This window comes from Ruegeria sp. YTSA075, assembly GCF_059610245.1.
This window is the reverse complement of record NZ_JBXWNG010000002.1, coordinates 459,847-517,517: the sequence shown is the minus strand read 5'-3', so window position 1 is coordinate 517,517 and position 57,671 is coordinate 459,847. Positions and strand designations below refer to the sequence as shown.

The window sequence follows — 57,671 nt, the reverse complement described above, 5'->3', positions numbered from 1 at the left end:
CGCAGTTGACCTAAGGGTGTTTTTCCGCACGCTGCTGGCGGCGGTTTGCGTGACGATCTTTAACCTGATCATCTGCTATCCGATTGCCTATTATTTGGGTCAAACCAAAGGCAATCACATCCGCATCTTTGCGATCATGCTGATCATTCCCTACTGGATCAACGAGATCCTGCGCGCGTTCGCTCTGCGCATCATCTTCGGAGAAACCGGCGTGCTGAATACCCTTTTCATGGGGCTGGGCATTTGGGATGTTCCCTTTGACTTCATCCGCAACGACATCGCGCTCTATGCAGGGCTTGGCTACGCCTACATCCTGTTGATGATCTTCCCGATGTATAACGTGATAGAAAGCCTGGATAAAAACCAGATCGAAGCTGCACGTGATCTGGGTGCACCGTGGTGGAGGATTCACTGGCGAGTGGTCATTCCTTATGCCAAGCCGGGGATCAGTTCGGGCTGTACGATGGTCTTTATGCTGAGCGCGGGCGCGCTGGCCGCACCACAAATCTTGGGCGGGCCGTCTAGCCTGTGGTTTACGCAACTGATCTATCAGCAATTCAACGACAACAATGACTGGCCGCAAGGGGCTGCCTACGCCATCGTGCTGCTGGTGACCTGTATCCTGTTCGTGCTGGCCGTGATGCGCCTGTTCAAGGTGAATATGGGGGATATCGGGAAATGAATAACTCCTTCCTCCGCATAAGCATCTGGGTCTATCTGGTCATCTTCTTCCTGTACCTGTTGGGGCCGCTGGTGATCATGTCGGTCACTGCCTTTAACTCTCCCAGTTTCCCAAGGATGAGTCCGTGGGAATGCCTGACCTTCCAGTGGTTCGGAGAGCTGTTTCAGGATCAACGCATCCTGAATGGCATCAAGAACTCGCTCATCATCGGGGCCGGGACTGTTGTACTGTCGGTGGCAATGGGTCTGGCGGGTGCGTTGATGCTAACGCAGATCTGGCCCAAGCTGCGGGCGACCTATTACACGGTCATCATCGCGCCGATCCTGATCCCGGGTGTTGTCTTGGGTATCTCGACACTGGTTTTCTGGGATCGGATCAACCGGATGCTGGGGCTGGGCGCGGATAGTTTCCTGTCCAATGGCATCTTCCTGACAGTGATCGGGCAATCCACCTTTATCGCTAGTTATTGCATGCTGGTGCTGGTGGCGCGTTTGCAGCGCTATGACACTGCGCTGACCGAGGCCGCACTGGACCTCGGCGCCAGTCATGCGCAGGCGTTTCGCAAGATCCTGCTGCCTTTCATGCGCCCGGCGATTGCTTCGGCGGCGGTGCTGGCGTTCCTCGCTTCGTTCGAGAATTACAACACCACCACATTCACCTTTGGTGAATACCCGACGCTGACCATCGAACTGGCTCAGAAGGTGCGGTATGGTATCACGCCCGCGATCTCGGCTCTGGCCTTTATCATCGTGGCGTTGACCGTGTTCTTCGCCTTGCTGAACGAAGCGAAGCTGAAACGTCAGGAACTGGTCGCAGCAGCGCGCAAAGAGGCCACGGTGGAAGAGCTGGCAGGCAAGATCAAACTGCCCGGCTTCTTCTCGGGGAATATGGCTGCGGTTCTGGTTGTGGTGTTTGCGGTGGCGACGATCACTGTGGTTGGCACCGCCACCGCCTATGATCCGGGTCAGTGTATCGCCGACGTGCGTGCGCAAAAGCAGTTGGAGGCTGAACAGCGTATCCAAAAGCTGCGTCAGGAACGCGAGGAGCGTCGCAAGCAGCGCGAGGCCGAAGAGGCCGAGCAAGGCGGCACGCAAACCGCACCGAAACCGTCAAACAACAGTGGTTTTGGGAATGTCTTTGCCCCTAACACGCTGGGTGGTGATGAAAGCTCTGATTCCGAAAGTGAGCCGTCGAATAACGGTGGGTTTGGTGGGGTCTTTGACCCCAACAGCCTGCAGAACGACTAGGCGCGGGGCCTAAGCAAACCTGCTGCCGCCCGAATGGATTTAGCTCTGTTCGGGCGGTATGCGTTTCAGGATCGCCACATCGCAACCCGCGATGTCGTGCCCGTTCCATCCTACCGCATTGGGGTTGTAGTTGATCAGGAATGTATGCTCTGAGGTGTCGCGGCGGCGCAGCCCTTCCGGCATGGGCGTTAGGATCAGGCCGGTCTGCTCAGCGGCCATTGCTAAGATGCGGTCCCAAAGCTCTGGGTCAGGGAACCCGGCCAAATACCACAGACCACCTTCACCCTTTATGGCGGGTGTTCCATCCTCGAAACTCAGCACTTCCGGGGCGCTGCCTGTCAGCCGGTCGATCCAATGCTGCGCGGTGCCGCCTCCGGTCACGGGGCGGTTGATGTTGGGCGGAAGAGTTTCGACCAGTGCGACGTCGCAATTCAGACCGGCCAGTCCGGGTCGTCCGGTTGTTGGGATCTGAAAATCATGGGTAATCGCGCCGCTGCGCGGGCCAAGAATGGCCAACTCACAGGCATTGGTCAGGCGCTGTTCCAGATCACCTTCTACTGTCGCCAGACCCGGTGCCAGGATCAGTTTGTAGCCCTTTGGAATGGCTTTTGCCGACACAATATCGACCGACAGCCCTGCACGCCGCAGCGCACGATAAGCCGAGAACACAAGCCGGAAGTAATCAAACCCAGCCCCCTGAGGTTGTGTTGTCCAGGCCCAGTCCGAGGCATAGTCGAACAGGATGGCAACCTGCGCTTGTTGCTGTTCCACCGCGCCCAACATTGTCAATTCATTGGCTGTTTGGCGCGCTTCGGCCATCGCAGGCGCATCTGCGTTGTTAGAAGTCAACAGGCCCGCATGCATCTGTTCCTGCGCAAAGGGGGCCTGCCGCCAGCGGAAATAGCTGACAACCTCGGCCCCATGCGCCACGGCCTCAAGCGACCAGAGGCGGACCATGCCGGGCAGGGGGGCAGGGTTGAAGGGGGCCCAGTTCACCGGGCCGGGCTGTTGTTCCATCACCCACCAGCGCCCGTGTCCGACTGTGCGGTACAGGTCATGGTGAAAGGCTTGCATATCGGGATCACCCTGTTGCAGATATCTGGTCTTGTGGTCCAGATCATCTTCCAGCCGGTCCGACAGGAACCCGATCGGATAGCTGTCCCAGGTGGCGATATCCAGATCGGCCCCCACATCGAAATGATCAAACTCCAACACGCGGCCCATATAGTTGTGCAACAAGGGCGCATCGGTCAGCGGCCGAAGCACATCCACCTGAGCCTTGTTGAACGCCACAACCTGATCCGAGCTAAAACGACGGAAGGCCAGCACATGCGCCGGGTTTGGTTCGGTCACGGTTAGGTTGGGCAGTTCGATCTGGTCGAAGCGGTTGTACTCCATCGACCAGAACACATTGCCCCACGCCTCATTCAGCGCTTCAATCGTGCCATACTGATCCGCCAGCCAGCGCTGAAACGCGGCAAGGGCGGGGGTGCTGTAGCTAAGCGTTGTGTCATGGCAGCCATATTCATTGTCGATCTGCCAAGCCGCGATATGTGGATTGCGACCGTAGCGTTCGCCCATGATCCGGGTGATACGGGTGCATTCGTTGATATAGCCCGCATGGCTGAAACAGTAATGTCTGCGCGAGCCGAACTTGCGCAGTTGGTCTTGCGGATCGACAGCCAGCATGTCGGGATGTTTGTCCAGCATCCAGCGGGGTGGGGTGGCCGTCGGAGTGCCCAAAACCACCTTCAGCCCCGCCGCCCCCAGCGTTTCGATTGCGCGATCCAGCCAGTTGAACTGCAGATTGCCGGGTTGTGGCTCCATCCGGCTCCAGGCGAACTCGCCGATCCGGACCCAGCGCAGGCCGGCCTCAATCATATGCGCGGCATCTTCGGCCCAAACAGCCTCGGGCCAGTGTTCGGGGTAGTAGCAAACGCCAAGTTCGGGTTTCATAGAAGGACTCTGTGTTCTGCCTGACCTTGCCCGACATTCGGGGCAAAAAAGGTCATTCCGTTTGTGGGTTGGTCACCAAGCGCCTCAGTACTCAGCCCCTCGCGGGCGGTTGTACAGAAAAGCGTGCTCAAATCGTCGCCGCCAAAGGCGGGACACGAAGTATGCGCGGCGTCAAATGTTACCGCGTGCTGAAACTGCCCCGAAGGATCATAGCACGCAACCCGCGCCGCGCCCCATTGTGCGATCCAGATATGGCCCGCTGCGTCGACAACTGCACCATCCGGGTGCAGGGCCTCATCACGGAAATCCAGAAAAACCGAAGCCTCACCCTCAGGCCAGCCTGTTTCAAGGTCTAGCCCCCAACGCATGACTTGCTGTGTCGTTGTATCAGCATAGTACGCACAAGAGCGGTCGGGCGCGAAGCAGATTGCGTTTGAGATCGTGACGTTTGGAACCAGAGGGCGCAGCTCACCCCGCCAGAACCGATAGATCGATCCGGCATGTGGTTCGGCCTGTTTGCCCATGGTTCCGATCCAGAACCCGCCCCACGGATCAGCGCGCCCATCATTGGAACGGGTCGCCGGGTTGTCAGCTTCCAGCGGGATCAGAAGTATCTTTTGGCTCGTTTCCAATGAGAATCGCCAAAGACCGGTTTCAGACGCGATCAACAGGGTATCTTTGTCTACCCAACCCGCTGCCGACACATGTTCCGCGAAATCCCAGCTGTTCTGTTCATCCCCCTCGCGGGTCATCAGACGTTTGTTGTTGATATCAAACCAGAAAAGCTGCTGCCGTTCCGGGTGCCATAAAGGCCCTTCCCCCAAATCACAGGGGCGGTTGTCAAATATCTGACTCATCCGATGGCCGAGTCATAGGCGTTGACGATCTGCTGTGCGCGGTCGGCAATTTCAGAGAGACCCATGCCCGGCTTATAGAGCGCCGAGCCAATGCCGAACCCATCCGCACCGGCGGCAATCCAGTCACCAAAATTCTCAGGTCCCGCACCGCCGACGGCGTAGACCAGCGTTCCCTTTGGCAAAACAGGGCGCAATGCGGCCAGGCCCGTTGTCCCGGCCATCACGCCAGGGAATAGTTTCAGCCCGGTGGCACCTGCCTTCAGCGCCGCAAAAGCTTCGGTGGGGGTGAAGACGCCCGGCCAGCTTTGCATGTTCAATACTACGCTGCGCGCAATCACTTCGGCATCGTAGTTTGGTGAAACTATCAGTTTGCCGCCGACGCGTGCGACATCTTCGACCTGTTCGACAGTCAGAACCGTTCCGGCCCCGATCACTGCTTTGTCCCCAAAGGACATGGCCAATTGGCTGATACTGTCCAGCGGGTCAGGCGAATTCAGCGGCACCTCGATGCGGTCGATACCGGCGTCGATGATAACGCGACCAACCGCTTCGGCCTCCGACGGTTGCAATCCGCGCAGAATGGCGATGATAGGGCGGCTCATGCGGTTTGCCTCGTCAGGCTGCGGGCCAATGCCAATCCGGCCAAGGTGACCTCGGTGGCATTGGCGGTTTCGACAAATGCGCCCTGTGTTTTCAGCGCTTGAGCATAGATATTGGCGATCTGATCGGCGCCAATGATGGCCAGCTGCTGGCCCAACCAATAGGCGCGCGTGGCAGCCAACTCAGCCCCGATCAACAGGCCAGACAGCCGTGCACGTGCAATGGCTCCGTCCTGCCCCTGCAACAGATCTGCAGCACGCAGGCCAAACAGACGCCCGGCAAGGTTTTCGGGCTTTGACAGCGTGTCCGCCAGCACCTCGGCAAAGGCCGCATCATCCCACCCCTCACCGACCGAGTGCCTCAGCACGGAGTGCCCGCCCAGCAGTTCAAACATCTCTCCGGTCATGAAGGTGCGAAAGCTGACCACTTCGCCCGCGCTAAGCTGCACCCATTTGGTGTGCGTGCCGGGCAGGCACAAAACCCCATCCCAATTGGGTCGCGCAGCCACAAAACCGGCAATTTGTGTCTCTTCGCCGCGCATGACATCTGGTGGTGCCGTCTGTTTCAGGCCGGGTACAACAAAGGCGCGAATGCGGGGATCTGTGTCCGGCACGCGCACCGGGACACTGGGCACCGGTTCTGAGGGTACGGCAACATAAGGGGCCTCAACCCAGCCCTGGCGTGCGCCGACCATACCGCAGGCGATGACATCGATCGGACCATCGCTCAACCATGGTTCGACCAGTGACAGAAGTGCAGCCTGAAACTCACCTTTGGCCACGCGCGACATGCCCTTGTCACACTGCGCTAGATCCACGGCCCTGTCGCCCTGCATGGCCCAAGCCCGTAGATGGGAGGTTCCCCAGTCGACAGCAATCCACTCCGCCTTCATATCCTCACCCCGATACCACCACGCCACCGTCGACAGCCATACACTGACCGGTCATGGCGCGGCTTGCGTTTGAGGCCAAAAACAGCGTTGGCGCAATCATGTCCTCCGGTGTCAGATGTTCTTTAAGGCACTGGCGGTCCAAATGGGCGGCCAGGTCCTCGGGCGTGGCCCACATATCCAGTTGTTTTTGAGTCAGGACCCAGCCGGGGGCCAGAGCGTTCACGCGGATGTTTTGTGGCCCCAATTCGCGCGCCAACGAGCGTGTCATGCCGGTGATGCCGGCATTCGAGGTTGTGTAGATCGGATAGCCCGCATTGCCCATGATATAGCTGATCGAACTGAAATTGACGATAGCGCCGCCCTTATCCTGCATCTGGCGTGCCGCCTCCTGACACGCAAAGTAGTAGGCCTTCAGATTCACCTCGATCATCCAGTCCCAGAATTCGGTGGTGGACTCTTCCAGCGAGTGGCGTTTGTCATTGGCCGCGTTGTTGATCAGAATGTCCAAGGGACCATGTGTCTCGGCTGCCTTCTGCATCGTGGTGTGCAGCAGTTCGGTATCGGTCATGTCGCCCTGCATGAACAGCGGTGCGCGCCCGTGTTTGTCGCGCATCTCTTCGACAAATCCGCTGGCATCCGAGCGGCCAATAAAGGCCACATTCGCGCCTTGGGCCAGAAATCCATCGGTCAGGGCGGCGCCAACACCCGAGCCGCCGCCGGTGATATAGACCGAGGCCCCGTTCAAATCGTGGAATGTCGCGGGTTGGGTCATCAGTGGCTCTCTCTGGTCACAAGGCGGGTATCTTTGCCGACAAGGAAATCAAGATCGGCACCCTGATCGGCTTGCAGCACGTGATCGATATAGAGTTTTGCATATCCGCGCGTGTAATGCGGATTATCCGGTTGCCATACCGCGCGGCGGGCGTCCAGTTCCTCTTCGTCGACTAGCAGTTCCATCTCGCCCTGGCTGGCCGAGATACGGATGCGGTCACCGGTTTTGACCAGCGCCAAGGTGCCGCCCGCCTGCGCTTCGGGGCTGACATGCAGGATGACGGTGCCATAGGCGGTGCCCGACATGCGCGCGTCGGAAATGCGGATCATGTCGCGCACGCCTTCTTTCACCAACTTCGCCGGGATCGGCATGTTGCCAACCTCGGGCATACCGGGATAGCCCTTGGGGCCACAGCCTTTCAGGACCAGAATGGTCTCGGGTGTCACCGGTAGATCGTCGCGGTCGATATTGGCTTTCAGGTCTTCGATGTTCTCGAACACATAAGCCTCAGCCTCGGTCTCCAGCAGCGTGTCTGTCGCCGCCGAGGGTTTCACGATGGCCCCGTTTGGCGCAAGGTTGCCGCGTAGGACACGCAAGCCTGCGGCAGGTTTTACCGGATCGTTGAAGGGGCGGATAACGTCTGTGTTGAAGCATTCAGCCCCATCGTAATGGGCCGAGATATCCTTGTTCAAAACTGTCTTGGCCGGTCGCAAAAAGGATTTGAGTTCGTTCAGAACAACCGGCACGCCGCCTGCGTAACAGAAGTCTTCCATCAGGTATTTGCCCGAAGGCATGCAGTTTACCAGCAAAGGAATCTCTGAACCGATTTCGAAGTCCTTCAACGTCAGGTCCACACCGACACGACCCGCCAGCGCCAAAAGGTGGACCACAGCGTTGGTCGAACCGCCGACCGCCGCGTTCGCCAGAATGGCGTTCTCGAATGCTTCCTTGGTCAGAATGTCCGATGGTTTGAGGTCTTCGTCCACCATCTCGACAATTCGCTTGCCGGTCAGATGCGCCAGCGCCATGCGGCGCGCATCGACGGCGGGCAGGGCAGCATTGGTGGGCAGAGACATGCCCATCGCCTCGACCAGTGAGGCCATGGTTGAGGCCGTGCCCATGGTCATGCAGACCCCGGCGCTGCGCGACATGCCGGATTCGGCGTTCATGAAATCTTGCAGGGTCATCTCTCCGGCCCGGACTGCTTCGGAGAACTTCCAAACATCGGTACCCGAGCCGATATCCTGACCGCGATACTTACCGTTCAGCATCGGGCCTGAACTGACGACAATTGAGGGCAGATCGACTGACGCCGCGCCCATCAACTGCCCCGGTGTGGTCTTGTCACACCCGCCCAGCAGCACGACACCGTCGATGCCATAGGCACGGATCGATTCCTCGACATCCATGGCCAGCAGGTTGCGAAACAGCATGGCGGTGGGTTTCATCTGGGTTTCACCCAGCGACATGACCGGGAATTCGACCGGAAAGCCTCCGGCCTCCCACACACCGCGTTTGACGCCCTCGGCCAGATCGCGCAGGCCCGAGTTGCAGGGGGTCAGCTCCGACCATGTATTGCAGATGCCAATAACTGGACGCCCGTCAAACGCGTGGTCGGGAAAGCCTTGGTTTTTCATCCACGATCGGTGGATGAAGCCATCCCTATCGAGTTTTCCGTACCAATGCTGTGAACGGCGTTTCTTCGTCATATGCGGGGCCTTTCAAGCGGCGCGGGCCGGGCGGCACCAATCGGGCAGCCAGTCGGCATGGGCGGTCAGCAGATCGGTGACAAGGCTGCGGATTTGCCGCAAGTCCAGTTCGGCGGCGGTGTGCGGGTCCATCATGGCGGCGTGATAGATGTGTTCTGGGTTTTGCTCAACCAGTGCGCGCACCGTCAGTTCCTGGACGTTGATCTGGGTCCGCATCAGGGCGATCAATTGAGGCGGGATATCGGTAACCACCGATGGCTGCACGCCGTTGCTGTCTACCAAACAGGGGGTTTCCACCGCAGCACCCAAGGGCAATTGTGGGATTTGGCCGGTATTGGGCAAGTTGCCGTAGGCCACATAGGGCGTGTCAGTGACGATGGCATTCATCAGATCGGCGGCGAATTCATGGCTGCGGCAGACTTCGATATCCCGACCATCGGTCAGTGTCTTGGCTTGTTCTTTCCAGCTTGCAATCTGCTCGACGCAGCGGGTGGGGTATTCGTCCAGAGGAATCGAGAATTGCTCGATCAGATCTTCGCGTCCGTCCTTGATGAACCACGGAACGTATTCGGCAAGATGCTCGGAGCTTTCGGTGCAGAAGTAACCAAGGTGATCCATGACTTCGTACCGCACCTTGTTTGGGCAGCGCGGCATCAAAAGCGGGGCTTTGGGCAAGCGCCCGCTGGCATATCCTTGTCGCAGAGCAGGGTAAAGGTCGCGGCCCTGATGTTCCAGTTTTAGGAAGAACGCGACGTGATTGACGCCTGCGACCTTGTAGCGGAATTCATCCTTGGGCAGGTCCAGGTCATGGGCCAGTTCCTCGACCGTGTTCTGGACCGAGTGGCAAAGGCCCACATGTTTCAATATCGGGAATTGCTTGGCCAGCGCCCATGTATTGATCGCCATCGGGTTCACATATTGCAGCAGTGTCGCGTTGGGACAGAGTTGCATCATGTCGCGAGCGACATCCCACAGGACCGGAACCGTACGCAATCCGCGCATGATGCCACCAACACCCAGTGTGTCAGCGATAGTCTGGCGCAGGCCGTATTGTTTGGGGATCTCGAAATCGGCGACCGTGCAGGGCGTGTACCCGCCAATCTGGAAGGCGGTGATCACAAAATCGGCCCCGTCCAGCGCGGCACGGCGATCGGTATGTGTTGAAACGGTCGCGCCCGTGCTGACCGAGCGGATCATAGCACGGGCCACGGATTCGCTTTCAGCCAGACGTTCGGGATTGATATCCATCAGCGCGAAATGGCTATCGGCCAGCGCAGGGGTCAGTAGTGTATCACCCACGATGTTCTGCATGAAGATCGTGGAGCCCGCACCAATGAAGGCGATCTTTGTCATTGAGGCAAACCTTTGGTTTGACGTTATTTTACGGCACCGAGGGTCAAACCCGCGATGAAGTGTTTTTGCATCAGGAAGAACATGGCCACCGGCGGCAGGGCCGCTACGATGGAACCGGCACTCATCAATTGATAGGCGGCGCGGAATTGCGCGTTGAAACTTGTAATCCCTGCGGTGACAGGCTGACTTTCAGCGCCTTGGGTTAATACCACGGCCCAAAAGTAATCGTTCCAGATGAAGGTGAAGATCAACACGCTGAGCGCTGCAATCGCCGGCTTCATCAGCGGCAGCACCACGTACCAGAAGATGCGCCATTCGCTGATGCCTTCAACCCTCGCCGCCTCGATGAGTTCGAAGGGCAGCGCGCGGATGAAGTTGCGCATGAAGAGGGTACAAAACCCGGTCTGGAAGGCGATGTGGAACAGCACAAGGCCGGTTTTGGTGTTGTAGAGACCCAGCTCCAGCGTCAGGTCACGTACAGGTACCATCAGAATCTGGAAAGGCACGAAGTTGCCTGCAACAAACATGAAGAAGATCCAGAGGTTCGATCTGAACTTGTAGATCCCCAGCGCAAAGCCGGTCATGCTGCTGAGCGCGACACACCCGATCACCGTTGGCACCGTGATCAGGAACGAGTTCATCAGATAGCGTGGCATGTCCGAGTTGAAGAAGACCTGCCCATAGTTGAACGCGCCTTCGAAACTGGATGGCATTCCCCAGTAGTTGGCATTCGTAAAGTCAGCAGCGGGTTTGACCGAGAACAAGGCTACCGCCAGCAGCGGCCCTAGCCACAATAGCAGCGCCAATGGTAGCATGGCCTGATAGGTGATCTGCGCCGCGCGGGGTTGTTTTTCGATGGGTTTGGGAAACATCTCAGTGCCCCTTTTCTTCGCGGTACATCGACCACAGGAAGTAGGCGATGAAGCAGAGCATGATCAGGAACAGGATCACCGCGATGGCGGCGCCGTAACCCATGCGGAAACCGTATTCCGACAGGGCGACCTCGAACATATAGTAGGCCAGCACGCGCGACGATCCGAACGGCCCGCCTTGGGTCATGATCGAGATCAGGTCGAACGACCGCAGCGCGCCGATGATGGTGACGACAAAGGCGATAAAGGTGGCCGGGCGCAGTTGCGGCAGGATTATGTGCCACAGCATCCGCCCACCTTTGGCGCCGTCCAGCCGTCCAGCCTCAATCTGTTCAGGGTCCACAGCGTTCAGGCCGGTGAGATAGAGGATCATGCAGTATGCGGTTTGCGGCCAGAGACCTGCGAAGATGATGCCGTATGTTACAAACCTCTCATCGCCCAGCACGTTGAGAGGGCCCATGCCAAAGAAGCCTAGAAACTCGTTCAACAAGCCGAATGTCGGGTCGTAGAACCATGTGAAAACAAGGCCGACGACAACCTGTGAGATAACGAAAGGAAAGAAAAACAACGACTTGTACAGTCGGATGCCCCAGACTGTCTGGTTCAGGAACAGCGCGATAAACAGGCCCGCAGGGATCGCAGCCAGATAGAGGAGCAACCAGATCAGGTTGTTCTTCAGCGAGATATAAAACGCATCCCGATCAACCCATTCCCAATACAGGTCCTCGTAATTGCGAAAGCCGACATATTCGGCCGCGCCCAAACCGTCCCACTCATAAAGCGACAGGTTGAAGGACTGGAAAACCGGGATGATCACATAGACCATGAAGAACAGCAGACCCGGGGCCAGAAACAACCACGGTGCAATGCGCTGTTGGTTGCGGTGGAACCAGCTTTCCTGTTCTGGGGTGTCTGCGGCGATGGTCATGGCGACATTCCGGGTTTGGTGGGGTAAAGGCGGGCTGAAGCCCGCCTTGCGATTGCGTATTGGGTAGGCCGGGTCTTAGCCCGGCCCGATCGGTTTAGTTGTCGTAGATGCGCTGGCGCGCCCGTTCCAACTTGGCAAGGATACGGTCAGCGTTGTCGGGTTTGACCATGAATTCCTGGAAGCCTTCCATCGACGCTTTGGCCATTTCCGCAGGCGCGTCACGATCCCAGAACTGAGCAACGCCACCGGGGCTGTTCGACGACAGCATGGTAAAGCCCTGCTGCAGGAACTTGTCGTCATCCACCGTTGATTGCGCGTTCACCGGCAACTGACCCAGGTTTGCGCCATTGTTGATCTCGGTCTGTTCATCCGCCGAAACAACGAAGCGCAGGAACTCGCGCGCGGCTTCCTTGTTCGAGGCATTGGCCGGAATGTGGAACGTGTCGGTCGGCGCGTCCTCAGCCAGTTCGACATCGGGGTTGATGGCAACGAACTGATAGAAGTCCAGTTGATCATCCGTCAAACCTGCCTCGCGCAGCGGTGCTACGGCAAAATTGCCCATCAGGTACGCGGTGGCGTCTCCGTTGACCATGAAGGGCAGGGCTTCTTGCCAGCTATAGGTCTGGTGATTGTCGATGAAGGCACCCATGTCGATCAACTGCTTCCAGTTGGCGAAGGTCTGCTTGACCCGGTCGTCTTCCCAACTGATCTCACCATTGGCGAGTTGGTTGTGGAAGTCATAGCCATTGGTGCGCATGTTCAGGTAGTCGAACCAGCCACCAGCGGTCCAAAGGAACTTCGTGCCGATGGTATAGCAGGCACGGCCGGAATCGACGATCTTCTGACAGTTTGCCAGTTCTTCTTCCCAGGTGGTGGGTTCGCTCAGCCCCAGCTCATCAAAGATGTCTTTGCGGTAGTAAACACCCCACTGGTAGTAAGTATAGGGCACGCCCCATTGTTTGCCGTCGATGGTCATCGCGCCTTTGGTCGAGGCAAGGTTATCCGCAATCTCAGGCTCGGCCCAAAGGTCCGAGACGTCTTCGAACAGACCAGCTTCGACATAAGGCTTCATGCGGTTGGCCGCGTACCATGTTGCCACATCAGGCGTGTCCGCCGTCAGGAAGTTTCGGATCTGAGTCTTGTAGGCTTCGCGGTCGATCACGGTGGTTTCAATCTCGAGCCCCGGGTGCTCGGCCGCAAACCGCTCGATCATCGCTTCCATCGTCGCACGCGGCGCCGGGTTCGATGTATCGAGGAAAATCCGCAGCTCGCCGGTGAGCTCGGCCGCAACGGGCGCAGCAAGTGCCACACTGGCCGCCAGAGCAGCCGCAGTGCGCTTGAACATGGAATGCATGGTTTCCTCCCTTAAGCTTCCATTATTCGGTTCCAAATATTGAAACCTAGTTTTATATATTGAAAACTACACATCGACTCGGCTAGTCTTGTCAAGACCCTCGTGAGGATGGGGAGGGTCAAACGGAGGAGATCAAGCACCCGTGGCAGGTGACGGAACAATAGGCAAAGCATGTGATGTGCTGGATCAGGTGGCGTCGTTCGAACGCCCGGTTCGGTTTGCGGAACTGCTTGACCGCAGCGATTTTCCCAAGGCGACGCTGTATAGGTTTTTGCAAAGCCTGACCAATCAGGGCATGCTGTCCTATGACCCGGATCGGCAGACCTATACGCCCGGTTTACGATTGGTTCGTTTGGCCCATGTGGCCTGGACGCAAAGCTCTCTGGCCCCGATCGCGCGGCCATTTCTGGATGCGCTGAGCCGGGAAACAGGTGAGACAGTGCATCTGGCTCAGCTCGATTCCAGCCAAGTTTTGTATGTCGACAAACGCAACGCCGCGCAGCCGGTCGAGATGTATTCGCAGGCCGGCAAAGTCGGACCGGCCTATTGCACAGGCGTCGGCAAAGCGATGATGGCGTTTCTGGGAGAAGAAGCGCTGAACAAGGCCGTGTCGCAGCAAAGCTATCATCGTTTCACTGACAAGACGTTGACTTCGGAGCAGGCTCTGCGCACTGATCTCGACCGTATTCGCGCGCGCGGTTTTGCCGTCGATGACGAAGAACATGAGCCCGGAATCATCTGTATTGCCTGCCCGATCCTCACCACCGGTGGGCGTATGCTGGGCGCGATTTCTGTGACTGGCTCAACCGACCGAATGAATTTCGAACAATTGGAAGCCTGGGTTCCCCGGGTTCGGCGCGTCGCCGAACAGATCGGGGCCGAGGCGCAGGCGTGGCGGTTCCCCGAGACCCGCCCGAACACTCTGGACGACAGGATGCAAGGGACATGACAGGTGTAACTCTGAACCAGGCGATCAAACGGTATGGCCAGACCCAGGTCATCCACGGGATTGATCTGCAGATCGAAGATGGAGAGTTCTGTGTGTTTGTCGGGCCATCAGGCTGTGGCAAGTCCACGTTGTTGCGGATGATTGCGGGGCTAGAAGAAACGTCTGAAGGTCAAATCCATATCGGCGCACGCGAGGTGACCCATATGGATCCGGCCAAGCGCGGCGTGGCAATGGTGTTTCAGACCTACGCGCTGTACCCGCATATGACGGTGGCTGAGAATATGGGGTTTGGCCTGCGCATGAACGGCGTGGCCAAGGGTGAGATCGACAGGAAAGTACAAGAAGCCTCGAATATTCTGAAGCTGGACCAGTATCTGAAACGCAAACCCAAGGCCCTGTCCGGGGGGCAGCGTCAGCGCGTGGCCATTGGGCGTGCGATCGTGCGCGGCCCCGAGGTGTTTCTGTTTGACGAGCCTTTGTCGAACCTAGACGCCGAGTTGCGGGTTGAGATGCGCGTGGAAATCGCTCGTCTACATCAGGAAATCGGCGCTACGATGATCTATGTAACCCACGATCAGGTCGAGGCGATGACCATGGCCGACAAGATCGTGGTCTTGCGAGACGGACGGATCGAACAGGTGGGCGCCCCCATGGACTTGTACCGCGACCCGGACAATCGTTTTGTCGCCGGGTTCATCGGCTCGCCCGCGATGAATTTTCTGGAATGTGACTACGCCGACGGCCATGTTACGCACCCGGCACTTAGCGGACCGTTGCCGGTTTCGGCCGCAGTGCCCGCTGGGCTGTCCAATGTGACTCTGGGCATGCGTCCTGAACATATCCACATCGACCGTTCCGCCGAAACTTGCACTGTCGACCTCACCGAAGCATTGGGAGGTGTGTCCTACTCCTATCTGTTGACACCCAATGGCGACAAACTGATCGTTGAAGAACGCGATGACCAGCGAAGCACCACGGGTGAGCGCATCGGCATCTCGGTCGACCCTGCACGCATGATGGTGTTTGATCCTGAGTCCGGGCTGAGGTTTAGGTAAGTAATTGTGACCTTTCTGCATCGCTGAGGAACAGTTGGGCGGTTTTCTCTTGTGTAGTGACAGCTGAATACCACTTTAAAGTGTGTATTGCTGTTACATAGGAGATTGTATGCACGTTCGTCTTGCTGCTTTGCTTATCATCGTAGCGACACTTATTTTGTCGTTTGGTGGACCTTCCAGATCAGCGCTCAGCGCTTCGGATTTGGCCTCAGTTTGCCAAAGTAACTCGGCAAAACTATCGAACGTCATCAAGGCGTGCACCGAACTTATTGAATCGGAAGACGTTACAGCCGAACAACTGGTCACCTATCTTAGGGAACGCGGTTGGGCGTACTACTGCAACGGACAATATGAACTGGCTATTGCAGACGACAACCATGTGCTTCGCTTGCGCGCTGACGACGCGAAGGTTTTGGTTGCGAGAGCTTACGCACACTCGGCTATGACGAACTTGGACGCGGCGCGAAGTGACTATGCGCAAGCGATGCGCATTGCTCCTGACAGCACGCATGTCCTATTTAATAAGGCCAAGTTCGACCAAAAAAATGGCAATCAGAGTGATGCAATTGAGGGGTACGAACGGATCCTCAAAATTGATCCCGACCACGACAAAGCCGGACAGCGGTTAGCTGGGATCCTCTTCAAGCGCGAAGCGTTTCAGGAGGCGCTTGAGTTTTTGGAAGGGAATCGTGATCGCTGGGCGGATAAGTCATGGCTGCATTCGCAGTTGGGCGCACTCCACATTGTTCACACAAAGGACTTAGAAGCAGCTCTTCGCGCGGCAGACGCCATTCAAACCTTGGATGCCGATACTGAAGATCAGTGGCTGCCTTATGCGCTTATTCATCTGAACATCGGAAGTGATCGCGAAGGTCTCGCGTTCGTCGAAAAATTCGTCCAGTACTTGGTATCCCAGGAAATCGCTGAGATCAGTTTGATTGACCGATTTGAATGGATGTTGTTTGGTTCGGCAGATTTCGAATTGATGCTAAGTTCTGTTGTTCGAGCAAATACTCTTGAACGATTGGGCCGTCGCGACCTCGCACGGCACACTTTTCATGTATACTTTGAAACTGCGGACATTGACGGTGTTATCGAAATGAAGAGACTTTTGAACAATGCTGACGGTGAAGTTAAAGATGTCCCAAGGCAGACCTTAGACGCGTTGATTGACCAATATCTGGAACACAAAGATCTAAGGCTCAAGTGGCTGCCCGCGCCCGAGCTTTGACCACTTATCTATTCTTGGCTGCTCCAACCCGTGGCAAAACGCGCCTTCTTAGATGATTGATTCCCTTTCCAAGGTCATTTAAGGGAGGCCCTGTCAAAACAGAGTCACCCAGGGGCGTTAGCTTACGCCGACCCCTCCCGCGCCGCACTGATGTGGCCTAACTCTTGGATCGCACGCCCCGAAAGGCTTAAAAAAGGTAAAAGAATATGGCAGATAAATCGAACTTCGACATATTGTATACCATTGTAGACGAAGCGCCTGAGCTGGCCAGCGCCTCGTTTCTGCCCATCATTCGCAAGTTCGCATCGGCGGCGGGTGTCAGCGTTGGCACCAAGGATATTTCGTTGGCGGGCCGTATTCTGGCGACCTTCCCGGAAAACCTGACAGACACTCAACGCATCACCGACGATCTGGCCGCTCTGGGTGAGCTGGTAAAAACACCCGATGCGAACGTGATCAAGCTGCCGAACATCTCGGCGTCTGTCCCTCAGTTGGTGGCGGCAATCGAAGAGCTGCAGTCGCAGGGCTATGACATTCCGAACTACCCCGAAGAGCCTTCGACCGACGAAGAAAAAGCGATCCGCGCGCGCTATGACGCGATCAAGGGCTCGGCCGTGAACCCGGTTCTGCGCGAAGGCAACAGCGACCGCCGCGCGGCGCGGGCGGTGAAGAACTATGCTCAGAAGAACCCGCATTCGATGGGGGAATGGGCGTCGGACAGCAAAACCAAAGTATCTTCGATGCCGGGCAATGATTTCTACGCAAATGAGAAATCGGCGACCATCACGGCGGCTCAGGCCGGTGATGCGAAGATCGAATTTGTCGGCAAGGACGGCAGTGTCACCGTTCTGAAAGACGGCTGGCCGCTGGCCGAAGGCACCGTAGCCGACGCAACATTCATGTCGGTCAAAGCCTTGTCCGCCTTCCTCGCCGAGGCCATCGAAGACACTAAGAAAGACGGCACCATGTTCTCGCTGCACATGAAGGCCACGATGATGAAGGTCAGCGACCCGATCATCTTTGGCTATGCGGTCAAGGCGTGGCTGGCCCCGGTGTTTGAGAAATTCGGTGCCGAGCTGAATGAACTGGGCGTGAATCCAAACTCGGGTCTGGGTGATCTGTTGGAGCGTGTTCAGGGCAATGCTGACATCATGGCGGCCATCGACGCGATCAAGGGCGACCGCCCGTCCATGTATATGGTGGACAGCGACAAAGGCATCACCAACCTGCACGTTCCGTCGGACGTGATCATCGATGCCTCGATGCCTGCGGTGATCCGTGCGGGCGGCAAGGGCTGGGACGAGATCGGTGCCAAAGGCGACACCAACTGCGTGATCCCCGACCGCTGCTATGCGCCGGTTTATGATGAATCCATTAAGTTCTTCAAAGCCAACGGCGCGCTGAACCCGGCGACTGCCGGAGCTGTGGCCAATGTTGGTCTGATGGCTCAGAAGGCCGAGGAATATGGCTCACACCCGACCACATTCCAGGCCCCTGCCGATGGCACGATCCGCATCGTTCTGGCCAATGGCGAGGTGCTGCATTCGCATGACGTCGAAACGGGCGATATATGGCGGTCCTGCACAGTCAAGAAAGCCCCCATCGAGAACTGGATCCAACTGGCGATGGACCGTCAGCGCCTGACGGGGTCCGAGGCGATCTTTTGGCTGGATACCAACCGCGCCCATGACGCTGAGTTGATCAAATACGTCAAACCCGTGCTCGAGGCGGCGGGCGTGGCCGACAAGTTCCAGATCATGGCCCCGCGAGAGGCGACCCGTCAGTCGTTGGAAACCATTACTGCGGGCAACGACTCGATTGCCATCACAGGCAACGTGTTGCGTGATTACCTGACTGACCTGTTCCCGATTTTGGAACTGGGCACCTCGGCCAAGATGTTGTCGATCGTCAAGCTGATGAATGGCGGCGGTCTGTTCGAAACAGGTGCTGGCGGCTCGGCCCCGAAACACGTGCAGCAGTTGGTTGAGGAAAACCACCTGCGTTGGGATTCCATGGGTGAATTCTGCGCCTTGGGTGAATCGCTAAACTTCCTGGCCGATAGCAAGGGCAACACCAAGGCGGGCGTGTTGGGCGCGGCCGCCGAAGCTGCAACGCAGGGCATTCTGGACAACAACAAATCGCCCAGCCGCAAAGTCGGACAGCCTGATAACCGCGACAGTCACTACTGGTTCGCCCGCTATTGGGCGGACGCGCTAGCTGCGCAAAGCAACGATGCCGATCTGGCCGCAGAGTTTGCACCGGTTGCCAAAGAACTGGCGGCCAAAGAAGAGCAGATCCTGGCTGAACTGGCAGCGGCCCAAGGTGCTGCAGCTGATCTGGGTGGATACTATCACACCGACCCGGCAAAGGCGGCAGCAGTGATGCGCCCCAGCGTCACGCTGAACGCCATCATTGACTAAACGAACAGGCCCGCGCCACATCGGTGCGGGCCTTTCCAAACCTGCCCTAGAGCAGGCGATTTTTGTATGTCATAGTCTCGACCAACCAGACCCCAATAATGGCGGGGCGTGATTTGGACGCGTGGACGTGATGACGAACGAAACTCAGCAAAAGACCCATACCAGTGGCGCCAAAGTCCTGTTCTTTGGCCGCGAGGATTGTGACGGCACGCAAAAGGCGCTGCAGTTTCTGAACTATGCAGGCTTTGACGTCAGTTATGTTGAATCCAAAGGTCTCGGGCATGGCCTGCCCGACTGGGTACGGGACTGGCGGGGTGAGTATATCTTTTGCTTTCGCAGCTACTTTATTCTGGATCAGGCGATGATCGACGCGGCCTCGGTTGCTGCGATCAACTTCCATCCGGCTCCGCCGGAATACCCAGGCAGTGGGTGTATCAATTTCGCGCTATATGAAGGGGCGGATCAATACGGTGTGACGGCCCATTTGATCAACACCAAAGTCGATAACGGCGCGATCATAAAAGCGCTGCGGTTTCCGATATTGCCAAAGGATGGATTGCGGTCTGTTCTGGCGCGCACGCATCTGTATCTTTATCACCTGTTGCAGGAGGTGATCGGTGGGATCGCAACCGGTGGCGAATCCTTCCTGACAGATCAAATCAAAGCCTCGGGCGACGAAGCCTGGCGCGGTGAGGCACGCAGGATGAAAGAGCTTTCCGCCATGCAGCAATTGCCGTTGGATATCGGCGCTGAGGAGTTCAAGCGCCGCCTGCACTCGATGCATCTGCCGGAATACCCGCTGCATATCGTTTTGCATGGGCGCAAATTTGCACTGCTGGGTGAAGCGGATGAGGCTTAGGGGCAGGCTACATTGGCTGGATCGACATGCATGCGATCCACAAATTCAGCATCCGGGGTAAAGGCGGCAACGCTGTTGTCCTGAAGGAACTGTGCCACCAAATTTGCCACAGCGAAACTGCCGATCTCTTGCAGATGGTGGTCCGGTGTGCCGTACAGTTCTGCTGTCGGACGGTTCAGATCTTCGGATATCGCGACAAGGCCCGGTTTCAGGTTCAGATAGGCAAATCCATTCTGTTCGGCGGCCCCCGCAATCAGGCGACGCACCGCGTCAGAATACCCAACCGGGTCATCCCGGAAGGTGATCGTATCCTTGCCCAGGAATTCCGAGATATCGGGCAGAGAAAACACAATCAACTCTGCGCCTTGATCCGCGACTGACTGCGAAAGGTCCGCAAGGGATTGAAGCAAAAGCGCCTCTTCCATATCGGTCGGGACCGACGGGTACAGGTTCTGATCAAACAACGCGCTTTTGAAACTCAGCACCAGTTTGCCGACGTAGAGCTTTGCAAAGGCGCGTTTCAATCGCTGTGTGGCTGTGGGTTCACGCGAGCTTGGCTTGGGCGCCTGCTGCCATTTCCGAAACCGCACATTATCGACCAGATCGTTGCGATTGAATATGAACAATAGCACCGTTTCGTGCGGTACTTGGCTTTTGAACTCATCATAGGTCAGCGCGTGTTGCAGCGTGCCGTGGCCGCCGGTACCCAGATTGACAAAATGCGTATCTTCCGACCATCCGGACAAAAAGGCAGGGATGGTTTCCGTCTCGTCAGATAAGCTGCCGCGAATGAAAGAATCCCCAAGCACGATCACACGCTCTTGCTCATCACCTGGGTCGAACACACCGCGAAAGCCCTGTTCGTTGATCTTGACGAATGTGGCGATATCGTTGCGGAACTCAAAATAAGACTGATTGGGCGTTTCGCGTGAGTACACCACAGGATGCGGGATCAGACGCTTTGGCCCACCTGTGCAGAAATAATTCTCGTCATTAACCAGAGGAACATTTGCCAGATCGCGGCTGATATGCGGTTGAAAGCCCAAGGGGTCAAACAGGCGCAATGCCACCTCAAGCACAGCCAGACTGATCAGCGTACTGAGGCATATGAGGAAGAAGTTTTTGAGCACGAACGGGTTTCCCCAACTGATAAATTTAGTCCAACCGATAAACAGCGTATTCAAGTAGATTTGGTGCAACTGCGCGGTAATACCTGACTTTTATCGCGGCTTGGTTATTTCTGCAAAATCTTTCTGGAAATCAGAAAGTTGATCGTCATCCCCGCCAGTGTTGCAATCGCCAGCGCGATGATCGGATATGCATTCGCGAACTCTGAGACGTAGAGCACGACGAAGAACGTGGTGAAGTTGGTGATCAGGCCCAACTGCATGCCGCCCAGATAGCTTAGAAATTCGATGAAACTGGGTGGGGCTTGGGTTTTAAATGTAAACGTTCGGTTCAGATACCAGGTGAAGGTCACCGATGTCAGGATGGACAGGCAGCGTGACAGAAACGTGCCCGCGCCCAGCGTATCCAAGGCCGTAAACACCCCGGCATCCACGAAAAATGCCAGGGACCCTACAACTGCGAAGGCCAACATATGCCGGTATGTCTCACTTGAAATCACGTGCTGGCTCCGCCTGGAAATTCGTGTGTGCATCCTGCACCGATACGATGTGAAAGGGAAAGGCCGGAATCCTTGCTCCTTCGCGCTGGTTGGTGCCAAACCACAGTGAATTTGCCGCGAAGTGACAGGAGTTTTTCAATTCGATCAATTCTTTGCCGGAAAGCGCCGATGCGACAGGTTTGGGGTGTTATACCCGACAAGCTGCGCTAGGGTCTGTTCCGGAGGGTTGAACAATCCCTTGTGTTTCGTATTTCGGTTTCGACATGATTAGGTCCAGCATGCATGTTTTTCGCAGTTTTCACCTCGCGTTTCTGAGTTTTCTCGCGGCGACTATGCCTTTCACAATAGGCGCGGTGGCAGATGAGTCTGAAAAAGGGCAGGTCGCGTTTCCCGGAGCCGTGGGATACGGAAAACACGCCAATGGCTGGCGTGGCGGCAGCGTATACTACGTGACCACTCTGGCCGATTCCGGCCGTGGCAGCCTGCGCGAATGCGTGCAGCATCCGGGTGTCGGGCGGATCTGTGTTTTTGCCGTGTCTGGTACCATCGTTGTAGACAAACAACTCCGCGTTTCCCCCAATACCTATATTGCCGGGCAAACCGCACCGGGGCAGGGGATACAGCTGCGCGTGGGGAATGTGCAGTCATCACCGCTGATGGTGTACGATTCACATAACGTGTTGCTGCGATTTATGAAATTTAGACCAGGTCCCAGTAAGAAACCCTCGCCGAGTGTTGATGGGCTGGGTATTGAAAGCAGCACGGATGTCTATGTCGACCATGTCTCGGTTGCGTTTGGCGTTGATGAAAACCTTGGGATCGGCAGTGAACGCTATGCCAGCCATGACATCACCATCGCCAACACGATCCTGGCCTATGGTCTGGACAAATCGAGCCATACAGAGCGGCGGCATTCCAAAGGCGCTTTGATTTGTTCCAAGGATGGGGCGGTCTCAGACTGTGGGCGGATCACCCTTACGGGGAACCTGTTTGCCCATAACCGCGACCGCAACCCTGATGTATCTTCAACCGCTCTGGGCCCTGTCGATATCGTGAACAACGTGTTTTATGACGCCTCGTCGCAATTTGGTGAATTTCGGAACCTCTATGGCGATACATGGATCAACTATGTTGGCAACGTAATTCTGCCCGGGCCGAGTACAAGAAACCGCCCGCGCCCTGCTGCGATTGAAGTGTTTCCGGTCGAGCCTAATAACAAGCTTGAGGTTTTTGCTGACGATAACCTCTATCTGGACAATCGGTTGGACCTGCTTTGCGACAGGTCGAAACAGGGGCGTGTGGTGGATGTTGCGGCCCGAGCCAATGTTGTCTCTCGTCCCGCCTTTCCTTTGTCGCTCACGCCGGAACCTGTCTCGGGCGTATTGGAGCATGTGCTGAACAACGTTGGTGCGCGCTCAGGGCCGGATCAAGAGTTGGACAGTCTGGACCGATTGATCATCGAAAATGTCCGGGGCTGTGGCGGGCACAGGATCGACCACCCAGATGAGGCCGGAGGTTGGCCTGATCTACCCGAGATATCCGCTCTGAATGACCGCGATCTGGACGGGTTGCCGGACGCATGGGAAGTGGCCCGTGAAGGTCTGGACCCAGATGACCGCAGCGACGGCTGGAAAGACCGCGATGGCGATGGCTGGTCAAATCTTGAGGAATATCTGAGTGTTCTGGCAGGCGATCCGCTGCCATGAAGCACTTCCAGTTCATTTTGAATCACCATTACCCTGCCGCGCTGCGCGCGCTCGGGACATTGGTGATAACGTGACCACTCAATGAAAATGGAAGTGCTCTAGGCCATCCATTCCTGCTGCCAGAAATGGTACATCAGCACCACCCACAAATGTGGACCCCAGTTGCGGCGGCCTGACAGATGCTCGGACCAGCGTTTGTTCAGCTGCGCCCGGTCGACTGCATCCAAAGTACCGTTGTTTGACGCAAAGACATCATTGGCAACGGATTTCAGCGGCCCCCGCAACCAATCATTAAGCGGGATGCCAAAGCCTTGTTTTGGCCGGTCATACAACGCTTTCGGCACACGTTTGTCCAACAGGCGGCGAAGGGCGACTTTACCTGATTTACCATCATAGCGCAGGGTATCTGGCGCGCGCCAAGCGGCCTCGACCACGCGGTGGTCCAACAGTGGTGCGCGGATCTCAAGCCCGACTGACATCGAGGCACGGTCGGCTTTGACCAGAATGCTTTCGGGCAGATAGAGCTCGGAATCGAGCAGCATCATCGTATCAACGGGGCCGAGTCCATGCGGCAACGAATGTGATCGGAACAGGCCCTGATCGGATGCAGATGGAGGGGTCCACAAGGTAAACAGCGCATCATACCGGCTGCGGAAATCCGGGTGGCGGGCAATCGCGGCTACTTTCGACAACCGATCGGGCGTGATCTGATCCCGCATCGAGGCCGGAGCCAACGGTTTCAGAAGTGTTGCGGCTGCCTGCGTCACAGCCGCAGGTGAGGCCGCCAGAACAGATGCCGCTGGACCGGGCAGTTTCGCGCTGATCCGCTCCATTGCCATCATGCGGGAATAGCGCTCGTAGCCGCCGAACGATTCGTCTCCACCATCACCTGACATCACCACCTTCAGCTTTTCGCTGGCCAGTTGTGATACCAGTAGCGTCGGAAAGGCCGAGGGGTCGGCAAAAGGCTCGTCATAGACTTGTGGGAGGGTCTGCAATAGATCAAACGCCATTTCGGGCGTTGCGGTGACCTCGTGATGGTCGGTGCCCAGATGTTTGGCGATGGCCGCGGCGTGATCAGCCTCGTTCGTTGCGTCATGATCGAAACGGACAGTGAAGCTGGTGACTTTGCGATCAGATTGCTGCTGCATCATCGCTGTGATCAGGCTGGAGTCGATACCGCCGGACAGGAACGTACCAACAGTCACATCGGCGACCATACGCTCGCCCACTGCCGACATCAGCGCTTCTTCGATCCCGTCCAACGCCTGCGTCTCATCCGCGTATCGATCAGCCTGAGAGGCTTCGACCCGATCCCGCAAGTCCCAGAACCTGTGCAGCCCTGTTACCAGATCCTCGGCCGAGGATGGGGGCGTATCCAGCTGAACCTCGACCATCGTGCCCGCCGGCAGTTTCATCACGTTGCGATAAATGGTCAGCGGGGCCGGGATAAAGGCATAGCGCGCATATTGCTCCTGCGCGCGGCGGTCGACCTCGGGCACGCCAAAAGCCGCATGGGCGCGTAGCGCTTTGAGTTCCGAGCCGAACAGCAGATTGCCACCCTTGACGCCCAGATAAAGTGGCTTTTTACCCAGCCGATCCCGTGCAAAGATAACCCGGTTCTGTTGTCGGTCAAACACGGCAAAGGCGAACATGCCATGGGCCAGTTCCAGAGTTTTGCGCACGCCCCATTGGTCCATTGAGGCCAGCAAAACTTCGGTGTCCGAGGTGCCCCGGAACGTTACGCCCAGATCGATCAACTTCTGGCGCAGGTTGAGGAAGCCATAGATTTCCCCATTGTAAACAATGCAGTAGCGACCGCTGGGCGAGCTCATGGGTTGCGCGCCGGTCTCAGAAAGGTCGACAATGGCCAGACGGCGATGCCCCAAGGCCACGCCTGTTTCGGGGTCTACGAACATGCCATCCGCATCGGGGCCGCGATGCGCGATGCTGTCACACATCTGTTTCAATGCGGCGGTGCCTGCGTCACGACCGATTGGGTTGAATGCAAGATATCCGGCGATGCCGCACATGGCCCTGTCTTCCTATCCGGTATGCGGGGCGGTCGACGTCCCGGCCTTTGGTGCATTGCCGAACAAAACCGCGTCGTATGACGCTGCAATCGCGGCAAGTGAGTACTGCGAGGCGATGCGCTGCCGGGCTGCCGCGCTGCGTTGCGCGTAGGTTTCGGCGCTCCAGTTCGCGGCATCTGTCAGGGCCTGACCTAGTGCCTTGGCATTACGGGCAGGTACGACATAGCCAATATCACCTGCGATCTTTGCCGCGTCTCCGACGTCAGTAGTTACAACAGGGCGGCCAAAGCTCATTGCTTCGGCTATGACATTTGGGAAACCTTCGGTGCGCGAGGACAGAACGAGAAGATCAATGCTGTTATAAAACGTGGTCATGTCGTGCAGATCACCGCAAAGCGTCACGCTGTCTTCGGGAACGCCGGCCTGGGCCATCAGTGCGCGAAGGGCTTCGTTCTCGGCTGTCACACCATCCCCGGCCAACCGGGCGGTCAGATCTGGGATCGTTTGGCGCGCGATGTCAAAAGCGCGGAAAAACGTCTCAAAATCCTTTTGCGGATGAAACCGTGCGGCCAGACCAATCACGCGCGCAGGGCCAGGTCTGGGGGTTGGTGCGTCGGGCAAAAGAAAACCGTTCGGCACGACCGAAGCATTGTTTTGTGCAAATCCGTATTTGCCGTGTTGCTCCAACGCTCGGGTCGAGTTGTAGATGATCCCATCGCAATACCGCGACAGTTTTTGTGAAAGGCGCACGGCGATCCGGGTGCTGCGGGTAAAGGCGGCGGGGTCATCCAAAGCCTGCCGAACGGTCCAGATCACTGGCGCATGTCGCAGTGACAAAACCTGCGCGATCAGGCCAACAACCATGGCGTGATACATCCAGCACAGTACCACATCGGGTTTATGGGTCCGGATCAACCGCGCGATCTGCCAGATGGCACGGGGAAAAGACAAAGGCGACCGGGCCCGCAGCGAGATGTATTCGACCTTCTCATTTCCCGCCATTGCGCGGCAACGGTCGGACACTTCAGTCAGCGCCACCACAACCGCGCGTTCGCCGGAATGCGCCAGCAGCCGCGCCAGCATCGCTTGCGCGCCGCCCTGGGTTGAGAAATCTGTGACCACGTGCAGGATCATTTATCCCGCCTTTTGCCCTGCCAGGGCTTGATTGCCTACGTCAACGATGACCTGTGCAAGACGCGCGATGTCTTCTTGCGACCAGCCGGGATCAACAAGAAACGCCAGGCTGGTCTCGCCCAACTCACGCGCCACCGGCAGGCGTTCAGCGGGGCCAAGCCCATGTTTGCGGAACGTATCTTCAAGGTAGATTTCAGAGCAACTGCCTGAGAAGGCGGGGAATCCGGCCTGCGTGATCTCGGCAATAATGCGGTCGCGCGACCAGCCCGAGGCCAGGGCCTGCGGGCGCACGAAGGCGTAGAACCGGTAATAGGCATGTGTCATGCTGTCGGGTGGGATTGGCACGATGAAGGCGGGGCAGGTTGCCAGCGCTTCGCCCAATATTCGGGCGTTGGCCGTGCGATGCGCGCGCCAATCGTTCAGACGTTGCAGTTGAACACGGCCCAAAGCCGCCGATGGGCCAGTCATGCGCAGGTTGGTGCCGGGCCCGGAATCATGCAGCCAGCGGAACCCTGGGGGATGATCGGTGTTGAACACCGTGTCATAGCCCTTGCCATGGTCCTTGTAGCTCCAGACTCGCGACCAAAGCTCATCGTCATTGGTTGTCAGCAATCCACCTTCACCGCCCGTGGTCATGATCTTGTCTTGGCAGAACGAGAACGACCCGAATGTGCCGATAGTGCCCATGTGGCGGTCACCGATCATCGCGCCATGGGCTTGCGCGCAATCCTCGATCACCCAAAGATCATGCGCTTTTGCCAGATCCATGATCGCATCCATATCACAGGGCCAGCCGCCCAGATGCACCGGAATGATCCCGCGTGTGCGCGACGTGATCAGCGGCGCGATGGTTTCGGCGGTGATGTTCTGGGTGACCGGATCGACATCCGCGAAAACCGGTACTCCACCCTCCAGCATCACGGAACTGGCCGAGGCAATAAAACTGCGGGGCGTGACGATCACTTCGTCGCCGGGCTCGAGGTCCAGCACATGCAGTGCCGCATCCAGTGTCACCGTGCCGTTGGCCATGGCGATGGCATGGGCAGAACCCGTATAGGCGCGGTATTCATCTTCGAACGCACGTACATCCGGTCCGGTCCAGGCGTTGACTTTGCCCGACGCCAGAACCCGGCTAACCGCATCAATCTGTTCCTGATCGTATATGGGCCAAGATGCCATTTCGAACTCTCCTGTCAGACTACGGTTCGGACCAGAACAAACCCTTCGGCCGCATGCCGATGAACGGTTGCACCGCGTAGGGTCGCCAACGCGCGCAGACTGTCGACCGACCGTTCGTGCGGGGCTTGTTTGGCCTGGCTTTCAAACATCGCAAAAGCCGTAAGCTTGCGTTCCAGCGTGTCCGAGATATCTACAAATACATTGGGCACGAAAGGCGGGGTTAGATACGGCGCGTTCCAGTTGGTTTCCGACAACGTCTCGTAGGCTGCAATGGTCGCCGGGTATTTGTCCTGATGCGGACGGCTCGCCACGAGGCTGGACAGAAATGTCAGTTGGTGATCCATGTGAATATCGCCCGGATGCGGCGCAAGGATCAGGTCGGCCCCCAGATCACGCACCAGTTTGCCCAAAGCGCCATTCAGATCGGAATGCGGCTGTTCCGATAGCTCAGCCGCGGTGAAATCTAACCAGTGCGTCTGCGTCACGCCCAGATAGTCATGGGACTTACGCGCCTCAGCGCGGGTGACCTCGGTGTCCTCATCCCGGAATTTCGGTGGCTTTGCACGTGTCACCACAACCACATGTACCTCGCGGCCCGCATCGGCAAGCCGGGCGATTGTACCACCCGCGCCCAGCACCTCATCATCGGGGTGAGGGGCGATGACCAAGGCAGGTCCGGCCCCGGCGCTTATGAGATCGGTGGTTATCATGACGTTTTTCCCAATTTCGAATGTATGGCCGGGGGAATATCCGCCCCGGACCATTCCAGAATATCAAGGCTGCGCCCATCCCCGCAGGCGACGGTGAAGTTTTGGCCATCAATGTCCTGCACCTGACCGGGGAGGCCGATATAGTAACCGTCAGGTTCCGAGAATTTGGCCTTTGTGATTACAATCTGCCGACCATCCGAGCCCTGCGTGAATGCCCCTGGATAGGGCGGACCAGAGGCGCGGATCAGGCATTCGATCTCTTCGGCCGAACGCGTCCAGTCAATGAGGCCGTCTTCGGGCCGACGACGCGCGCAAATGCTCATCCCTGCGTTGGGCTGAGGTTCGCGCGGTATGTCTCCCACGGCAATCTGCTCAAGCAACGGGGGCAGCAGGCCCGAGATGGCGCGCAAAGAGCGATCATAGAGCTCGCGCGCAGTGACGGTGTTTGGATCAACGGCATAGCGCGCCTGAGCCGCAATGGGCCCATCATCGGCACCTTCGCCAAGCCAGAACAGAGACGATCCGACGTTTCGTTCCCTCAGCAACACGGTCCAGGGTATAACCCCACGCCCGCGCAGCTTCGGCAGGGCCGAGGGATGAAAGCCGATGCACCCCAGCTTGGGGATCGCGCGAAAGGCTGGGCCGCAGATTTGCGACCAGCCGATAACCATGATCAGGTCGGGCTTTAGGGCCTCAATCCGTGCGATGGTTTCGGGGGCATTGGTCTTCTCAATATGCTCAATGGGTACACCATAGCGATTGGCCACAACGCTTAGATCAACAAAATCGGAATGCCGATGTGACAGATGGGACGGCAATGTCATAACCAGATCGGGGGCATGCCCCGCAGCACATATCGACACCAATGCAGCGTGTGAGGTTTCGACAGCCCCGACAAATACAGTTTTCATGCGGGCGACCCCTGGAACGAAGATTTTTGAGGCGGGTGTTGCTGCAACCAATCCGCGGCAGCCTTAATCCGGTCTGTGCGACGGTTCTCGCCGCGCAGCGCAACGCCAACGGTTTCTGACATGATCTGCAGATCCAACGCTAAAGACCGATGTGCCACATACCACAGATCAAGGCTGAGCTTTTCGGAGTTGCTAAGATTTGTGTTGCCACTCACCTGTGCCCAACCGGTCAGGCCGGGCCGAACCGAACAGCGATACTGCCCCTCGGGCCCAAAGCTTTCGATGGTTTCGGGCAGCAGGGGGCGCGGACCCACCAGCGCCATGTGGCCGCGCAGAATCAGCAGCAGCTGCGGGATTTCATCCAAACGTAAGCGGCGGATCAGGGCTGTGGCACGGGTTTGTCTTTGATCATCGGGCAGCAGCGCGCCATCCGGGCCGCGTTCTTCGGACATCGAGCGGAGTTTGAACAGATTGAACTCGCATCCGCCCAGACCACAGCGGCGCTGTGAAAACATCAATGGCAACCCGACAGAGGTTGCGACAATCAGACATGCAATCAGGAAGAAGGGCAGAGAAATAAGACCCAACAGGAGGCAGAGCAGAATTTCGGGTACTCTATTCACAGTTCAATCCAACTCAGAACACATGCGGCGCACCGCAACACTTGAAATCAACAAACAAATCACCCGCCAGCGGCAATAGGTAGATCAGCCGGGCAGCGACTGCCTCAATCTGTTCGAATTGGATGTGTTTTGCAAGAAGTCTGCGGCGCTTTGATCGAATCAAGCCGGTTGCGTAGAAAGTCGGGAATTTGGTGGCGGCATCACAGCGAATTCCGTGAACGGTTTGGTGGGTCGCAGAGCATTGTTTCGGATTTGAGGCAGCGCGCGGGATTCCCGTAACGACGGGCCGTTTCCCTTGTCACGTTGTACAGGAGTGCTTAGCTTGAGATTGCGGGCTTGTGCATGTCTGACCGGGCCCAATCATTTTTTGACGCACCGCTAAAAAAGCTTGCGTTTCTTGTGTATCGAAGATCACAGAACCACCAGTTGGTTTGTAGTAAAGATCGTAGAGTTAGTGAGTTGGGAGACAGAGGTTTGAAAACCTGTTTCAAAGTAATTTTGGTGATGTTCACTCTGGCGGCGAGCACCGTCTGGGCCGAGGGATATCGCCTGCTGCCGCAGGATCGGCTGTCTCTGAAGGCGATGCGCTGGGATGCGGAGTCCACAACTTACATAAGCTGGACCGGTGTGACCGGCGAATACACCATCACCGGTGATGGTGATTTGATGATTCCACTTGTCGGCCAGGTCGAAGCCGAGGGGCACACCCCGGCAGAGCTGGCAGCGGCGCTGGAGTTGAAATTCCGCCGTCAAATAGGCATGGTTGAACCGCCGCGCATCGCGCTGGAGGTGATTGGCCATCTGCCGGTCTATGTACTGGGCGACGTGAATTCCCCAGGCGCATACGATTTCCACGTGGGTATGACGGCGCAGCAAATTCTTGCGCTGGCCGGAGGGCCGATCCGCCCGCCGATTCAACTGGCAACGGGCAATGATATCCAGGTGTTGCGGATGGGCGGTGAGATTCGCCTGTTGGCCACGCAGATTGATGAACTGGAACAGCAGCGCCAGCGTCTGATTGCGGATCTGTCCGTTCTGGAAGGCGATGACGAAGGCGCTGACCTGACAAACGCGCCTGAGGGGTTGGAAGGCGAAATCCTTCAGGCCACATTGGCTGCGCGCGAAGGGCAGGGCGAACGGATCAGGGATCTGCAGGCGCTGCTGAAAGAACAGATCGAAAGCCTGACACAACAGCTTGAGTTGCGCGACACGCAGATCGCTAACGTCTCGAAAGAACTGGAGAATCTGAATTCTCTGAGGGAAAAGGGCCTGACCGCGTCGAACCGTGTTACCGCGATGACCAATGCGCTGAACGATCTGGAGTCGAAGCGTCTGGATCAGGAGGTCGCCTTGCTGGTCGCGCGTCAGGACCTCAACCGTGCGCAGCGAGATGAGTTGCAACTTGGTGACACGGCGCGTTCGGATGCTTTGGTGAAATTGAATGAGGTTGAAAGCCAACTGGCATCGCTGAAGACCCGACTGCAAACCGCGTCGACCCTGCATGGTGAACTGGCCGCCGCCGGTTATCTGAGCGAGGATGACATCGCCAGCGAGACAACGATCGAGTTCATCGTCACTCGCGGCGGAAATGTTCAAACGCAGCGTGTAAAGGGAACCGATCCGGTGCAACCGGGTGATACGATCGAGGTCGTCAGGAAAACGGTTATTACGTCGAATTGAGTGTTAAATGTATTCGGGCCCAGGCCCTTGGGAAGTTTAGTTAACGAGTTTCATGATGACATTGCCCGCTGACAGACCCGTCGATTTTCTGATCATAGGTGCTGCAAAATGTGCGACTACGTGGTTGCAGCATTCGCTGACACAAACCCCGGCCATCTATATGCCCGGGCCCGAGCTACACTTCTTTTCTCGTGAATACGACAAAGGTTTGGGTTGGTATCGGGATCAGTTCGACGGATGTGAACAGGCTGCGCTAATCGGTGAGAAGTCGAATTCTTATCTGACAGTACCTGAGGCCGCGCAGCGCATTCGGGATTTTGCGCCAGATGCGCGTTTGATCCTGCAAATGCGTGATCCGGTTCAGCGCGCCTATTCGGATTACTGCATGCTGTTCCGCCGTGGAGAGGTTTCGGACCGGATCGAAGACTACCTAAATCCGGCGCGTGCGGCGGACAAACGGTTCCTGTCTGATGGGCGCTATGCACATCATGTGGCGCGGTTCTATGATCTGTTCCCGGCCGAGCAAATCCTGTTGCTGGCCTATGAGGATATTCGTCGCAATCCATCCGGGAACCTGGAAAAGGTACGCGCGCATCTCAACCTGCCCGGTAAACTGGAAGCGCCGGTGAAGAAAAAGGTCAAGGACAAGAACGCTGCGATGGTGCCTTTGCCGCTGCGCAAAATCCTGGCACCGGTTCGTTCTGTCATTGATCCTGTTCGGCATACGTGGCCGGTTCGGTCCTTGCGCAATGCTGTCGCCCGTCAGGTTCAGTATCCGCCACTGTCAGACGATCTGTCGCGGCGCCTGGCCGAGTTCTACGCCGAAGACATGGCCCGCATCGCCGAAATCGATCCCGGCATCACCGACGCCTGGAGCAGTGCCAAACCGCTTGAAATGGCTCGAATCAATTGAGTTTTGTTGTGTGTCATAAGTCACATTGCGTTTCCGGTCTGGAAACAAAGGCGCCAAATCGCGTAGCGCGTCTCGTTCGATCAGATGTTTACAAAAAGTTCTCAAACAGACCGAATGCTGTGCGAACATTGGCAAATAAGACATTTCTTTGGTCGAACGATGCCGGAAAGGTGAAAAAAGCGTTTTGCTCCGGTGTTGGCTATGCTAGATTTTAATCATATTGAAACCTTAGCGGTCACGTTGGCTGCTAAACATTGTAGTTTGGTTTGTACGAGTGAGAAAGGGTTGTGGCGCAAGGTCTGATGATTTTCAAACCTGAGCCGGTCTAGGGGGACCTTACAAAAATAATCAAACTTGCCAGCAAGTGGTTTCTGCTGGCGCGTGAGTGCGGCTTTGACGGCTGATCGTCTGTTTTCGATCTGTCCAGTTGAGTCGGGTAGTAGTGGGCAATTTGTACGCCGGAGTACTGAGTATGTATGAGCGTGAGTTGGTTAAGCTCAAGAATGGGTCTGTTAAAGATACTGCGATCGAACCCGATCTGAAACTGGGCGACATCGGATCCACATTGAAGCAAAAACTTATTGAGCTGAGCGCAAACCGCCGCTTGGTTATTGGCGATGTTGTCGCCTCGGCTGTTTCCGTTGTGATGGCTGTGGTGCTGGCGAATGGAGGCGCTTTGCCTGCGGCTGCGGCTGCGGCACTGATCCCGTTGGTTCTGATGTCCTGCCTGATCGCACTGGCGATCCTGCCGATGTCGGGCATCTATAAGCGTCACACCCGGTCCACGTCGCTACGTGATGTGGCGCTGATCGTGCGCGCTTCGTTCTTCTGTGTCGCAACGCTGGCCTTGTTCGGCATGGCGGCTGCAGTCACATCGCATGTTCCGCTTGCTGTCTATGTCATTCAATTCTTCCTGATCGTGCCTGCACTGGGCAGCCTGCGCATCATTGCCCGCAGCACCGAGTTCAAGCGCAAGGTTCAGGGCTGCACCGCAAGTGAAAATGGCAAAATCCCGGTGATCCTTGTTGGCACCGGCGCCAGCAGCGACCTTTTTGTTCGTTCGCTGCGTAACACGGAATCAAAATATGAGCCCGTGGGCATCATCGATGACGCGCGTAACACGCAAGGCCTGTACTTTCACGACGTGAAGATCATCGGCTCGCTGCTGGATGCAGACGCCGTGATCGAGCGGCTGAAGTTTGATGACAATCTGCCTCAGCGTATTCTGCTGACCGAGCCGGTCACCCATTTTGAAAGCGATGGCATCCGTAAGCTGACTCGCTGGGCCGAAGCCAACAGCATTACCGTGTCACGTCTGACCGGTCTTGAAGAACTGGGCACCGAAAGCAACGGTATCCGCACGGTGAACCCCGAAGACATCCTGGATCGCCCGCAAAAGGCGGTTGAGCGTTCGATGCTGCGCGAGATGTTCAAGGATCGCCGTGTGCTGATCACCGGGGCCGGCGGATCGATCGGCAGCGAACTGACACGTCAGATCGCTTCGTTCGAGCCAGCGGAAATCGTCATGATCGAAAACACGGAATACAATGCCTATTCGATCGACATGGACCTGAGCCAGAACTTCCCCGAAGTCCCGCGCCGCATCTATGTTGCCGATATTCGTAGTGCTGACCGTGTGAACAAAATCTTTCAACGTCATCGTCCCGAACTGGTGTTCAACGCGGCCGCGCTGAAGCACGTGCCGATGGTCGAGCTGAACCCTTGTGAAGGTGTTCTGACCAACGTGATCGGCACGCGTAACGTGGCCGATGCCGCGCGCAACGTGGGTGCCATTGCGATGGTGCAGGTTTCAACCGACAAGGCCGTGAACAGCACCAGCGTCATGGGCGCAACCAAGCGTGTTGCGGAGTTCTACGCTCAGGCGCAGGACCGTGTAACCAATGGCACTGATGAGGCCACGCGCTTCTTTTCGGTCCGGTTTGGTAACGTTCTGGGCTCGTCGGGTTCGCTGATCCCGCTGTTCCAGCGCCAGATTTCGGAAGGCGGCCCGCTGACGGTCACCGACCCGAAGATGGAACGCTATTTCATGACCATTCGTGAGGCCGTCCAGTTGACGCTGGTTGCGGCAGCCAAAGGTCTGAACCTGGAAAACAGCCACGGCGAAATCTTTGTTCTGGACATGGGTCGCCCGGTGAAAATCGTTGATCTGGCCGAGCGTATGATCCGTCTGGCCGGTCTGGTTCCTTACAAGGATATCGACATCAAGTTCATTGGTATCCGCAAAGGCGAAAAGCTGTATGAGGAACTGTTCGATGTGACCGAGGAGCATCGCGAAAGCGGCATCCCGGGTGTGGCATCGGCGATCCCCGAAGGTGTCTCGGTCGCGCGTTTGCGTGCTATGATCCTCAAGCTGGAACAGGCTGCGCTGGATGGCGATGATCTAGGCGTTAAAAAGCTGCTGAAAGAGCTGGTGCCGGGTTATGGTGTCAACGGTTTGCGTCCGATTGAAACCAAGGATCTGATCAAACCTCGAACCAAGTCGAAGATCACCGCGATCCCAACCGAAAAGATGGTCGGCACCTTTGCAAAATCCGATGCTTTGGAAACCGTCGGTGGCCATTAAGGGTATTGTCTGAAGTTATTGATGTGTCGGCTTTGACCCAAGCCGTGTGTGTTACGAGTAAATAAGGGCTCTTGCGAGCGTTTTTTAAAATGTCAGAACTGAGTCAATCTGGCGTGATCACCCCCACCCGGCACGGGTGGGACCGGATCCTGCGGTTTATCGGGGCCGGTGTGATCAACACGCTGTTTGGATATGCCGTATTTTCGGTACTGGTGTGGTTTGGAGCCCACCCTCAGGTGGCGCTGGCCATCCAATTCGGTGTGGGGGTTCTTTGGAACTTTCAGGTTCATGGTCGGTTCGTTTTTTATGTTCAGGGCTATGGGCGGCTGCCGCATTACGCAGTGTCCTACATCATCGTTTATGCGTTCAACGCGGCGCTATTGTCGGGTCTTTTGCAGATTGGGTTTGATGCCTATCTGGCACAGGCCGTTGCACTCGGGCCGACTGTTGTTTTGTCTTATGTCCTGATCTCACGCGCTTTGCGTCCCAGCCCGCAGAAAGGGGTGTAATGACCCACTCCGTCGACCCCGGTCTGAATATTGATCAGGACGCCCGTGTCACCCGGCGCTATGCTGGTGGCATGTTGGCACGGTTTGCAACTATTGGCGTCTTGGTCGTCCTGTTTGCTGCACTTTACGGGCGTATCATGGGATACGGCCTGCGTCGGGACGAGTTGATGTTCGTACCCCCAGCTGAACTTTTGGGCTATTGGAGCCTCTACAGCGATTTCTTCTATAACCACGTTCCGAATTCTGCGTGGTATTACAGGGGCTTCTACCTGTTGTTCGGAGGCGATGGCCTGCTAGCCTCGGCCCGTTCTGGACAGTTCTGCGCCTGGTTGTTGCTGGCCTCGGGTATCGGCTGGGCGACCTGGCGGATCTCCGGCTCGCGCCTTCTGGCGGTGTTCTTTGTTGTCGCTCTTGTGGTCAATGAAACACTGCAAGCCCAGGCCGGTATGGCCGCCAGCAACAACCTGTTGCCTTTGCCCTTTGCTGCATGGGGGCTTGGCCTGTTTATAGTTCAGACCCTCAAGGATCGTCCGGGTTTCCTTTGGTTGGTGCTGTCCGGCCTTTGCCTGTCGATTGCTGCGGGCATGAAGGTCAGTGCCGCGATGTTCATCCCACCGGTTGCCATCGCCGCATTCCTGCTGCCTTGGCATCTGCCCTTTGCGGCTCGACTGCGTGGGGTCGTTCTGCCAGTGCTGATCGGCGGGTTGATCGGGGCCATTCCCCTGTTCTGGTATCTGGCCTCTGACCCTTCGGATTTTCTGGCGCATATACTTAAATTTCACACCGGCCCGCATGTAGCCTATTGGCAGGCGAACGCCGGGTCCGAGCCGGGGCTGGCCATGGGGATCGGTGGTAAGGTCCTGTTGGCCTATGCAACCTGGTTTGGGGGTGCGGCCTTGATCGGATTGATGGCGCTGTTCTTCATTGCTGTACTGGCTGGAAACACAGCTCTGCATTTTAGCCATGGAACAGGTCAGATCATAACGGTTCTGGCCCTGCTGGGCATAACGGCGATGTTTAGCTTTGTACCGACTCCGGGATTTCCTCAATATTTTATCCAGCCGCTGATCGCTGTGCCACTTCTGGCTGCTTTGATCTATCGCCTTGTTCCCGCTGAAAAATCTGCGGCTATTGTACCTCTTTGCACGGCGGGTTTCGCATTGATGGTGTTGCTGGGCGCGCCGCGACTGGCACCAGGGCTGCTGAAGCTTGCGAATCCCGATAGCTTTACAGCCGCCCGCATTGCGCAAGGCGCGCAGGCACTGCAGGACGTGGTCGCGGACAGCGCGATCCCGGATGGCCCGGTAGCGACCTTGATGCCGCTATATCCGTTGGAAGCCCATTTGCCGGTCTATGCTGAACTAGCCACGGGTCCCTTCGCATATCGCATCGCGCCCTATACCGACCCGGATCTGGCACAGCACTATGTCATGGCCGGGGCAGATGATCTTGTGGCCCTGTTTGATTCCAATCCGCCCTCCGCTTTCCTTTTGGGATATGATTCCACGCTTGAGGCACCATTGTTGCGCTATGCGGAAACAAATGGCTACGCTGTGGTGCCAAAAGACGGGTTAAGTAACCGCTACGGAAAAGGTGTGATATACTCCAAGCGCGCGGGAGTGGCAGATTGATACGAATGCACCACCCACCCCGCCCCAGCAACAACAGGCAATCCGCCTTAACCCCGATGTAACATTGAAGTTTAGTTAAAGGTATTTTGAGGGAGTAGCACAGATGAAAACAGTACTTCTGGCAGGAGGATTGGGATCGCGTTTGGCCGAAGAAACGGTTGCGATTCCGAAACCAATGGTTGAGGTTGGTGGACGACCGATTATCGCGCGGGTCATGGATATTTACAGCCATTTCGGCCATCGCGATTTTGTTGTCGCCGCAGGGTACAAAGCCCTTTTGTTGAAACAGTTTTTTGCCAACTATCACCTGATCGCTAACAACATTTCGGTTGCTTTGGATACAGGTGAGCTGAAGCTGGTGCCGTCGGCACCGGGTGGTTGGAATGTGTCGGTTGTTGACACCGGCGCGCACACCATGACCAGCGGGCGCATTCGTCGTCTGAAGGAATGGCTGGACCCGGGTGAGACATTCATGTGCACCTATTCAGACGGTCTGGGCAACATTGATATCAACGCTCTGATCGATTTCCACAAATCCCACGGGAAGCTGGCTACTGTCACAGCGGTGCAGCCTCCTGCGCGGTTCGGCAACATTGAACTTAAGGGCGACCGGGTCGATGCGTTCACCGAAAAAGTGCGCCGCCGCGAGACCTGGATCAATGGCGGGTATTTCGTGTTCGAACCGGGGGTCATGGACTACATGGTTGACGACAACGAGCCGCTGGAACAGTCGCCTCTGTCACAAATGGCCCGGGACGGAGAACTGATGGCCTACCGTCATGATGGGTTCTGGCATCCGATGGATACGATCCGTGATCGCAACGCGCTGAACGCGCTGAGCGAAGAGGAAACGCCTCCATGGATGCAGTTCGGCGATCAATCTTCAGCCGAATACCCGGTTGCAATCTGAGGGCAAAATGACTGCACATCAGCATCAGATGTTCGGTGGTCAGTTCAATGGCCGCCGTGTCCTTGTGACCGGTCATAGCGGGTTCAAGGGCGGCTGGATGTCGTTGTGGCTGCAACGGCTTGGCGCACAGGTGACCGGATTGTCGCTGCCACCCGAGCCTGGCCCAAACTTCTATGACAGCTGTGATCTGGCCCAGGCCACCGACAGCCGGTTTGCAGATATTCGCGAGCCTGATGTCCTTGCCAGCACGCTGGAGGGAGTAGATGCCGAGGTTCTGTTCCACATGGCTGCGCAGCCTCTGGTGCGCAAATCCTACCGGGAACCGGCAGAGACCTTTGCCACCAACGTGCAGGGCACCGCCAATGTGCTGGAGCTTGCGCGCAAGATGCCGTCGCTCAAGGCTGTGATCGTGATCACCAGTGACAAATGCTATGACAATCGCGAGTGGGTCTGGGGCTATCGCGAAAACGATCCGCTGGGCGGCAAAGACCCCTATAGCGCATCCAAAGCGGCGACCGAACTTGTCGCCCAGTCCTATGCGCATTCCTTCTTTTCTGACCCGAACGGTCCGCAGCTGGCGACGGTGCGCGCCGGGAACGTGTTCGGCGGTGGTGACTGGGGCGAGGATCGTCTTGTCCCCGATATCATCCGTGCCTGGGGCAAGGGTGAACCGGTTGTCATTCGCAACCCCGCCAGCGTGCGCCCCTGGCAGCATGTTCTTGAGCCTGTCTCGGGCTATCTGCGCGTGGCTGAAAAGATGCTGACCGACGGTGCGCCTTATGCCGGGGCGTGGAATTTTGGTCCGGATGTGTCCAGCACCGTGGATGTGCGCCAACTGGCGGACATGATCCAACGGGCCTGGGGCGATGGGGCGCCTATGTTCAGTTTCCCCGATCAGGTTGCCCACGCCCCGCATGAGGCCGGTATCCTGCGCCTGGACAGTACCAAAGCGCAAACTCGCCTGAACTGGCGCCCTCAGTTGACGCTGCAAGGGGCCATCAACCTGACTGCGGATTGGTACAAAGCCCATGCAGCGGGGAAGAACATGGCGCAGGTCACCGCGACACAAATCGAATACTTCGAAACCCTGACAGCATCTGACACACATGACGCGACCCCGGTCGCCGCACAGTAAGCTGCGTATTTTTAAGGAGCGCCTTTTATGAGAGTGAACTACGGGCAAACCGTCCATGGCCAGGAAGAGATCGACGCCGTTGTCGAGGTTCTGAAAACATCGACCCAAATGGGGCCCAAGGTGCGCGAGATGCAGGCCAAGGTTGCCAAGCTTTTTGCCAAGAACCACGGCATCATGACCAATTCGGGCTCGTCTGCAAACTATCTGGCGGTTGAGATTCTGGACCTGCCGGAAGGCAGTGAAGTCATTACGCCCGCCCTGACGTTTGCCACCACCGTAGCACCGTTAGTGCGCAAGGGTCTGATTCCGGCCTTCGTGGATGCCGCCGTGGGCACCTATAATATCGATGTGGATCAGATCGAACGGATGATCACGCCGAACACCTCGGCCATGATGATCCCTTCGCTGATCGGCAACCTGCCGGACTGGCGCAAAATCCGCGAACTGGCGGATGCGCATGGTCTGAAAGTGATCGAAGACAGCGCCGACACGCTGGACGCGCAGATGGATGGCACCAGCACGGGCGTGTATTCCGACGTTTCGACCACCAGCTTTTATGGCAGCCACGTGATCAACGGGGCTGGCAATGGCGGCATGCTGTGTGTCAACGATGACGAGTTGGCGCGCAAGGCGCTGTTGATGCGGTCCTGGGGGCGCAGCTCGTCCCTGTTTGTTGAATCTGAGGCCATCGAAAATCGGTTCAATGTACAATTGGATGGTATTGAATATGATGCCAAGTTCCTGTTCGAAGCGTTGGGCTTCAATCTTGAACCGTCTGAGATCAGTGCTGCCTTTGGCCTGGTACAGCTGAGCAAACTGGATACCAATATTCGTCTACGCGAAGAGGCGTTCGCGGCTCATCTGGAGTTCTTCAAGCAGTATGAAGACTGGTTCATCCTGCCCCGTCAGCTGCCCGGTTCGCGTACTGGCTGGCTGTCTTTCCCGGTCACGATCCGCGATGGCGCGCCGTTTACGCGCCGCGAGATGCAGATCTTCCTGGAAACCGCTGATATTCAGACCCGTCCGGTCTTTACCGGCAACATCCTGCGGCAACCGGCCATGAAAGGTGTTGAATATCGCACCGACCCGGCGGGTTATCCGGTCTCGGACGAAGTGATGCGCGGTGGTGTTCTGCTGGCGTGCCATCATGGCTTGGTTCAGGCACAGATCGACTTCATGCATGAAAAGCTGACAGAATTCCTGCAGCCTCATGTCGCAGGGCTCTCGCGGGAGGCGTCCTGATGCCACTGGCCCCGACCGAGGCGATCCGGGATCTGATCCGGGATGATTTCAAACAGGGCACCGGCCCCTGTGCCGTCAATGGCGGGGTACCGGTCTTTGTGAACTATGAAACCTCGGTCATCGAGCCACCCAAGCCCACGGATATCGAAGTGGAATCGCAGATTCACCGGCGCAGCTATCGCGGGCCGGTGAAGCTGTTAAAACGGCTGGCATCGCCCATCAAACAGGTGACCTTGCGCAATGTGGATCGGTTCCTGTCTGAAATTAAGTCACTGAACCCAAACCCGCGTGTTCTGATCGTGGGCGGCGGTAGCGTCGGGCAGGGGATGGGGAAACTCTACGATGACCCCAGCGTTCAAATCTTTGCCTTCGACATCTACCAGTCGCCAAACATCCAGTTCGTTGCCGATGCCCATGACATCCCGATGCAGGATGACGTATTTGATGGCGTGATCGTTCAGGCGGTTTTGGAACATGTGCTGGACCCCCGCCAGGTCGCGACCGAGATTCATCGCGTGCTCAAACCAGGTGGGTTGATCTATGCAGAAACCCCGTTTCTGCAGCAGGTCCACGAAGGGGCCTATGATTTCACCCGCTTCACCGAAAGCGGCCACCGTTATTTGTTCCGCGCGTTCGATCGGATCGATTCGGGCGCCAGCGCGGGTCCGGGGGTGCAGTTCATGTGGTCTGTCGACTACCTGTTCCGGGGTCTGTTCCGGTCTCGCACGGCGGGCAAGATTGCCAAGCTTTGTGTCTTCTGGGCGCAATATCTGGATCGCTTGATCCCTGAACCCTATCGTGTTGACGGGGCCAGTGGCGTGTTTTTCCTTGGGCGTAAGTCCGATGCGGTCCTGCAACCGAAAGAGGCGGTCTCGCATTACCGGGGCGCGCAGTAGTTATGATGCGTGTGCTCATCACCGGCGCAAACGGCTTTATCGGTTCGCATCTGGTGCGGGCCTGCGTTGCTCGTGGGGATGAGGTGACCGCATTGGTCCGCCCGGGATCAGGCATTGATCGGTTGGCTGATGTGGCTGCGAATATCCATTTGGCTCGGGTAGCGTTGACCGACACTGCCGCAGTCGCGCGCGCGTTTCACGAGGCCCAGCCTGATCTGGTGTTTCACGCGGCTGCAAATACCCGCATTCCGAATAGTCCGGATCTGAGTGATGCGCCCGATAGCCTAAATGAAAATGTCGACAGCATTCTGTCAGTTCTGAGTGCTGCGGCAGAGTGTGAAACACCCCCCGGTGCATTTGTGCGTTTGGGCACCATTGCGGAATATGGGGACAACCCGGTTCCCTATCTCGAAACGCAGTGTGAAAAGCCGCGTGACAGCTATGGCACCTCGATGCTGACTGGCACAAAGTATCTTGCGATGTTGCAGCCCCGCCTGCCATTTCCAGCGGTGACGGCGCGCTTGTCGCTGACTTATGGTCCCGGTCAAACCGGGCAGCAATTGGTGCCTTACTTGGTTGAAAGCTTGCTGACCAACAAACCCGCCCAGATCGGCCGCCCAGATGATGCGCGCGATTTGCTTTATGTATCTGACGCCGTGCGTGGGTTGTTGATGCTGGGGTCTGACCCAAAGGCCGCCGGCCCGGTCGTGAATATCAGCACCGGCGTGGCGACAAAGGTGCGGGATGTGGCCAAGATAGTGCAGCGTTTTTCGAACGCACCTGAGGATTTGCTGCAGTTTGGCTCTCCCGCTGGGGCGCCGATCGATTTGATCAACCATCCCGGCCTGATGCAATCCAGCTATGACTGGGCGCCCGAAACCAATGTGGAAGACGGGCTGAAACAGACGGTCGAATGGGCTATGCGCTCAGCAGATGCGACACTGACAGGATCCGTCTCATGACACTCGTTTCCATCCTTATCCCGGCTTACAACGAAGAAGACAACGTGCGGATGGCCTATGACCGGGTCGTTCAAGTGTTCGAAGGGCTCGACGGGTATGAGCCCGAGATCATCTTTACCGACAATCATTCGGAAGACCGCACATTCGAGCTGCTGTCCGAGATCGCCAAAGAGGACTCGCGCGTTCGCGTCATTCGGTTTGCGCGAAACATGGGGTATCAGGCGTCGGTCCTGACGGCCTATCGCTCGGCCAACGGAGCGTGTGCGGTGCAGCTGGACTGTGACATGCAGGATCCGCCCGAGTTGATTCCACAGATGCTGGATCTTTGGCGTCAAGGCAATCACGTGGTTTATGGCATTCGCCGCAGCCTGCCGGATGGGCCGTTGGTGGCCTGGGCCCGGCGCGCCTTTTATGCGTTGATAGACATGATCAGCGATGATGATCTGCCACGCAATGCCGGGGAGTTCCGTCTGACCGACCGCCGAATTCTGGAGGAGCTGCGCCGGGTCGATGACCGCTCACCCTATGTCCGGGGTCTGATCAGCGGTATGGGTTTCAACCAGGTTGGATTTGAATATGACCGAGTGGCGCGTACCGCCGGTGAATCCAAGTTTCCGTTCCGCGCGATGCTGTCTTTGGCTGTTGACGGGTTGATCAACCACTCGTTGTTGCCCCTACGGCTGGCGTCGATGATAAGCCTGACGGTCGGTCTGTCGATGTTCCTGCTGATGGTAGGTTATCTGATTGCCAAGCTGGTTTTTGGTGCCGAATGGCCAGCTGGTTTTGCGACCACCACCATCTTGCTGCTGTTGTCGATGACATTGAACGCCATGTTCCTGGGTATTTTGGGGGAATACATCGGTCGTATCTTCCTGCAATCCAAAGACCTGAATCGCCCTATTATCGAACATGAACTCAACAGACCGGGACCCAGCGAACAGCCTCTGACACAGCCCCTGCGCGAGACTGAAGAACCGCGCAAGAAGATGTCAGGATAACACCGCGTGAAGATCCTTATCATTCAGGGTGGATTTGGCGCGGGCGGAGCGGAGAAGATCGTATCGATTTTGGCCGCGCATCGTGCCGAGCGTGGGGACAAGGTTCACGTGGCTGGTCTGACCATGCCACCCGGTGGGTCGTATTTCCCGTTTCCCGATGAGGTTACGCTTCACGTGGCGCAGGCGGGTGGCGGGCAACTGGATCGGCTGCGCCACATCCGATCAGTGATCCAGCAGGTTGCCCCAGATGTCATCGTCAGCTTCCTGACCAAGATCAACGTGCTGACCTTGATTGCGACGCTGGATCGTGCGACCCCGGTGATCATATCCGAACGAAACAACCCGCGCGCGCAGACCGCCAATCCGGTCTGGCGTCACGCTCAGAACCTGCTTGCACGGCGGGCCCGGACGGTTGTGATGCAGACACAGCGCGCCAGCGAGGATTTGCCGCGCGCGATACAGCGTAAGGCGCGGATTATCGCAAACCCGTGCGCATTGCCCACCGGTGCGCGTGAACATCTGGGCTCGGGATCGTCTAATCTTGTTGCGGTGGGGCGTCTGGATCACCAAAAAGGATTTGATTTACTGCTTGATGCCATGCCGCAAATTCTGGCGGGCAATCCCAGCGTAAGGCTGACCATCTATGGCGAAGGTCCCGCGCGCAAAGCGCTGGAGGCGCAGCGGGATAGGCTGCAGCTTGGGGATGTCATCTCAATGCCCGGTTCCAGTGCTGCGCCGGGGGAATGGATGGATAATGCCGACATTTTGGTTTTTTCATCGCGTTACGAAGGTTTTCCCAATGTTCTGGCCGAAGCCACTGTCACAGGATTGCCTTTGGTTTCGTTCGATTGTCCCTATGGTCCGCGCGAACTGATTCGACACGAAGAAAACGGTTTGCTGGTTCCGCCCGAGGATGTGGATGGTCTGGCGCAGGCCGTTCTGCGTCTCTCCGCATCGCCCGATCTGTTGCAGAAGATGCGCGATGCGGATTTGGAAAGCAGGGTCTGGCTGGCCCCCGACAACATCCTTGCAGAGTGGGACGAAACAATTGACGATGTGGCCTAAGGCCCATTCTGCGCACTGACACAGCGAAGGCTTCACCGGGTGAGTTATTTTAGCACCAAATCAACTAGGACCAGCCCGATCCTTACATCGGTGGATCGGAGTGTGCCGTGTTGCAAAGTGTGAATACCATGACAGCTGAACAAGACGTTCCGATGCGCAAGATCGCGGTTGTGGCCAATCTGACCTCGTCCCTGATCAATTTTCGCTATGATCTGCTGCGCGAGTTGTCATTGCGCGCCGAAGTGATCGCCTGCGGACCGGAACGTCACGCGCCCAGTGAAGAGGCGTTGCGCGGGATCGGAGTCAAATTCGTACATTTTCCTTTGGCACGGACCGGGATGAACCCGATCGCGGATCTGAAAACGCTGCGCAGCTTGCGCCAGATCTTTGCCGATTTCGCACCGGATACCGTTTTTGCCTATACGATGAAGCCTATCATCTATGGCTGTCTGGCCGCGCGCCTGGCTGGGGTTCCGCAAAAATACGCGATGTGCACAGGCCTAGGCTATGTGTTCAATGCGCAGAACACCAGCCTGAAACGCCGTGCCGTCCGCGCCCTGTCGGCCAATATGTACCGACTGTCTTTGCGGGGTGTGGATGAACTGTTGGTCTATAACACGGTTGACGAACAGGAGTTCAAAGACCGCCGTATGGTCGGACAGGGCACGCGGCTGAGCGTTGTGCCGGGGTCGGGTGTCAATCTGAATAAATACGCTCCGTCTGATCCACCAGATGGCCCGCCGGTCTTTCTGATGATCTCTCGCTTGCTGAAAGAGAAGGGTGTTTTCGACTACGTTGAAGCCGCCCGGCTTTTGAAACAGGATTACCCGCAGGCCCGGTTCCAGTTGCTGGGCCCGATGGATGCCAACCCGGATTCCGTGGGGCAGGCAGAAATCGATCAATGGGAGCGCGAAGGTGTGGTGGAGTATCTGGGCGAAACAGATGACGTCAGACCTTACCTGCGCAATTGTTCGGTCTTTGTGCTGCCATCGGCCTATCGCGAAGGAATACCACGCACGATCCTAGAGGCGATGTCGACAGGGCGCGCGGTTGTAACGACAAACGCGCCTGGATGCGCCGACCCGGTGATCGAAGCTGAGACCGGTTTTGTGGTTCCGATGCGTGATCCGCAATCGTTGAGCCAAGCCATGGCACGATTTCTGAAAAGCCCCGAGTTGATTCCGCAGATGGGGCAGGCCTCCCGCAGCCGGGCTGAGGCTGTTTTTGATGTCCGGCGTATCAACACCATTCTGCTGCGCAAAATGGGACTGCTGCGACCCGACCAACAGCTCTACTCATCTTCCGAGTGAATATCTGACCCGCGCGTAAAGTCATGCGGAATGTTGAAATAGTTGATTATTTACAACATGATAATCGGTATTTTTGCGAAAATCAGCAAACCTACGGGATTCCCCTAATATCCGCGGCCCTCAAGCTTTGGTAAGTTAGGTACAACCTGAGATAACTACCGGTGGCGCCTTCGGGCACTATCACTCACTCGAAAAAATGACCAGCATTTGGGGTGCTGGTCATTTGCTTTTTCAGGGGTCTGAATAGGGTCAGTTTGTCTGGCGATCAGGCATCTGATACCCGTATTGGCCAAGGTCCAGGCCTGTGAGTTCTTGCAAAGCTAAGTTGGATTCGGCGAAGGCCCCATCAAACTGTTCAGCAGCATATTTGGCCGTGCGCCGTTCAATCATATTGTCCAGAGCGGTTGGAAAAATCCGGCTGAGTGGGCTGCTAAGCTTACCGAACCTACGGGATGCGTTCGGCAAAGGAAGAAATGCTCCGGCGCTGAGCTGGTTTCTGCTGAGCGTCCTATTGACGACCCGCTGAAGCACCTGAAAACTTTGTGACCGTTTGGTATTGGTACGGTCGAACCGCTGTTTCGGGGCAGAAACACCCAATCCGCCGCAAAGCTGAGCTACAAATGCGTCCGAATCCCGGACGAATTGTTCATAGGTCAGCCCATGCACGCGGTCTTCTCCGAACAGCGTTTGATAATATCTGAACAGGCGGTGGTAGTGATAGAATTCCGGGCTGAACATGGGCACGCGGCGCATCATCGGCTCGACCTGAGCGATGTATCGCTTGAACGATTTATGCCCACCATCGGTGATATACTGGCTGTACATGGAAAGGATACTGGATAGCTGTTCGCGGAAGACGATCAGCACATGCGCATCCGGAAATGTCTTCTTCAGGCGGTCGGCGATCATCGGGCTGTCGAATCCTCCGGTTGCCGGATAGCCCGAAAACCGCTCATGCGAGAACACGGCTACTTTCCCTGATCCATGCGCAGTATCTAGGAAATCAGCGTATTGTTCACGAACCGCTTCCGGATCAAATGTCAGAGGCTGCGGCAATACGAATCTGTTCGACAAGACATATTTTGGCTCATCCGGCGGGGTGGCAAATGGCCCATCAGCTGCCGAAAACAGCTGTTTCTGCAACGCAGAGGTCGCGGTCTTGTGGTAGCCAATGTGTATGAGAACTTTTGCTTGTTCCATATGGTGTTAATCAATACCCAAACTCAAATCGCAACCAAACGCGTTCGCACCAAAAAGGCAAGTCTTCGCGACTTTTCCCCTCTGCATTCCCCGGCCCCTATTGTAAACTCCCCATGTGGAAAGCAGGATTCCAAAAACAGGGCTGGATTTCGATATCAAACTGCGCTTTCGTAAAAGGATACAAGTCCAAAAAACAAAATGATAGAACTAGTGACAGTTTGGAATCGCCAAATTTTGAAGTTTAGTGAGTGACGAAAGGTATTTGACCTGAGACGAGTGCCAAGGTTGTTTTGCACCATGTTATGTTCAGGTGCCCGGGGCAAAACCCGGTTAGAACATCCATCAAAACTATGACCCGCTTTGATGCCAAATCCTTGATTGGGCGGCTTGCAAAGAACATGTCCTGGCTGTTCTTGTCCCAGATACTCATCGCGGTATTTGGGTTGGCGACCCTGATCATCACCGCACGTGCGGTGGGCCCTGCTGCGGTGGGGATTTTGGCTTTGGTTGATGCCTATGTGCAAGTACTGGACCGCTTGTGTCGGCTGGAACCTTGGCAGGCCGTGATCAAATACGGCAGCGACGCGCTGACCGAGGAAGACACCAACCGCTTTGCGCATCTGATCAAACTGTCTGTTGTCATAGACATTTTAGGGGGCATTCTGGCAGGTGCAGTCGCCATCGTGCTGGCCCCGTTTGTAGCCCCGCTGATCGGCCTGCCCGAAGATGGCGGATCAACCTATATCGTTCTTGTTGCCCTGGGATTGTTCCTGTCGCTGCGGCCCACTGGTATTGCGGTGCTGCGAGTGCATGACCGGTTCGACCTGCTGGCTGTGTCAGACATGGTGGTCGCCGGTTTGCGCCTTGTGGGCACAATCATCGTGTTCCTGCTGGATTTGGGGCTTTGGGCGTTTTTGGCCCTGATGCTGATGCATCAGGTTTTGACCGGTCTTGTTGCCTTTTGCCTTGCGCTGCGCGAGCTGAAACGGCGAGGTGTTCAAAGCTTCATGGGGCTGAGCCTCAGAACGGCGCTAAAGCAGAACCCCCGGTTCCTGCGGTTTTTGTGGAATTCGAATTTCAACGTTGTGTTGCGGCAATCGACCCAACGGCTTGACGTGCTGGTCGTGGGGGCGCTGCTGGATGTCACCTCGGTTGGTTTCTATCAAGTCGGTAAACGTATCATGACGAATATCGTGCGTATCGGCGGCCCGATCCGGCAGGTCCTGTACCCTGAGATGACGCGACTTTGGTCCGCGGAGGAGTACACCAGGTTCTGGAAACTTGTGCGCTATGTTTCGCTGGTAATGTTGAGCGTGTCTTTGGTGATTTCGATCCCGCTGGCGTGGAAAATGTCTGATCTGGCGATCTTGCTGTTCGGGTCTGAATTTGCGGACGCTGCTCCTGTTATGACAATCCTGATGTTTGCGGCGGTGATCTATCTGGGCGGGCTGTCGTTAAATCCAACCATGCTGAGCATGGGCCTGGATCGGGCGTTGGTGCAGACGACAATGGTGGCGACCGGCATATTTGCGCTGTCGTTCATACCGTTGCTTTATGTTTTGGGGATCGAGGGTGTCGCTCTGTCCCATGTGGTTTTCAACATCGTCTGGACGACAGGGTGCATCTTTGCCATCCGATCTCATCTGGCGCGGCAATAGGGGATCGCCCACACAATATGAAACCACGTTTGAAGACCCCGATTCATCAGTGATTTAAGATTAACGAGAAAACAAATGACCAAACGAATCCTGTTTCCTTTTGAAGGGGACACCGTCATCGGTGGCAGCCATGTCTCTGCCATGAAGTTGGCCGCGGGCTTGGACAGATCGAAATACGAACCCTATATCATCGTTCATTATCAGGATGGTCTGGCGGGGGAATACGCCAAATCACTGGGCCTGGATTATGAGGTGTTAAAGCAACCGGCGCTTATGTCGCCGGGGCAGATCAAATATGACGGGGATTGCGGGCCCGCAAAGTATTTGATGTCCAGCGTTCCGGGGTTCATCTCGGTTCTGAATCGGATCAAACCGGATATCGTCCATACGAACGAAGGCCGCATGCATTCTAACTGGGCCTTGCCGACAAAACTGTCGGGTCGCAAACATATCTGGCACCACCGCCAGGACCCAACTGCCTTTGGGATCAATAAGCTGGCCCCGGTCCTGTCGGACCATATCATCAGCGTCTCGCATTTCTCAAAGCCTAGAAAGCCGGTGCGGTCTGTGGACAAGAAATTCACCGTAATCCGTAGCCCGTTCGATTTTAACCCCAACCCACCCGATCCTGCGCAAGCACGGCAGGACGTGTTGGACGAACTGAATCTACCGCCCGAGACACTGTTACTGGGGTATTTTGGAAACTATGTTCCGCGCAAACGCCCTGATCATTTTGTCAAAGCGGTCGCCGCGATTCAAAAGGCCATGCCCGATGTGCCGGTGCACGGCCTGCTGTTCGGCAGCGTCGGTGAACGGGGTGGTGAACTGGAGAAAACCTGTAAAGACTTGGCATCCGAGGCATGGATGGACAGTCAGATTCATTTCATGGGTTTCTGCCAGCCGATTGACGGCTACATGGCCGCGATGGACGCCAATCTGGTCACCGCGTTGGACGAACCCTTTGGGCGCACACTGATCGAAACCATGTATCTGGGTACCCCTGTGGTGGCCACGCGGCACGGCGGCAATGTTGAGGCGATTGTGGAGGGTGAGAACGGGTTTCTCGTTGATCCCTTCGACGCCGAGGCGTTTGTCGAACCTGTCAAACGGATGCACAGTGACACAGCGCTGAAGGAGTGGATCATCGACGCCGGCCAACGCTATGCCCGAGAGAATTTCGGGATGGCCATTCACATCGACGGCGTGTGCAAGATCTACGACCAGCTTCTGGGCTGAACCTGCACCGCGCCCAAAGTCAGTCTTTGGATGCCTTTGTCTGAGTGACACCGGGGAATTGCAGATAGGACAGGCGCCGAATCTCGCGCCGTCCGCGCGCCAATGAATCCAGGATCAAGGCACAGACAACCGACAACATTGCAGCCACAAACCCTGCAACTGCCACAATCAGAGATGGGAACCTGCTGACGATCCCGGTTTGCAGGAACTCGTTCAAGACCGACAGGAACACTGACAACGACGGCAGAAAGAAGATCAGAGCCAGTGACATGAAAAAGACCATCGGCTTTTCTTCTTTGATCAACAGGCTGATCATCTTGAGAATGCGCCAACCATCCTTGAAGGTCGAAAGCTTCGAGGTTGATTCCGGCAGGCGCGAGAAATAGCTCGTCTGAACTTCGCCAATGGGCATACGCATCTGCATCGCATGGACCGTCAGTTCTGTTTCGATCTCAAATCCGTTCGACAAAGCGGGAAAGCTTTTGACAAAGCGACGGCTGAATACACGATAGCCTGACAGCAAATCGTTGATCTTGTCGCTGAAGAAGAACTTGACCAAGCCGGTGAACAGCGCGTTGCCGAACTTGTGGCCCCGCCTATACGCCTCAGTCTCTTTGTTCACGCGCGCACCGTTCACCATATCCAGGTTCTGCGATACCAACAGCTGAACAAGCTGTGGCGCGGCGGCGCTGTCATAGGTCGCATCCCCATCGGCCATCACATAGACATCGGCCTCGACATCCGCGAACATCCGACGGACGACATTGCCTTTGCCCTGCAGATTTTCGGTGCGAACCACGGCGCCCGCCTCACGTGCGACCTGCGTGGTGTTGTCGGTCGAGTTATTGTCAAAAACATAGATCGTCGCGTCCGGAAGGGCCGCCCGAAATTGCGCGATGGTTTCACCAATGGCGACCGCCTCGTTATAGCAGGGCAGGATCACCGCAATCTCAAGCCCCCGCGGCCAGAGCGCTTCGTTGGTGCCAACTTCATTTTCGGCTTTCGTCATAAGCATGACGCGCCCCTCAGCTTAGTTCAGTTGAGGAAGTGTAACCGCAGCGCAGGCCCGTCGGCACGTCGTTAATTGCCCAACGTGTTCAAAAGAGTTCCATCTGTTGTACGGATGACCTCGGTCAGGTTCAGTTCTTGCGTCAAATCGTCCTGTGTGGGCAGGTAGAACCGCCACGTCACATCATCGAAATAGGCAACAACGGCCGTTCCATTTGCCAAACCTTCCCGCATTTCACCCAGCGTTTTGGCGTAGGGGCGTTCGGGGATTTCGAACCCCGTGCGTCGGTTGAATTTCATCGGCAACCAGGTGGTTTTGTACCCGGTGACCAGATGAACCACGTCTGGCGCGTTGGAATACACAAATGTCTCGGGGTCCAGTTTGCTAATCTCAGCCGCCAGCGGCGATTGATACCATTTCGGTCCTGCGAAAAAGATGCCCTCTTCCCGGAACTCGGTAATCAGGTTTCCGGTTCTGGCTATATTTGAGATCAGAACCAATGCACCGAGCCCTATCAGAGCCAGCCCGGTCCAGCGTTGTAGGCCGTCGCCTACCACAAAACATGCGCAGTAGTGGGCTCCCATGATGATCAGCAGCACATAGACTGGCGCAAAATACGAGGGTTTCAACGGTAGATTTGGCTCGATCAGGATCGACAAAAGCAGCAGCGCGAAATGGCCGAAGATATAGACAGTCGCCAATAGTGGAAACGCCGCACATCGGTGATCCGCATCCGGCGCGCGTGTGACAACACGAGTTATGGTTTCGTACCAGACGATCCAGATCAGCAGACCGATCAGAACCAGGCTGACAGCGATCTTCAGGATATCGGGCACCACATTTGGGAAGAACGACACCCAGATCGAGTTTGCGCCCTGTATCAGAATGGCCCATGTCGCGTTGCCCAGAAACGCAAATTCCCGTCCAAGCCCCGATCCTCCGGCGGCGGCCTCAAGATACGACCACAACATCAGCGGGGCGATCACCGCGGCCAGAAAGGCTCCTGCATGCAGTAGTCGGGGTTTTACACCCTGCGGTCCCAGGAAGAGAGCTGTCAAAACCCCAACAACCCAGATAGGCGCGCCGTTGAATCGCGTCAGGAACACGAGAACCGACACAAGCCCGGCCAGGATTAGAAACCGCACAGCACCCGTGCCAGCATAGACGCTCAGCAGCGCCAGTGTCAGCAGCATCAGAAAGATGAACATCCCTTCGGACAGGACGGTTACATGTAGTTCAAACACCAAGGGAGACGTTACGATCAAAAGCGCCGCAAAACCGGCGATCAGCCGGGATGCCCCCAGCCCGCGCGCCAGTGTAAATGTCATCAGGGCGTTCAGACAAAGGAAAGAAAGGTTGACCACGGTGGCTGCTGTCAATGGACCCATCCCAAGACTTTCGACGATGTCGATCACCCAGATATATCCTGGCGAATGCCCCTGAAAATAGAATGGAAACCCAAGGTAAGAGGCCGAATCCGGACGGACCCCAATACCCCACGGTGTTGCGGCAAAGAACAAAACCACGGCCAGCAGCACAATCACCGCGCACCACATGATATCTGGTTTTTCTACGTGAATAGTATCGGCCGTTCTCATTGCCGGCCTCCCTTGATACGTGCTGAACACAAACTCATTACTCTTCATCACATTACTCGGAATTGAACTGTTTGTCCGGGTGCCCGAACATAGATACTTTCAACCGTCGACAACCTCGTAAAACGTGTTTCCTGCTACAAAACCATCCAGCCCGACCTGCCGCGCATAATGCGCAAGATCGCTGGAGGTGTTGATAAACCCCGAATTTCGAAAGTTCAGTGAAGTATTGCACAGAACTCCGGTGCCCGAGATCGATTTAAATTCGGCCAGCAGGTCATAGAAAAACGCGTTCTGGTCGCGCCGAACGGTCTGCACGCGGGCCGAGCCATCCACATGGGTCACCGCTGCCAGTTTCGGGTCAGTCACCTGATGAAAGCTAAGCATGTAGGGCGATGGGCCCTTCATCGCGAAATGCAGCGCCGTGTCCTCTTCCAAACAAGACGGGGCAACGGGGCTGTTTTCTGCGCGTCCCTTGATCCGGTTCAGCCTGGCGCGCGTCTCCGCCTTGAACGGAGCCGCCAGGATCGACCGATTGCCCAACGCGCGCGGTCCGATTTCGCAATTGCCTCGCGTCCATCCAATGATCTTACCGTCGTAAAGCGCTTGCGCGACGGTCTTGAGGTTCAGTTCCGAGGCCTTCAGCCCCTCCAACTCAACCTTGTCGTCAGAGAAAGACTGACCAGAATAGACAGACCATTCCAGTTTGGCTTGCCCCGTATAGTGTCGCATTGCATCGACCGCCGTGCCAATTGCGCAACCCGAATCTCCCGTGGTCGGCGGTACAAATACCTCTCGGAACAGGCCGCTGTTTTCCCATTGTGCGTTCCAATTCCCATTCAGGCCGCAGCCGCCGGCGATCAATAGCGGCAAACCCTCTTTCAGGTTCTCCTCGGCGAAATGGTGAAAGCGCGAGAATATGGCATCTGACAGTTTGGTCGCCAGATTCTTGAGCCTCTGACTGTCGGTGCCGATATTGAAGAACGGGGAGTTTACGAACGAGCTTTTGCGCAAGGGGTGCGTCGCCAGATCAACCGACAGGATCTGATCGATAAACGATTGTTCATCTTCATCTACCGGACCAGCCTCGCCGAAGGCGCAGGCGGCCATCAGGCGACCTGGGTCCGACGGGCGCATCTCGCCGCCCGAAATGGGAAACTCGGGATCGGCCAGAGCATAAAGAAACGCGAATCGGCTGCCCGGTGCGGTCATCACTTGGCCTCGGTGATGAATGTTCAGATCGCGGTCGATTTCATAGAAATCGCCCAAGGCGCCTTCCCACAACAGCACGTAGCAGGGCTCGCCCTGCGCAAAGGGCGACAGCGCGTAGCTGCACCAGATATGTGCCCGTTCGTGGGTCGAAGAGTAGTAGTCGACTGTTTTACCAAAGAAGGTGCGTTTGCCCACGCTTTCCGAGCCCTGGCCGATGCCGAAATACCCCGCACCCGAGGTGGTGACATGATCCATCCCGCTGCTGGACCAGCCGCTGAGTGCCAGAACCTCGGGCAGATCCTTGAACCAAAGCCCGGCATCAATGAACGTGTCAGGAGTGACCGGCGTGTAGCGGGGAAAGCTGTTCTTTTCGGCCTCATACGAGAACAAAAGACTTTTGCTCGTACAATCGATTCCCGCCACTGTTCCATCATGGCCAGATTTGAACGACAGAATCTTCATCCCTTGTACCTCGTAAATCGGGTTGGTGTCTTGTTCATCAGGATGCGCCGCCTTCAAAAGGCAGTTTTCGGGGCGGTGCCCGTCATAACACTTTGTTCTTGCTACGCTCTTTCCATAATCCCGCGAAATCGAACGGGTTGGAACATTGGCGGATTGGGAACATACGCTAACCTGAAAATCAAAAACCAAACCAAATGCCAAACTCAACGGCTGCAACCTATCAGACCGAACAGGGGTCTTGTAAACACTCTTTTCCGACAGCGCCTTGTTTGGCCGAGTGCAGGATAAAATCGTAAACGGATTCGGTAAAATGAACCGATTGTTCGCAGTTCAAAACCAGTTCGCTCAAAGGCATATTTGCGGTGTATTGCACTTAACCTTAAACAAATGCCTTGATTTTCAGGCCGTTCAGCCAGTTTCCGCAGACTTACGTATTTTCTACCACGCTTGTGTGATCTACATCCTTGCACAGCGAACGCGAAGGCCGTTACGGTGTGCGCGTTAACGGCAGTTTATTTGGCCAAGGGTGTTTTAGGTTATGTCAGTAATTTTGGGTTTGGCAACGATGAACAACAGCGCAGCGGCGTTGTTTCTGGACGGAAAACTGGTTGCCGCAGTTGAAGAAGAGCGTTTGACTCGGGTCAAGAATGACGGTGCTTTTCCCCATCATGCAATCTCGGAAGTGCTTCGGATCGGCGCTCTGAAATTCGCGGATATTGATGAGGTCGCCGTGTATTGGCAGCCTTGGCGCATGGCCGGGCGAGGTATGGGCACGGTCCGCAAGATTTTGCAAAGCCCATCAGCCGCCAAAGGCGTGACCGCGCGAATCGGCGCGTTGTTCTCGTCAAGCAGTGGTGGAGAAACGCCGCAGGACAGCGGCTGGATGGACCTTTTCAAAATCCGCAAGATTCTGACCTCGGAACATGGGCCTTGCGATTTCAAATTGCATTACATCAATCACCACCTGACCCACCAACTGTATGCCGAGGCCATGCGCGATTGGGACAGTTTTGTATCGCTGTCTTACGACGGTGGCGGCGAAGAAAGCTCGACCATCGTGACCACGATGCGCAATGGCAAGCGTGAGCAGATTGCCGATCACCGCTGGCCAAATTCTTTGGGTCACTTCTATTCCGCTTTCACCGGTTTCCTGGGCTTCAAGATGCTGGAAGGCGAATACAAGATGATGGGGCTGGCCCCCTATGGCAAACCGATCTACCGCGATGCGATCCTGAAAGAGATCCTGCTGCTGGAAGACAATGGCGGCTACCGGGTTAACACCACGTTGTGCGACTATCACTCGGCGCTGCGCGGTGTCTTCCACCCCCGTTTGGAAGAGCTGTTCGGTAAAGCGCGTGAGCCTGGTACAGTACCGAATGAACGCCATATCGACCTGGCCGCGTCTGTTCAGGCTGCGTTTGAGGACGCGTTGCACCACGTGCTGGAGCCGGTCCGTAAAGCCAATCCTGACCTGCGCAAACTGGTTATCTCCGGCGGCTGCGCGCTGAATGTTACGGCCAATGGCACGTTGATTTCGAACGGCACGTTTGATGAGATCATCATCCCGCCCGCACCACATGATGCCGGTTGTGCTGTTGGGGCGGCGCTGGCCTGTATTCCGCATGATCAGATCGACATGGCCTCGGTGCGCAACCCCTATCTGGGGGCCGAATGGGATGAGGCGTCGATCACCATGGCGCTGAACGACTATTGCGCGCAGCCTCAAATCGCGCTGCCACAGGATGAGCTGCTCGAAAAGGTCTCGGACCTGTTGGCAGATGGCAAGATCATCGCCTGGTTCCAGGGTCGGGCCGAATTCGGACCACGGGCTTTGGGCACAAGGTCTTTCCTGGCTGATCCGCGCAAAGACAGCATTCGCGACGACATCAACGCTAAGATCAAGAAGCGTGAGCATTTCCGCCCCTTCGCACCCAGCGTTGCGGAAGAGGCTGCCGCGGACTTTTTCGAGATCGACCAAACCAGCCCTTACATGAACATCGTGGCCCGTGTACGTGACGACCGGGCAAAAGACATCCCGGCCATCACCCACACGGATCAGACCGCGCGGGTACATTCGGTTTCGCCAACGGCCAACCCGATCTATCACGCCTTGCTGACGAAGTTCGGTGAAAAGACTGGTGTGCCGGTCCTGCTGAATACCTCGTTCAACATTCAGGAACCGATTGTCTATTCGCCGCTCAATGCCTGCGCGACCTTCGCGGCTTCGGGTGTGGATGCGCTGGTCATCGGCGATTTCGTCGTGCTGCGCGAGGCGTTGAAAGAGGAAAGCCCCAGCAAAGCAGTGGCGTGACCGCGTGTATCTGAGCATAGATTTCGAGGATTTCGCGCACGACCTGAAGCGCGATCTTGGTATCTGGGAAACCGGTCCATTGCGCGCAGACGCCCTGTGGCAGAGCTATGAGCTGATTGAAAGATTCTTACAGGAAAACGGTGGCCCCGGCGGACGCAAGGCCACTTTTTTCTGCACAGGCGTGGTTGCGGAACATGCCCCAGATTTGATTGCGCGTATCGCGGGGCAGGGGCATGAAATTGCCTGCCATTATCACTATCACGACAGCATGAACCGACAGTCGGCGCAGACCGTCGATACCATGCTGGCGCGCGCGAAAGATCATCTGCAAACAGCCGCAAATGCCCCGGTCAAAGGCTTTCGTGCTCCGAAGTTCCATGTGAACCGGGATACGCCTGAACAATACCGGTTGATCGAACGGCATTTCGACTATGACAGTTCGTCTTTCTTTGGATCGCCCGATCAATGTCGGGACTTTGCGCAGAAGATGCAGCTGTCAAAGCTGCGCGTGCTGCCGCTGTTTTCCTCTCAATACAAGGGCAGGGGGCCGCAAATACGTCTGGGCGGTACCTATCTGAAACTTGCACCAGATAAGGTGGCGAAGGATCTGATTGCTCAGGCAACCACCAACGGATTGGCACCCCATATCTATCTGCACCCGTATGAGATATCAGGCCACCAGGCGTTCCGCGTATCGCGGCAGGAACTGGCTGCGCTGGGGGCGAAAACTTCCGCCTATTGGGTGCTTCGGCAAAATCAGTGGCTGCGGTTGGGTGGCAAGCGATTGTTGCGCAAGATCGCCCGGTTGCTGCCACCCGAAGGGTTGTCTGGGCGGCTGGATCAATTTGTCGCTCAATAAAAAGGGGCCGATCATCGGATCGGCCCCATAGTGTCAGCTGAACCGAGGGTCAGTTCGAAGCTGCAATCAGTTTTTCATTGTGTTCGCGAAGCGTGTCCGAAACGATCGCATACCATTCGCCGGATTCACGCATTTCATTCAGGCCTTTGTTCAGCATTGTCAGATACTTTTTGCCGAATGGGTTGCTGCGATGTGCGATGAAACGCAGTGACGACAAGCTCGTTACATACGAGTTTTCGACAAGGTCATTCTGGTTCAAACCCATTTCAGACATTGTGTCCGAGAAAAGCTGAACTTCGAATGTTGCAACATCTGCAGTGCCGGTCAGAACTGCATCAAGGCACTCACGCGCAGTAATCGGTTGCATTAGCGAAATGCTTTCCCCATCTCGCAGGCCTTCCTGTTCCAGGTCGTGGATAAACCAGCCATCCATGCGGCAGATGGTTGCGCCTTTCAACTCATCAAAGGTTGTTGCGCTGGCGTATTCACTTTCCGGGATGCTGTAGAAACCTACGACAATATCATAGACAGGTACTGATGAGTCGAACTGAGTACAACGAACCTCAGTTTCCCAAGACCACTCATATGTACGGTTGGTGCAGTCGGGCATGTTCCACGCCATTGATACATCAAAC

The 57,671-nt window shown here is 56.5% G+C and carries 48 protein-coding genes (2 of these 48 only partly in view); 25 read left to right on the top strand and 23 right to left on the bottom strand.

Going from position 1 to position 57,671, the window contains the following annotated elements:
- Both AC2FGE_RS05515 and AC2FGE_RS05510 read left to right on the top strand, forming a co-directional pair.
- On the top strand, positions 1 to 682 hold the 3' portion of the coding sequence (locus tag AC2FGE_RS05515) for an ABC transporter permease (RefSeq protein WP_496818204.1). The gene continues 239 nt to the left of window position 1, outside the view; the window shows 682 of its 921 coding nt (coding positions 240-921); the start codon falls outside the window, past its left edge; its stop codon occupies positions 680 to 682.
- Positions 679 to 1,929 carry an ABC transporter permease gene (locus AC2FGE_RS05510; RefSeq protein WP_496818203.1) on the top strand — a complete coding sequence of 417 codons (1,251 nt, stop codon included), beginning with the start codon at positions 679 to 681 and terminating at the stop codon, positions 1,927 to 1,929. The genes AC2FGE_RS05515 and AC2FGE_RS05510 overlap by 4 nt, the downstream gene beginning before the upstream one ends.
- A gap of 39 nt (positions 1,930 to 1,968) precedes the next feature.
- On the opposite strand, the gene AC2FGE_RS05505 is transcribed toward AC2FGE_RS05510, so the two are convergent.
- The 10 genes from AC2FGE_RS05505 to AC2FGE_RS05460 all read right to left on the bottom strand — a co-directional run bounded on the left by AC2FGE_RS05505 (position 1,969) and on the right by AC2FGE_RS05460 (position 13,222).
- Positions 1,969 to 3,885 carry a beta-galactosidase gene (locus AC2FGE_RS05505; RefSeq protein ID WP_496818202.1) on the bottom strand — a complete coding sequence of 639 codons (1,917 nt, stop codon included), beginning with the start codon at positions 3,883 to 3,885 and terminating at the stop codon, positions 1,969 to 1,971.
- Positions 3,882 to 4,742 carry an SMP-30/gluconolactonase/LRE family protein gene (locus AC2FGE_RS05500; RefSeq protein ID WP_496818200.1) on the bottom strand — a complete coding sequence of 287 codons (861 nt, stop codon included), beginning with the start codon at positions 4,740 to 4,742 and terminating at the stop codon, positions 3,882 to 3,884. Before AC2FGE_RS05500 ends, AC2FGE_RS05505 begins: the two co-directional genes overlap by 4 nt.
- A complete protein-coding gene (locus AC2FGE_RS05495; protein ID WP_496818199.1) occupies positions 4,739 to 5,344 on the bottom strand; it encodes a 2-dehydro-3-deoxy-6-phosphogalactonate aldolase in 606 nt (201 codons plus the stop codon). Before AC2FGE_RS05495 ends, AC2FGE_RS05500 begins: the two co-directional genes overlap by 4 nt.
- A complete protein-coding gene (locus AC2FGE_RS05490; protein ID WP_496818198.1) occupies positions 5,341 to 6,234 on the bottom strand; it encodes a 2-dehydro-3-deoxygalactonokinase in 894 nt (297 codons plus the stop codon). Before AC2FGE_RS05490 ends, AC2FGE_RS05495 begins: the two co-directional genes overlap by 4 nt.
- A gap of 4 nt (positions 6,235 to 6,238) precedes the next feature.
- Positions 6,239 to 7,006, bottom strand: a complete 768-nt coding sequence (locus tag AC2FGE_RS05485) for an SDR family NAD(P)-dependent oxidoreductase (RefSeq protein WP_496818197.1) — start codon at positions 7,004 to 7,006, stop codon at positions 6,239 to 6,241.
- Positions 7,006 to 8,715, bottom strand: a complete 1,710-nt coding sequence (locus AC2FGE_RS05480; RefSeq protein ID WP_496818196.1) for an IlvD/Edd family dehydratase — start codon at positions 8,713 to 8,715, stop codon at positions 7,006 to 7,008. The genes AC2FGE_RS05485 and AC2FGE_RS05480 overlap by 1 nt, the downstream gene beginning before the upstream one ends.
- 12 nt (positions 8,716 to 8,727) lie before the next feature.
- Positions 8,728 to 10,068: an alpha-glucosidase/alpha-galactosidase gene (locus tag AC2FGE_RS05475; protein ID WP_496818195.1), complete on the bottom strand. Its 1,341-nt coding sequence runs from the start codon at positions 10,066 to 10,068 to the stop codon at positions 8,728 to 8,730.
- A 23-nt stretch (positions 10,069 to 10,091) separates the two neighbouring features.
- On the bottom strand, positions 10,092 to 10,940 hold the full coding sequence (locus AC2FGE_RS05470; protein ID WP_496818194.1) for a carbohydrate ABC transporter permease: 849 nt from the start codon (positions 10,938 to 10,940) through the stop codon (positions 10,092 to 10,094).
- Between the two features lies 1 nt (position 10,941).
- Complete coding sequence (locus AC2FGE_RS05465; RefSeq protein ID WP_496818192.1) at positions 10,942 to 11,868, bottom strand: carbohydrate ABC transporter permease; 927 nt, start codon at positions 11,866 to 11,868, stop codon at positions 10,942 to 10,944.
- Between the two features lie 94 nt (positions 11,869 to 11,962).
- Complete coding sequence (locus AC2FGE_RS05460) at positions 11,963 to 13,222, bottom strand: ABC transporter substrate-binding protein (RefSeq protein WP_496818191.1); 1,260 nt, start codon at positions 13,220 to 13,222, stop codon at positions 11,963 to 11,965.
- A 142-nt stretch (positions 13,223 to 13,364) separates the two neighbouring features.
- On the opposite strand from AC2FGE_RS05460, the gene AC2FGE_RS05455 reads away from it, so the two are divergent.
- The 5 genes from AC2FGE_RS05455 to AC2FGE_RS05435 all read left to right on the top strand — a co-directional run bounded on the left by AC2FGE_RS05455 (position 13,365) and on the right by AC2FGE_RS05435 (position 19,736).
- Entirely contained in the window at positions 13,365 to 14,171 is an 807-nt protein-coding gene (locus AC2FGE_RS05455) for an IclR family transcriptional regulator (RefSeq protein ID WP_496818190.1), read from the top strand.
- Positions 14,168 to 15,226: an ABC transporter ATP-binding protein gene (locus AC2FGE_RS05450; RefSeq protein ID WP_496818189.1), complete on the top strand. Its 1,059-nt coding sequence runs from the start codon at positions 14,168 to 14,170 to the stop codon at positions 15,224 to 15,226. The genes AC2FGE_RS05455 and AC2FGE_RS05450 overlap by 4 nt, the downstream gene beginning before the upstream one ends.
- Before the next feature lie 109 nt (positions 15,227 to 15,335).
- Positions 15,336 to 16,457, top strand: a complete 1,122-nt coding sequence (locus tag AC2FGE_RS05445) for a tetratricopeptide repeat protein (RefSeq protein ID WP_496818187.1) — start codon at positions 15,336 to 15,338, stop codon at positions 16,455 to 16,457.
- A gap of 206 nt (positions 16,458 to 16,663) precedes the next feature.
- On the top strand, positions 16,664 to 18,877 hold the full coding sequence (locus AC2FGE_RS05440) for an NADP-dependent isocitrate dehydrogenase (RefSeq protein ID WP_496818186.1): 2,214 nt from the start codon (positions 16,664 to 16,666) through the stop codon (positions 18,875 to 18,877).
- 130 nt (positions 18,878 to 19,007) lie between these two features.
- Entirely contained in the window at positions 19,008 to 19,736 is a 729-nt protein-coding gene (locus tag AC2FGE_RS05435; RefSeq protein ID WP_496818185.1) for a formyltransferase family protein, read from the top strand.
- Here AC2FGE_RS05435 and AC2FGE_RS05430 read toward each other — a convergent pair.
- Together AC2FGE_RS05430 and AC2FGE_RS05425 are read right to left on the bottom strand one after the other, a co-directional pair.
- A complete protein-coding gene (locus tag AC2FGE_RS05430; RefSeq protein WP_496818183.1) occupies positions 19,733 to 20,866 on the bottom strand; it encodes a hypothetical protein in 1,134 nt (377 codons plus the stop codon). The genes AC2FGE_RS05435 and AC2FGE_RS05430 overlap by 4 nt on opposite strands.
- A gap of 104 nt (positions 20,867 to 20,970) precedes the next feature.
- Positions 20,971 to 21,336, bottom strand: coding sequence for a GtrA family protein (locus tag AC2FGE_RS05425; RefSeq protein ID WP_496818182.1), 366 nt, complete (start codon positions 21,334 to 21,336; stop codon positions 20,971 to 20,973).
- Positions 21,337 to 21,695: 359 nt separating this feature from the next.
- On the opposite strand from AC2FGE_RS05425, the gene AC2FGE_RS05420 reads away from it, so the two are divergent.
- A complete protein-coding gene (locus tag AC2FGE_RS05420; RefSeq protein WP_496818181.1) occupies positions 21,696 to 23,069 on the top strand; it encodes a pectate lyase family protein in 1,374 nt (457 codons plus the stop codon).
- Between the two features lie 98 nt (positions 23,070 to 23,167).
- Here the strand turns inward: AC2FGE_RS05420 and asnB are convergent, their stop codons facing one another.
- The 6 genes from asnB to AC2FGE_RS05390 are packed head-to-tail and all read right to left on the bottom strand — an operon-like array spanning position 23,168 to position 29,659.
- Positions 23,168 to 25,102 (bottom strand): asparagine synthase (glutamine-hydrolyzing), encoded by a 1,935-nt coding sequence (asnB, locus tag AC2FGE_RS05415; protein WP_496818180.1) that lies wholly within the window; start codon positions 25,100 to 25,102, stop codon positions 23,168 to 23,170.
- Between the two features lie 12 nt (positions 25,103 to 25,114).
- Positions 25,115 to 26,236, bottom strand: a complete 1,122-nt coding sequence (locus tag AC2FGE_RS05410) for a glycosyltransferase (protein ID WP_496818179.1) — start codon at positions 26,234 to 26,236, stop codon at positions 25,115 to 25,117.
- Entirely contained in the window at positions 26,237 to 27,415 is a 1,179-nt protein-coding gene (locus AC2FGE_RS05405) for a DegT/DnrJ/EryC1/StrS family aminotransferase (protein WP_496818178.1), read from the bottom strand.
- A gap of 14 nt (positions 27,416 to 27,429) precedes the next feature.
- Complete coding sequence (locus tag AC2FGE_RS05400) at positions 27,430 to 28,125, bottom strand: PIG-L deacetylase family protein (protein ID WP_496818177.1); 696 nt, start codon at positions 28,123 to 28,125, stop codon at positions 27,430 to 27,432.
- On the bottom strand, positions 28,122 to 29,036 hold the full coding sequence (locus tag AC2FGE_RS05395) for a methionyl-tRNA formyltransferase (protein WP_496818176.1): 915 nt from the start codon (positions 29,034 to 29,036) through the stop codon (positions 28,122 to 28,124). Before AC2FGE_RS05395 ends, AC2FGE_RS05400 begins: the two co-directional genes overlap by 4 nt.
- Positions 29,033 to 29,659, bottom strand: coding sequence for a sugar transferase (locus tag AC2FGE_RS05390; RefSeq protein ID WP_496818175.1), 627 nt, complete (start codon positions 29,657 to 29,659; stop codon positions 29,033 to 29,035). Before AC2FGE_RS05390 ends, AC2FGE_RS05395 begins: the two co-directional genes overlap by 4 nt.
- Before the next feature lie 504 nt (positions 29,660 to 30,163).
- Between AC2FGE_RS05390 and AC2FGE_RS05385 the strand changes: the two genes are divergently transcribed.
- The 13 genes from AC2FGE_RS05385 (at position 30,164) to AC2FGE_RS05325 (ending at position 45,494) form a co-directional block, all read left to right on the top strand.
- Positions 30,164 to 31,339, top strand: a complete 1,176-nt coding sequence (locus AC2FGE_RS05385; RefSeq protein WP_496818174.1) for a polysaccharide biosynthesis/export family protein — start codon at positions 30,164 to 30,166, stop codon at positions 31,337 to 31,339.
- 55 nt (positions 31,340 to 31,394) lie between these two features.
- A complete protein-coding gene (locus tag AC2FGE_RS05380; RefSeq protein ID WP_496818173.1) occupies positions 31,395 to 32,252 on the top strand; it encodes a sulfotransferase family protein in 858 nt (285 codons plus the stop codon).
- A 472-nt stretch (positions 32,253 to 32,724) separates the two neighbouring features.
- Positions 32,725 to 34,836 (top strand): polysaccharide biosynthesis protein, encoded by a 2,112-nt coding sequence (locus tag AC2FGE_RS05375; RefSeq protein ID WP_496818172.1) that lies wholly within the window; start codon positions 32,725 to 32,727, stop codon positions 34,834 to 34,836.
- A gap of 89 nt (positions 34,837 to 34,925) precedes the next feature.
- The gene (locus AC2FGE_RS05370; RefSeq protein WP_496818171.1) at positions 34,926 to 35,345 is read left to right on the top strand and encodes a GtrA family protein; all 420 of its coding nucleotides are present in this window, start codon (positions 34,926 to 34,928) and stop codon (positions 35,343 to 35,345) included.
- A complete protein-coding gene (locus tag AC2FGE_RS05365; RefSeq protein WP_496818170.1) occupies positions 35,345 to 36,976 on the top strand; it encodes a hypothetical protein in 1,632 nt (543 codons plus the stop codon). The genes AC2FGE_RS05370 and AC2FGE_RS05365 overlap by 1 nt, the downstream gene beginning before the upstream one ends.
- 103 nt (positions 36,977 to 37,079) lie before the next feature.
- On the top strand, positions 37,080 to 37,886 hold the full coding sequence (gene rfbF / locus AC2FGE_RS05360) for a glucose-1-phosphate cytidylyltransferase (RefSeq protein ID WP_480547977.1): 807 nt from the start codon (positions 37,080 to 37,082) through the stop codon (positions 37,884 to 37,886).
- A gap of 7 nt (positions 37,887 to 37,893) precedes the next feature.
- Complete coding sequence (gene rfbG / locus AC2FGE_RS05355) at positions 37,894 to 39,021, top strand: CDP-glucose 4,6-dehydratase (protein ID WP_496818169.1); 1,128 nt, start codon at positions 37,894 to 37,896, stop codon at positions 39,019 to 39,021.
- Positions 39,022 to 39,048: 27 nt separating this feature from the next.
- The gene (locus tag AC2FGE_RS05350) at positions 39,049 to 40,263 is read left to right on the top strand and encodes a DegT/DnrJ/EryC1/StrS family aminotransferase (RefSeq protein WP_496818168.1); all 1,215 of its coding nucleotides are present in this window, start codon (positions 39,049 to 39,051) and stop codon (positions 40,261 to 40,263) included.
- Complete coding sequence (locus AC2FGE_RS05345) at positions 40,263 to 41,159, top strand: class I SAM-dependent methyltransferase (protein WP_496818167.1); 897 nt, start codon at positions 40,263 to 40,265, stop codon at positions 41,157 to 41,159. The genes AC2FGE_RS05350 and AC2FGE_RS05345 overlap by 1 nt, the downstream gene beginning before the upstream one ends.
- 5 nt (positions 41,160 to 41,164) lie before the next feature.
- Positions 41,165 to 42,121, top strand: a complete 957-nt coding sequence (locus tag AC2FGE_RS05340) for an NAD-dependent epimerase/dehydratase family protein (protein ID WP_496818166.1) — start codon at positions 41,165 to 41,167, stop codon at positions 42,119 to 42,121.
- Positions 42,118 to 43,119 carry a glycosyltransferase family 2 protein gene (locus tag AC2FGE_RS05335; protein WP_496818165.1) on the top strand — a complete coding sequence of 334 codons (1,002 nt, stop codon included), beginning with the start codon at positions 42,118 to 42,120 and terminating at the stop codon, positions 43,117 to 43,119. The genes AC2FGE_RS05340 and AC2FGE_RS05335 overlap by 4 nt, the downstream gene beginning before the upstream one ends.
- A gap of 6 nt (positions 43,120 to 43,125) precedes the next feature.
- Positions 43,126 to 44,184, top strand: coding sequence for a glycosyltransferase family 4 protein (locus AC2FGE_RS05330; protein WP_496818164.1), 1,059 nt, complete (start codon positions 43,126 to 43,128; stop codon positions 44,182 to 44,184).
- A 128-nt stretch (positions 44,185 to 44,312) separates the two neighbouring features.
- Positions 44,313 to 45,494, top strand: a complete 1,182-nt coding sequence (locus AC2FGE_RS05325; RefSeq protein ID WP_496818163.1) for a glycosyltransferase family 4 protein — start codon at positions 44,313 to 44,315, stop codon at positions 45,492 to 45,494.
- A 249-nt stretch (positions 45,495 to 45,743) separates the two neighbouring features.
- Here AC2FGE_RS05325 and AC2FGE_RS05320 read toward each other — a convergent pair whose 3' ends face one another.
- Positions 45,744 to 46,694: a sulfotransferase gene (locus AC2FGE_RS05320; RefSeq protein WP_496818162.1), complete on the bottom strand. Its 951-nt coding sequence runs from the start codon at positions 46,692 to 46,694 to the stop codon at positions 45,744 to 45,746.
- 398 nt (positions 46,695 to 47,092) lie between these two features.
- Here AC2FGE_RS05320 and AC2FGE_RS05315 point away from each other — a divergent pair, with 398 nt between their 5' ends.
- Positions 47,093 to 48,352, top strand: a complete 1,260-nt coding sequence (locus AC2FGE_RS05315; RefSeq protein ID WP_496818161.1) for a lipopolysaccharide biosynthesis protein — start codon at positions 47,093 to 47,095, stop codon at positions 48,350 to 48,352.
- A gap of 75 nt (positions 48,353 to 48,427) precedes the next feature.
- The gene (locus AC2FGE_RS05310) at positions 48,428 to 49,588 is read left to right on the top strand and encodes a glycosyltransferase family 4 protein (protein ID WP_496818160.1); all 1,161 of its coding nucleotides are present in this window, start codon (positions 48,428 to 48,430) and stop codon (positions 49,586 to 49,588) included.
- A gap of 19 nt (positions 49,589 to 49,607) precedes the next feature.
- On the opposite strand, the gene AC2FGE_RS05305 is transcribed toward AC2FGE_RS05310, so the two are convergent.
- From AC2FGE_RS05305 to AC2FGE_RS05295, 3 genes are all read right to left on the bottom strand, one after another.
- The gene (locus tag AC2FGE_RS05305; RefSeq protein ID WP_496818159.1) at positions 49,608 to 50,603 is read right to left on the bottom strand and encodes a glycosyltransferase family 2 protein; all 996 of its coding nucleotides are present in this window, start codon (positions 50,601 to 50,603) and stop codon (positions 49,608 to 49,610) included.
- A 65-nt stretch (positions 50,604 to 50,668) separates the two neighbouring features.
- Positions 50,669 to 52,195 (bottom strand): glycosyltransferase family protein, encoded by a 1,527-nt coding sequence (locus AC2FGE_RS05300; protein WP_496818157.1) that lies wholly within the window; start codon positions 52,193 to 52,195, stop codon positions 50,669 to 50,671.
- A gap of 99 nt (positions 52,196 to 52,294) precedes the next feature.
- Positions 52,295 to 53,866 carry a carbamoyltransferase C-terminal domain-containing protein gene (locus tag AC2FGE_RS05295; protein ID WP_496818156.1) on the bottom strand — a complete coding sequence of 524 codons (1,572 nt, stop codon included), beginning with the start codon at positions 53,864 to 53,866 and terminating at the stop codon, positions 52,295 to 52,297.
- A gap of 538 nt (positions 53,867 to 54,404) precedes the next feature.
- Here AC2FGE_RS05295 and AC2FGE_RS05290 point away from each other — a divergent pair.
- Positions 54,405 to 56,177: a carbamoyltransferase family protein gene (locus AC2FGE_RS05290; protein ID WP_496818155.1), complete on the top strand. Its 1,773-nt coding sequence runs from the start codon at positions 54,405 to 54,407 to the stop codon at positions 56,175 to 56,177.
- A gap of 4 nt (positions 56,178 to 56,181) precedes the next feature.
- The gene (locus AC2FGE_RS05285) at positions 56,182 to 57,036 is read left to right on the top strand and encodes a polysaccharide deacetylase family protein (protein WP_496818154.1); all 855 of its coding nucleotides are present in this window, start codon (positions 56,182 to 56,184) and stop codon (positions 57,034 to 57,036) included.
- Positions 57,037 to 57,085: 49 nt separating this feature from the next.
- Here the strand turns inward: AC2FGE_RS05285 and AC2FGE_RS05280 are convergent, their stop codons facing one another.
- On the bottom strand, positions 57,086 to 57,671 hold the 3' portion of the coding sequence (locus AC2FGE_RS05280; RefSeq protein ID WP_496818152.1) for a peptidoglycan-binding protein LysM. 524 nt of this gene lie beyond the right edge of the window; only the last 586 of its 1,110 coding nucleotides appear in the window; its start codon lies off the right edge, out of view — the gene reads right to left on this strand; the stop codon is at positions 57,086 to 57,088.

Excerpts from the sequence above, each read along its gene's own strand:
- AC2FGE_RS05345 (WP_496818167.1), top strand. The coding sequence starts at position 40,263 with ATGCCACTGGCCCCGACCGAGGCGATCCGGGATCTGATCCGGGATGAT.
- AC2FGE_RS05440 (WP_496818186.1), top strand. The coding sequence starts at position 16,664 with ATGGCAGATAAATCGAACTTCGACATATTGTATACCATTGTAGACGAA.
- AC2FGE_RS05420 (WP_496818181.1), top strand. The coding sequence starts at position 21,696 with ATGCCTTTCACAATAGGCGCGGTGGCAGATGAGTCTGAAAAAGGGCAG.
- AC2FGE_RS05315 (WP_496818161.1), top strand. The coding sequence starts at position 47,093 with ATGTCCTGGCTGTTCTTGTCCCAGATACTCATCGCGGTATTTGGGTTG.
- AC2FGE_RS05335 (WP_496818165.1), top strand. The coding sequence starts at position 42,118 with ATGACACTCGTTTCCATCCTTATCCCGGCTTACAACGAAGAAGACAAC.
- AC2FGE_RS05495 (WP_496818199.1), bottom strand. The coding sequence starts at position 5,344 with ATGAGCCGCCCTATCATCGCCATTCTGCGCGGATTGCAACCGTCGGAG.
- AC2FGE_RS05465 (WP_496818192.1), bottom strand. The coding sequence starts at position 11,868 with ATGACCATCGCCGCAGACACCCCAGAACAGGAAAGCTGGTTCCACCGC.
- AC2FGE_RS05485 (WP_496818197.1), bottom strand. The coding sequence starts at position 7,006 with ATGACCCAACCCGCGACATTCCACGATTTGAACGGGGCCTCGGTCTAT.
- rfbF (WP_480547977.1), top strand. The coding sequence starts at position 37,080 with ATGAAAACAGTACTTCTGGCAGGAGGATTGGGATCGCGTTTGGCCGAA.
- AC2FGE_RS05375 (WP_496818172.1), top strand. The coding sequence starts at position 32,725 with ATGTATGAGCGTGAGTTGGTTAAGCTCAAGAATGGGTCTGTTAAAGAT.
- AC2FGE_RS05395 (WP_496818176.1), bottom strand. The coding sequence starts at position 29,036 with ATGAAAACTGTATTTGTCGGGGCTGTCGAAACCTCACACGCTGCATTG.
- AC2FGE_RS05290 (WP_496818155.1), top strand. The coding sequence starts at position 54,405 with ATGTCAGTAATTTTGGGTTTGGCAACGATGAACAACAGCGCAGCGGCG.
- AC2FGE_RS05445 (WP_496818187.1), top strand. The coding sequence starts at position 15,336 with ATGCACGTTCGTCTTGCTGCTTTGCTTATCATCGTAGCGACACTTATT.
- asnB (WP_496818180.1), bottom strand. The coding sequence starts at position 25,102 with ATGTGCGGCATCGCCGGATATCTTGCATTCAACCCAATCGGTCGTGAC.
- AC2FGE_RS05480 (WP_496818196.1), bottom strand. The coding sequence starts at position 8,715 with ATGACGAAGAAACGCCGTTCACAGCATTGGTACGGAAAACTCGATAGG.
- AC2FGE_RS05325 (WP_496818163.1), top strand. The coding sequence starts at position 44,313 with ATGACAGCTGAACAAGACGTTCCGATGCGCAAGATCGCGGTTGTGGCC.
- AC2FGE_RS05370 (WP_496818171.1), top strand. The coding sequence starts at position 34,926 with ATGTCAGAACTGAGTCAATCTGGCGTGATCACCCCCACCCGGCACGGG.
- AC2FGE_RS05505 (WP_496818202.1), bottom strand. The coding sequence starts at position 3,885 with ATGAAACCCGAACTTGGCGTTTGCTACTACCCCGAACACTGGCCCGAG.
- AC2FGE_RS05500 (WP_496818200.1), bottom strand. The coding sequence starts at position 4,742 with ATGAGTCAGATATTTGACAACCGCCCCTGTGATTTGGGGGAAGGGCCT.
- AC2FGE_RS05305 (WP_496818159.1), bottom strand. The coding sequence starts at position 50,603 with ATGCTTATGACGAAAGCCGAAAATGAAGTTGGCACCAACGAAGCGCTC.
- AC2FGE_RS05310 (WP_496818160.1), top strand. The coding sequence starts at position 48,428 with ATGACCAAACGAATCCTGTTTCCTTTTGAAGGGGACACCGTCATCGGT.
- AC2FGE_RS05380 (WP_496818173.1), top strand. The coding sequence starts at position 31,395 with ATGACATTGCCCGCTGACAGACCCGTCGATTTTCTGATCATAGGTGCT.
- AC2FGE_RS05385 (WP_496818174.1), top strand. The coding sequence starts at position 30,164 with ATGTTCACTCTGGCGGCGAGCACCGTCTGGGCCGAGGGATATCGCCTG.
- AC2FGE_RS05340 (WP_496818166.1), top strand. The coding sequence starts at position 41,165 with ATGCGTGTGCTCATCACCGGCGCAAACGGCTTTATCGGTTCGCATCTG.
- AC2FGE_RS05405 (WP_496818178.1), bottom strand. The coding sequence starts at position 27,415 with ATGGCATCTTGGCCCATATACGATCAGGAACAGATTGATGCGGTTAGC.
- AC2FGE_RS05490 (WP_496818198.1), bottom strand. The coding sequence starts at position 6,234 with ATGAAGGCGGAGTGGATTGCTGTCGACTGGGGAACCTCCCATCTACGG.
- AC2FGE_RS05450 (WP_496818189.1), top strand. The coding sequence starts at position 14,168 with ATGACAGGTGTAACTCTGAACCAGGCGATCAAACGGTATGGCCAGACC.
- AC2FGE_RS05435 (WP_496818185.1), top strand. The coding sequence starts at position 19,008 with ATGACGAACGAAACTCAGCAAAAGACCCATACCAGTGGCGCCAAAGTC.
- AC2FGE_RS05350 (WP_496818168.1), top strand. The coding sequence starts at position 39,049 with ATGAGAGTGAACTACGGGCAAACCGTCCATGGCCAGGAAGAGATCGAC.
- AC2FGE_RS05295 (WP_496818156.1), bottom strand. The coding sequence starts at position 53,866 with ATGAAGATTCTGTCGTTCAAATCTGGCCATGATGGAACAGTGGCGGGA.
- AC2FGE_RS05460 (WP_496818191.1), bottom strand. The coding sequence starts at position 13,222 with ATGCATTCCATGTTCAAGCGCACTGCGGCTGCTCTGGCGGCCAGTGTG.
- AC2FGE_RS05470 (WP_496818194.1), bottom strand. The coding sequence starts at position 10,940 with ATGTTTCCCAAACCCATCGAAAAACAACCCCGCGCGGCGCAGATCACC.
- AC2FGE_RS05300 (WP_496818157.1), bottom strand. The coding sequence starts at position 52,195 with ATGAGAACGGCCGATACTATTCACGTAGAAAAACCAGATATCATGTGG.
- AC2FGE_RS05400 (WP_496818177.1), bottom strand. The coding sequence starts at position 28,125 with ATGATAACCACCGATCTCATAAGCGCCGGGGCCGGACCTGCCTTGGTC.
- AC2FGE_RS05475 (WP_496818195.1), bottom strand. The coding sequence starts at position 10,068 with ATGACAAAGATCGCCTTCATTGGTGCGGGCTCCACGATCTTCATGCAG.
- AC2FGE_RS05320 (WP_496818162.1), bottom strand. The coding sequence starts at position 46,694 with ATGGAACAAGCAAAAGTTCTCATACACATTGGCTACCACAAGACCGCG.
- rfbG (WP_496818169.1), top strand. The coding sequence starts at position 37,894 with ATGACTGCACATCAGCATCAGATGTTCGGTGGTCAGTTCAATGGCCGC.
- AC2FGE_RS05425 (WP_496818182.1), bottom strand. The coding sequence starts at position 21,336 with ATGTTGGCCTTCGCAGTTGTAGGGTCCCTGGCATTTTTCGTGGATGCC.
- AC2FGE_RS05410 (WP_496818179.1), bottom strand. The coding sequence starts at position 26,236 with ATGATCCTGCACGTGGTCACAGATTTCTCAACCCAGGGCGGCGCGCAA.
- AC2FGE_RS05365 (WP_496818170.1), top strand. The coding sequence starts at position 35,345 with ATGACCCACTCCGTCGACCCCGGTCTGAATATTGATCAGGACGCCCGT.
- AC2FGE_RS05510 (WP_496818203.1), top strand. The coding sequence starts at position 679 with ATGAATAACTCCTTCCTCCGCATAAGCATCTGGGTCTATCTGGTCATC.